Genomic DNA, 57,671 nt, shown 5'->3' with positions numbered 1-57,671 from the left:
GCGTGTCGACGATGGCCGTCTACACCCACTTCGGCGGGATGGACGGCATGTGGAAGGCCGTACGGCAGGAGGGCTTCACCCGCCTCGGGGCCCGACTCGCCACGGTGCCGACGTCCCAGGACCCGGTCCGGGACCTGACCGCCCTGGTCGCCGCCTACGTCCACAACGCGTTGGAGCACCCCGACCTGTACCGGGTCATGTTCGACGCCGACTTCGACCTCGAGGACGCCCAGGCGGCGGACGACACGCTGGAGTACCTGGTCCGGGCCGCCGCCCGGGGCGGGGCGGCCGGTCGGTTCCGCGCCGACGTCGAGCCGCTGGAGTTGGCCACCCAGAGCTGGGTCGTCGGCCACGGCCTGGTCTCCCTGGTCGCCACCGGTCCGCTGCCGCGACAGACCCTCGACCACGGCACCGAGCTGCTGGCCGCCCTGTTCGTCAGCTCGGGGGACCGGCCCGACGCCTGTCGCCGGTCCGTCGAGGACGGCTGGCGGCAGGTGCTCCCCGTCGGCGGCTGACCCGGCCGTCCGGCCAGGCGCCGACCACGGTCGGCGCGCAGGATCTCGTCCAGCTCCGGAGGGCTCATGCTTCGTCAGCCGCTCGTCGTCGCCGTCGCCCAGCCGCACACCAGGGCGTACGACGTGGCCGCGAACGCGGTCGAGCACGCCGCCGTGGTCCGGGCCGCGCTCGCGCGGGTGGTGGTATTCCCCGAGCTCTCGCTGACCGGATACGAGCTGGACGCGCCCGCGGTCACCGCCGGGGACCCCGGGCTCGCGCCGATCGTCCGGGCGTGTGCCGAGGCGGGTTCCCTCGCGCTGGTGGGCGCCCCCGTTCGCGGCGAGGGGGGCCGCGAGCACATCGCGATGCTGGCCGTCGACGGGGCCGGCGCGCGCGTGGCGTACCGCAAGGTGCACGTGCACCGGTCCGAGGAGCGGTTCAGCCCCGGCGAGGGACCCGCGGTGCTCGACGTGGACGGCTGGCGGCTGGGCCTCGCGATCTGCCGCGACACCCGCTTCGCCGGGCACGACGCCGCCACGGCGGCGCTCGGCATGGACGTCTACGTCGCCGCCGTCCTCGAGCACGCCCGCGACGCCCAGGTGCCCGCCGAGCGGGCCCGGCGCGTCGTCGCCGACCGCCGGGTGTGGGTCGCCGCGGCGAGCTTCGCCGGGTCCACCGGCGGGGGCTTCGAGCGGGCGGCGGGCGGCTCGGCGGTGTGGGCACCCGGCGGCGGACTGCTCGCGCAGGCGGGACCCGACGCGGGGCGGTACGTCTCGGCCACGCTTCGCGACCCGGGTCCCTGACCCCTCGGGCGCGGGGGTGCCGCCGTGGCCGAGGGGCGCCCGTGCCGTCCCGGGAGCGAGGTCGGTCGGCGGGCCGGAGCCGCCTTCCAGATAGAGGTACGCCGATTGACAAAGTTTGGAATCTAAACTTAACCTGCGATTCGCGATCGGGTGCCGGCCGCGTTCGGGCGGCACCGCCCGCCGTCCCGTCCCAGCGGTACCCACGCGAGGAGCGTCATGGTCGAGAAACGAGGCACGACGAGTGCAACCCGATGGCGCCTGAGCCTGGTCACCGGCGTCCTCACGATGCTGGTGGTGAGCCTCGGCCTGACGTTCGCGGCGAGCGCGCACGCGGCGGCCGGCTGCCGGGTGGCGTACTCGGCCAACCAGTGGCCCGGTGGCTTCACCGCGAACGTGGCCGTGACCAACCTCGGTGACCCGATCGACGGCTGGCGTCTGACCTGGACGTTCCCCGCCGGACAGCAGGTGACCTCGGCGTGGAACGCCACCGTCAGCTCCGTCGGCGCCGACGTCACCGCGGTCAACCTCGGCTACAACGCCGCCATCGGCACCAACGCCACGGTGTCGTTCGGCTTCAACGGCACGTGGTCGGGCGCCAACACCGCCCCCGCGGTGTTCGCCCTCAACGGCGTCACCTGCACCGGCGGCGTGGGTCCCACCACGGCCCCGCCGACCACGGTCCCGCCCACCACGGTCCCGCCCACCACCCCGCCACCGACCACCCCGCCGCCGACCGGCGACCCGCTGGCCTACGTGGCCGCGATGCAACCGGGCTGGAACCTCGGCAACACCTTCGACGCGGTCGGCAGCGACGAGACCGCCTGGGGCAACCCGCGCGTCACCCAGGCGCAGTTGGACGCCGTCCGGGCGCAGGGCTTCAACAGCATCCGGATCCCGGTCACCTGGAGCAACCACCACGGCCCCGCGCCGGCGTACACGATCGACCCGGCGTGGTTGAACCGGATCAAGGAGGTCGTCGGCTGGGCCCTGGACGACGGCTTCTACGTGATGATCAACATCCACCACGACTCGTGGCAGTGGATCAACGCGATGCCGACCGAGCGGAGCACCGTCCTCAACCGCTACAACGCGCTCTGGACCCAGCTCGCGGCCGCGTTCCGGGACGCCTCGCCGAAGCTGCACTTCGAGAGCGTCAACGAGCCGCAGTTCGCCAACAGCTCCGGCGACGCCCAGAACGCGCAGCTGCTGCACGAGCTGAACGCGTCCTTCCACCGGATCGTGCGGGCCTCCGGCGGCAACAACGCCACCCGCATGCTCGTCCTGCCGACCCTGCACACCTCGGCTGACCAGGCCCGCGTCGACGAGCTGGCGAACACCTTCACCCAGTTGGGCGACCGCAACCTCATCGCCACCGTGCACTTCTACGGCTACTGGCCGTTCAGCGTGAACGTCGCCGGCGGCACCCGGTTCGACGCCACCGCCCAGAAGGACCTGACCGACGCCTTCGACCGGGTGCACAACGCCTTCGTGGCCAGGGGCATCCCGGTGGTGATCGGCGAGTACGGCCTGCTCGGCTTCGACCGGCACACCGGCACCATCCAGCAGGGCGAGAAGCTCAAGTTCTTCGAGTTCCTCGGCTGGTACGCCAGGACGAAGAAGATCACCACGCAGCTCTGGGACAACGGACAGCACTTCGACCGCACCGCCCTGCGGTGGAAGGACCCCGAGCTGTTCGCGCAGATCAGGTCGAGCTGGACCACCCGCTCAGGGACGGCCTCGTCCGATCAGGTGTACGTGCCGCGTACCGGCTCCGTCGCCGCCCGGTCGCTGACGCTGAACCCGAACGGCACCACCTTCCAGGGGCTGTACCAGGGCGGCACCGCCCTCGTACGGGGCAGCGACTACACCGTGTCGGGCAACCAGCTCACGCTGACCGCCAGCGCGCTGACCCGGCTGGTGGGCAACCGGGCGTACGGGGTGAACGCCACCCTCCAGGCGCGGTTCTCCGCCGGGGTGCCGTGGCGGATCGACGTCGTCACGTACGACCCTCCGGTGCTGTCGAACGCGACGGGGAACACGACCTCGTTCGCCGTCCCGACCCAGTTCCGCGGTGACCAGCTCGCCACCATGGAGGCGAGGTACGCCGACGGTCGCAACGCCGGCCCGCACGACTGGACGCCGTTCAAGGAGTTCGACGTGGCCTTCGCCCCCGACTACCCGGGCAACCGCATCACGCTGACCGAGGCGTTCTTCGCGGCGGTCGACGACGGTGCCCGGGTGACCCTCACCTTCCACTTCTGGAGCGGCACGACCGTCACCTACCACGTCACCAGGTCGGGTGGGAGCGTCACCGGCGTCACCGCCGCCGCCGTCCGGGCGGGCTGACCCGGCACCGGTGTCCCCGTCGGAACGGGCCGTGGCCGCGAGCCGGTCACGGCCCGTTTCCGCGTACCCGATGGATCATCCGCTGTGGTCGTTGCCAACCGGCGCTTCGCCGCGGCGCGCGCGGGCGGGGTCGCTGAAGGTGCTGACCCCGGGGACCAGCAGCGTGACGGCGCTGGCCGCGGCGGTCAGGACGGCCGCCGCGAGGAGCGTGGGCCGGATCCCGAACGCCGCGACGGCGGGCCCGGTGAGGGCGTACCCGACCGGCAGCAGGGCGAAGGCGCTGAGTTGATCCAGGGCGAGGGTCTTGCCGAGCACCTCGGCGGGGATCTCGCGTTGCAGGGCGGAGAGCCAGTAGAGGAAGTAGATCTCCACGACGAATCCGCCGACCGCGAAGCAGACGGCCGTGACCGGCAGCGGCAGGGCGAAGGCGAGGCTGCCGGGCAGGGCGGCGTACGTGGTGAGGGCGAGCATGCTGACCGTGCCGGGCCGGCGGGGCCGCCACCGGCCGGCCAGGGCGATGGCGGGCAGCGCGCCGGCGGCGGCAGCGGCGAGGACGAACCCGTAGGCGAGCTCGCCGCCGAGGCGGTCCGCCGCGATCAGCGGGAGCAGCGTCAGGCTCGGCGCGGTGCCGGCGAAGAGCTGGACCGCCACGGCGGCCATGACGGCGGCGACCCAGGGGCGGCGCCGGACGGTGGCGATGCCGGCCCGGGCGTCGGCCAGGACGCTGCTGCCGGGCCGGTTGCCGGCGGCGATGTCGCGTACGCCCAGCACCGCGAGGGCGCCGGTCGCGAAGAGGAGGGCGGCCAGGCCCAGCGCGGCGTGGATGCCGATGGCGGTGACGATCGCGGCGCCGGCGAGCGCCCCGAGCAGGGTCGCGGAGCGCTGTACGGCGGAGACCAGGGCGTTGCCGCGTTCCAGCAGGGCGGTGGGGAGCAGCGCCGGGACCAGCGAGCGCATCGCCGGCCGGGACAGCGACTCGGCCACGCCGGACAGCGCGGTGACGATGCCGAGCGCCGCCAGGGGCAGATCGTCGAGGGCGAAGAGCGTGCCGAGGACGATGGCGGTGCGCAGCGCGTCGGCGGTGAACAGGATCCGGGGCCGCGAGACGCGGTCGGCGAGGATGCCGCCGGCGAGCAGGCAGACCACCAGGGCGATCGCCCGGCCGGCGAGGATGACGGCGATGGTGCCGGCGCCGGCCCCGAGCTGCACGGCGTGCAGCGCGAACGCCACCGGCAGGATCTGGTCGGCGACCGCTCCGGCGGACTGGCTGGCCCACACCCGCAGGAACCGCGGATGCTGGCTCAGCTTCTCCACCGGCACGGTGGCCGGGCTGGTGGCGGCGCTCATGGCGTACGACGGGGGACGCCGGTGCGGTCGGTCGCGCTCATCCGAGCTGGTCCTCGCCGGCCGCCAGGTCGGCGGGTGACCGGTGCGTGCTGGCGGCGAGGCGGGCCGGAGGCGGGTACTCCGGCCCCACGGGGCGGATGCCGTCGCCGGGAGCGGGATTGCCGGCGGAGAGCAGGTAGGTGGCGAACTCGTGGTCGCCATCCACCCCGAGCATCGCCTCGACGCCGCTGTCGTGGAACGCCACCGTCTGGAACGGCGCCAGGCCCAGTGCGGTGCAGGTCAGCGCGAAGGTCTGACCGTAGTGGCCGGCGTCGAACATCCACAGCCGGTAGGCCCGCGGGTGCCGGTACTTCCAGGACAGGCGGGCGGCGACGGTGGTGGTGAGGCAGGTGAAGGCCCCCTGGTAGGAGGGCTCCTGCTCGTAGGCCAGGGCGGCGATGCGCTGCCGGTCGACGCTGGCGTCGAGCAGTTCGAGGCGGTGCACCTCGGGAGCGTAGTGGTAGAGGCCGGGCGGCACCCCGGTGACGTCGTAGACGGCCACGTAGCACTCGACCTCGTGCCGGCCGCCGGCGGAGGCGCTGATGCGCCCCTGCTGCGGGCCGAAGGCGCCGCCGTCGAGGAAACGCTGGGGCGCGAAGGTGCAGGCCAGCACGGTGGCGAGCGCGTCGATCCCGACCGGGGTCCCGGCGAACGCGCGGTGGGTGCGCCGGGCGGCGAACACCTCCTCGACGGGCGAACGCAGCGGCAGGGCGCGCCGGGGGAGGTGCACGGCCGGGGCGTGCGGGTAGCGCTTGAAAGGTGCCGGGGGCTCGCCGTCGGCGACGATCTGCGCGGCGGTGGCGTCCCGGCGCGGCGAATCCACGAGGTAGTTGGCGTCGCGGGCCTCGATGTGCATGCGGGACGCGACCGGACCCCAGTGCTGCCAGACGGGCGGGGTGGCGTCGTCGTCGGTGTCGGCCACGAGGATGCCGGCGTCGCGGAGCTGGTGGAGCGCCCGGGTGGCGGCCTCGGCAGCCTCGTCCCCGAAGTGGGCGGCGACCTCGTCGACGTCGGTGTAGTCGTCCAGGCGCTGCAACAGGGCGAACAGGTCGGGGGTGACGCGCAGCCATCGGCGCTGGCCGGGCAGGGCGACCATCAGCGCATCGCTGTCCCAGCGGCAGATGAGCTGGTCGCGGCGGCGTACACGCATTCCGATGCCTTTCCCACGCACGATGAACGGAAATGGTGCCGGACCCGCGTGCGGGTCCGGCACCGGGCTCGTCAGACGGCCCCGTGGTTCAGGACTTCCTCGTTCGTCTCGACGATCACGATGTCGAAGGCCATGGCTCGTACCTCCTCTCCGGCGCGGTGGGCTCGTGCACCCCTGGACGGGACCGTCTCCGCCGGCTTTCGAGACGGGCGTACGGGGGAACCTCAGTGCCGCGGAAACGCGTTCGGGATGGCAGCCGGTCGGCTGGCGCCTGCGGCAGGGGAGTCGTCTTCGGCGGCTTTCGCGGAGCCCGTCGAGAATGCGGAACAGGTCTGCGGTCGGCGCACCGTCATGACAACTCCTCTCATCCGTTCTCGCTTGCGACATAAAGAAGGTAGCGAATGCGTTGACGCCTTGCCAAGAGGTCGATCGCCGTTCATTCGCCGACGTGCAGCAGAAGTCGATGAGAATGCGAGGCGGCCGTGAGGAATCCTCCAGGAGGCGGCGTGGAACAGGCGCAAAGGCGGCAGAGAGCGGCCTCCGGGCAGGCAATTCCCGACCGGTGGGCGATGAATGGGCCATTGGTGTGCGCGACGGTTTATGGCGAGGGCGGACGCCGCGAAGATTCCGTTCGTGAAGCTCCGTCGCAATTCGGGGCCACGCTGCGCACCGACGCGTTCGGCCCGGAATTCGGCCGCTCGACGCCGTCGCCGGCCGCGTTGACCTGGCGACGCTTCCCAGGGCCGGTGACCGGGTCGGAGGCGCAGGCCAGCCGGTCGCTCCGGCGCAGTGAAAAGCAGCCGGCCGCTGCCCACCCGGAGGGGGAAGCGGCCGGCTGCCGGGAGAGGTGGGGCGTCAGACCGCCCCGACGGCCACCGGCTCGGGGGCGGGAGCCGGAGCGGGGACGCTCGCGCCGACGGCGACGGGAGCCGGCGTGTTCTCGGGCAGGTACCTGCCGAGCTTGCGGATCCGCCTGGCGTTGTTCTCCATGACGTCGATCGACGGCAGGTCGGCGTCGATCCGCACCGTCGTCGGGTTCGACGCGGCGGTGTGGATGTTGTTCAGCAGGGTGTGGAACGACCGGGGGAACAGGGAGCTGACGAACTTCGACTGCTGCCGGCCGCGCCGGATGCTGGCCACCGGCTTCGACCAGTCGATCTGACCGGGCCGGAAGCGGTGCTGGCGGACCAGCTCGCGGCGGAACGTCGCCCACGGCACCAGCTTCAGCTTGAACCGCTCGGCGATCTCCTCGGTCGTCACGGGGGTCACCGGGTAGCTGATCACCCTCGGCGCGCTCGACAGGGCGTTGGCCACCACGGACCGGGCCAGCACGTCGCCCGCCACGACCGGGCTGGTGACCTCCGAGTCCCAGACCATGCCGAGCTGGAGGATGTGGGAGATCATGTTCCAGAACGAGTACTCCATCCCGGGGTCCTTGAACCCGGTGCCCGGGCCGCCCAACGCGAACGGCGCCTGGTAGATGTGGATCGGCACCCCGTCGCGGTTGGCCCGCAGGCTGATGTGCTTGACGACCCACTTCATCCGGCTGTAGCCGGTGTAGAAGAAGCTGTTGCGGTAGAAGTCGCGCCACTGCTGGTAGACCTCGCTGCCGACCGAGCCGATGACGTGTAGCGTCTTGAACCGCTTCTGCAGGCAGAACTCCGCGAGCCGCAGCGTCGGCAGGACCTTCTCCTCGCGGTACCGGGAGTAGGGGTAGTCGTGGGTCGTCGCCCCCGCGGCGTCGATGACCACGTCGACCTCGGTGAGCAGCTCGTCGTACGTGGCGGGGTCGAGGCCCATCGCCGGGTCCAGGTAGCTGCCCTCCAGGACGGACAGCTTCCCGCTGTCGGGCAGCTCCAACTTGTACTTGCGCAGCTGCCGGGCGATGCGGTCCTCGCCGGACTTGTCGCCCTTGCGGCGTACCAGGGCGTAGACCGTCGCGACGCGGGCGTCGCCGAGGAGTTCGCGCAGCATGTGCATGCCGACGAAGCCGTTCGCGCCCAGCAGGAGCACGTTCTTCGGCTCGTCGTTGCCGCGACGCGGAAGTCTCTTCGCGACCGTCCGCGGGTCCTCCGAGTAACCGAGCGAGATCCGGTTGGGGTTACCCATCGAGAGCGCGATGCGGTCGCTGTTGTGTCGCAGGAAGATGTGCATGGGTCCGCCTTTGCATGAAGGGTGAGGGTCGTGGAGCCAGAACGGGACCGGCGGGCCGTCAGGCCACGCGCCGCTCCAGGTGCTGCCAGAACCTTTCACGCAGCTCCCGGCGGAGGAGCTTTCCGCTGGGGTTGCGGGGCAGCTGGTCGACGAACTCGTAGCTCGCCGGGATCTTGAAGTCGGCGATCCGCCCCCGCAGGAACGGGGTGAGGTCGCGGGCGGTCACGGGTTGGTCGGGGTGGGTCACCACGAAGCAGTGCACGACCTCGCCCCAGTGCTCGTGCGGCACGGCGACAGCGGCGGCCTCGACCACACCCGGGTACGCGCTGACCGCGTTCTCGATCTCCGCCGGATAGACGTTCTCGCCGGCCACGATGATCGTGTCCTTGATCCGGTCGCGGACGAACAGGAAGCCCTCGGCGTCCAGGTAGCCGGCGTCGCCGGTGTGCAGCCAGCCGTTGACCAGGGTCGCGGCGGTGGCCTCGGGCAGGCCCCGGTACTCGATCATCCGCGCCGGGGTGGACAGGCAGATCTCGCCGACCTCGTACGGCGGCAGGACCCGGCCCGTACCGTCGATGATCTTCACACCGAAGCCCGGGTACGGCAGACCGGCCGCCTGCATGCGCGGCCCGCCGACGACGTGCGCCGACGGCGGCAGGCAGACCGCGGTGTTGCCGCTCTCCGACAGGCCGTAGATCTGCGCGAAGTCGCAGTCGAACATCTCGATGCTGCGCGCGAGCAGCGCCTCGGAGATCGGCGACCCGCCGTAGACGATCTTGCGCAGCGAGACGAAGTCCTCCCGCTTGGGCCGGGGCGGCGCGAGCATCATCTGCAACTGGGCCGGTACGACGCACGCCGTGGTGACGCCGTGCCGGCGGATGAGGCGGACCGCCTCGTGTCCGGCGAACACCCGGACCGACACGTTGGTGATGCCGGCGCTGAAGCCCTGGATCGACCACCAGAGCCCACCGATGTGGAAGCCGGGGATGCCGATCAGGCTCACGTCGTCGGGACGCCAGTCGATCCAGTCCAGGCCCTCGGAGGCGAGCGCGTCACGCACCGCGAAGAAGCTGCGGTGGGCCAGCACGACGCCCTTGGGATTGCCCGTCGTGCCGCTGGTGTAGACCTGCGCCAGCGGCTGCTCCTCGGTCCAGGACGGCTCCAGATCCCCGTCCTCGTCGCCCTGCCAGCCGGTGAAGTCGGCCAGCGACACCACCTCGCGCAGCTCGGGCAGGTCCGGCCGCAGCGCCTCGGCGGTGTCCAGCAGGTCCTCGTCACAGAAGAGGACCGTGCTGCCGGAGTCGCGCATGATGTGGCGGATCTCGCCGGCGCGCAGCCGCCAGTTGATGGGCACCAGCACGGTGCCGGTCTTGGCGCAGGCGAACAGGACGTCGTAGTAGTGCTCGGACTCCTTGCCCAGGTAGGCGACGCGGTTCCCGGCCGTCGCCCCCGCGCGCCGCAGGGCGTGCGCCGTCCGGTTGCTCGACCGGTGCAGCTCGGCGTAGCTGACCGTACGGTCCTCGCAGTGCACCGCCGGGTGCTCCGGGCGCTGCGCGGCGTGGAAGGCGACGACGTCGTGCACGGTGCGCAACTGCGGGTGGTACGCCCTCATCGGCTCGTCCCGTCCGGGACCGCCAGCGTCTCCTCGAGGTAACGCACGATCGCCGAACCCGACGCCAGGGCCGGCAGCAGGTTCGGGTCGATCTCGATGCCGAACGCCTTCTCCAGCGCCATCATGAGCTGGATCTGGCGCAGCGAGGTCCAGCCCGGCACGGTGTCCGGGTCCAGCCGCTCGGGCAACTCGCCCGGCGCGACACCGAACACCGAGGCCACCACCTCGCGGACACGGGTCTCCAACATTGCTACTCCTTGGGTGTCGCGCCGGGGCCCTGCCCCGGGGTGAAGAAACGTCGCGTGATCCGCGAAATCGTGCGGAAGTCGTCCGTGCTCACCTCGTCGAGGGAGATCTCCGTGCCCAGCTCCGCCTCTATCAGGTAGAGCAGCTCGACGAAGTGCATCGAGTTCAGGACGCCGGTGTCCACGAGGTCCTCGTCGACCCCGACCGAGTCGATGTCGGGGCATCTGGCGCGCAGGAACGCGGTGAGGAACTCGGGAACCGTCTCGGTCGTGCTCATGACCCCTCCTGGGGGCGCGTCGGTGCGGGGAGGATCTTCGTGGTGACCCGGGCCGCCGTCGGTCCGCCGGCGCAGCGGTGCGCGGCGACGGTCCCTCCGGTGGACAGGCCGGTCGGGATGAGGCGGTTGGTGCGCAGCGCGACGGCCGGGTCGCGCAGCAGCGGGTTGGCGTCGCGCACGGTGGCGGAGAAGAGCGCGAAGACCGGGTCGATGACCTTGGTCGCCCCGTCGTCGTCCTCGACCTCGACCCACGCGTGGACCAGGTCGAGCATGCCGACCACCCAGCCGATCCGGGTGACCGCCGCGAAGCCGGCCCGGTCGCAGAGCCCGGCCAGGTACCGGCTCGCCGAGTCGCAGCTCGCCACGCCGCGCGTGGTCACCAGGTCGACGTCGTCGCTCAGGGCCTCGGGCAGCTTGACCCAGCGCAGGTCCATGGCGGCGAACTCGGCGGCGATCGCGCGCAGCTCCGGTGAGCGCAGCTCGGCCCGCTCGCCGCGGGTGTGGACGGTGGCGGTGACGGCGAGCTGCGACGCCGTACGGGTGACGGTGTCGTCGTCCGGCCCGACCGTGCCGCCGGTGGGCTCGACCGTCAGGTCGTGCACCGCGCCGCCGCAGCGCTCGGGGCGCGGCAGGGCGAGCACGCTGGTCGGCTGCGGGCCGCACGCGTCGGCGGCGCACGCGACGCTCAGCGCGAACCGGGAGGCGCGGGGCGAGAGCAGCTCCTCGGTCGACGCGCGCATCCACCGCAGCGAGTAGGCGAAGGCCTGCTCCGGCACCGTCGTGCCGGTACCGGAGTACAGCGCCAGGTTGAACAGGTCGCGCGAGTCGAAGCGTTCCTCGCCCGCGTCGCCGCTGGCCGGGAGGCCACGGTCCAGCAGCTCGGACAGCGTGTGGTCGTCGCAACCGAGCACCTGCCGGGCCGTGACGCGGTCGACGTCGTCGAGCCGGTGCTCCGGCGGGACCGCGAAGAGCGTGTCGAGCCCGCGACACAATCCGGCCGCGGTCACGACGGAGCCGTCCTGTCGCGCCACATCGTCTTGATGACGCTCCCGGTGCTCAGCACGTACTCGTCGACCGAGGTCCAGCCGAGCATCTCGTTGATCTGCACCTGCTCCGGGCCGGCCGAGGTCTCCAGGTAGCCGGGCAGGCCGAGGGCGTCCGCCCGCGCCTGGCCGGCGCGGATGAGGACGTAGCCGACGCCGACCGAGTCGACCCGCCGGCCGAGCACCGCGAACCACACGTGCGGGCGGCTGGGGCGCATCCGGTCCAGCGCGTTGGAGATCCGGACGGCGTGCACCACGGCCCGCGGCCCGGCCAGCAGGCACGCCACCGAGCGCAGCGCCCAACCCCACCACGGCGTGGTGCGCTCGTCGCCGTAGAGGACGAGGATCCCGTCGAGCCGGTCGGCACGGTACGCGGCGAGGGTGATGCCCGAGCTCATCAGCTGGGCGATCACCAGTTCCGCCAAATAGAGGGCGGTCAGCGCCGACCGGCGCTGCCACCGGGGCAGCGAGCCGGCGGCGGCCCAGATGGCGCCGTCTTCGTACGCCTCGGCGAGCAGCCGCGCGCCCGCCCACAGCTGTCGCCACCGGAGATTCCGGACCTCGAGCCGGGGCTCCGGCCGGGCGATCGTCTGACTGTTCACATTGCACCCCACGTCCCGCACGCGAGCCCGCTGACCTGGGTGAATTTAATGGTCTTGGGTAATCCGCCAGTAACAAACGAGGTCTCTGCGACGGGCTGCGCGCACCCGGCCGCCCGCCCCGCGCGGGGCCCGGGGCAGCCGTCCCGGCACCCGCTGCCCGGGGCTGCCCGCCGGGCCGCTCCCTTCCCCGGGTCGGGTGCGGATCGGAGGCTGAGCCGTGTCGCGTGACGACGTCGGGAGCCCGCCCGAGCAGCACCGCGTCGAGTCGGTGCCGGCGTGATCGTCGGCCACTGGGAGGTCGTCATGGCCGGTGGCCGGAGCGTCCACCGCCTGGGCCCTCGCGCCGTACGCCGGGCGCGTCCTCGCCCTGGACGCCTCGCGGACCACCGCGATCTGGCCGCGGCAGTCCACCTGGGACCGCTCCGGCAACCTCGCGCGGGCCGAGCGGGGCCTGCTGGGGACGGTCCTGGCCTGCGGGGCCCCGCCCACCTACGACGACACCCAGCGCATCGGCGACGAGGTCGTCGAGCGGTCTACCCGCGCGAGGACGTCTACTCGTGCCGGATGGGCGTGCCCCGCGAGGTGCTGGACCCGGCGCTGTTGGCCGCGGCGCACAGCCGGGGCAACGTCACCGTGCTGCGCCCGGCCCGGGTGCGGGACCTCCGGGGCCCCGGCGAGGTGTTCCTCCGAGAACGCGTCGCCGGCGCTCGGGTCGCGCGTGCCCCACCGCCGCACGAAGTCCGCGTACGGCGGCCGGCGCGGCGGGTCGGGCTCCCGGCCGGCCCGGCGCGCGGCGTAGTCGGCGGGCGCGCGTCCCGCCGCCGCAGGTCCGACGCCACGGTGGGCGGCACGACCTGCGCCACGCCGTGCTCGCCGTCGACTTCGAAGGCCGTACGTTGCACGGCGAGGGCCGGATACCGCCGGAGGCTGCCGTTCCTGCGCCCTCGTCCGGTGCGGCGTCAGCCGGTCGCGGCGTGCTCGTCCATCCAGCGCCGCAACGACAGCGGCCGCATGTCCGTCCACACCTCGTCGATGTGGGCGAGGCACTCGGCACGTGTCCCGGTGGTGCCCTCGCGCCGCCAGCCGGCGGGCAGTTCCCGGTCGTCCCACCAGATCGAGAACTGTTCCTCGTCGTTCACGACCACCGCGTACGTCCGGGTGTCGTCGTCGTCAGCGCTCATCGGACCCCCTTCGCCGGAAGGATTTCAGCCACGTCGATCGCGTGTCAAGGAATCGGGGGCCACCGGGCAGGCGATCGCGGTGACCAGGCGTCCCGGTGACCGCCCGTGGTGCCGGTCAGGCCACCCGGGCGACCGTCACGCCGCGCCCGCCCGCAGCACGAGCCGGTCGGTGGTCCTCTCCTCGACGTACGGCAGGTCGGCGTCCCAGCCGAGCCCGGGCGAGTCAGGCACCGCGACGAGGCCGTCGGTGCTCACGATCGGGCGGGTGGTGACGTCGCGGGCGTAGTACTTGTCGGAGCCGGAGACGTCGGAGGGCAGCGTGAAGCCGGCGAGTGCGCTCAGCGCGACGTTGGCGGCCCGCCCGATGCCGAACTCGTGCATACCGCCGCACCAGACCGGGACACCGTGCTCGCGCGCGAGGTCGTGCGCCCGTACGGCGTGGGTCAGCCCGCCCATCCGCGAGACCTTGACGTTGAGGACGCGTACGGCGCCCAGCCGCAGCGCGGTGACGAGGTCGTCCACCTCCTCGACGGACTCGTCGAGACAGACGGGGGTGTCGATCCGCTCCTGGAGGGCGGCGTGCGCGACGAGGTCCCGTGGCGCGAACGGCTGCTCGATCATCATCAGGCCCAGGCCGTCGAGCGCCTCCAGGACGGCCCGGTGCCCGGGGACGTCCCGGTAGGCGCCGTTGGCGTCGACGTGCAGCGGCACGTCCGGGTGCGCCGCGCGGACGGCCCGTACGGGCTCGACGTCCCAGCCGGGCGCGATCTTGAGCTTGATCCGGCGGTAGCCCTCGTCTACCCGCAGCCGCACCTGCGCGAGGAGGTCGTCGACGGTGGGTTCGATGCCCAGGGAGACGCCCGCCTCGACGGTGCCGCGCGAGCCGCCCAGCGCGTGCGCGAGGGAGACGCCGTTCGCGGTCGACCACAGCGCCCAGGCGGCGATGTCGAAACCGGCGCGGGCGAAGTGGTTGCCGCGTACCTTGCCGAGCGCCGTGGCCAGCTCCGCCGGGTGCGCCCAGTCGGTGCGCAGCACCATCGGCGCGAGGTGGTCCCGGGCGACCGCCCAGCAGCTCTCGACGGTCTCGGCGCAGTAGAACGGCCCGCTCGGCGACGCGATCTCGCCCCACCCCACTGCGCCGTCGGTGTCGGTGAGCGTGACCAGGACGTGCTCCAGCTCGCGCTTGGCGTGGGAGCTGGTCTGGAACCGGCGCACGAGCGGCAGCCGGACCCGGCGCAGCTCCACCACCTCGATCCGCCTCACGACGCCCCCTTCCCGTGCTCGGCGTGGCCCCGGGCCGGCCCGTGGGCGGCCTCCGCGCCCCGCCACCGGCCGGTCACGGCCGCTCCGCGTAGAGACCGAGCTCGGCGGCGAGGGCGTCGCGCTCGCGCAGGCGGCGACCGGCGCCCTTCGAGCTGGCGATGGTCAGGGTCGCGAGCAGGTGCAGCGCGAGCACCACCGAGGTGGGGGAGTTGGCGTACGAGGCGCTGTCGGCGCCGATGACGATGCGCGCGGCGGCGCTCTCGGCCAACGGCGCGTCCTCGGCGTCGGTGACGAGCACCAGCCGACCGCCGTGGCGGACGTACGCGGCGGCGACGTCGATGGTCTCGCGCCGGTAGCGCGCCATGCAGACGGCCACGAGCAGGTCGCCCTGGCGGATGTCGCCGAGCACGTCGAGGGAGCGCAGCGCCGCGCCGTCGACGAGGTGTACGCCGGAGAGCCCGGCGCTGAGGTCGGCGGCGAGCAGGGACGCGAAGCCGAGCGACTTGCCGTGGCCGAGCAGGTACCGGCGCCGGGCCGACACGATGAGGGCCGCGGCCCGTTCGATCGCGTCCTGCTCGGCGGCCCACGCCAGGGCCCTGGCGAACTCGGTGCGTTGCTGCTCCAGGACCCGCTGCTTGAGCACCTGCGCCGACCTGCGCTGCACGTTGCGGTCGAAGCGCTCCGCGGGCGTCGATCTCGTCGTGGTCATGTCTCGTCCCGTTCGAACAGGTAGCTGACGCGGCCGGGGGTCCGGGTGCGCCGCACGACGCCGACCAGCCGTCCGCCCGTGGCGAACCGGTCGGCCAGCTCCCGGCGCAGCCGCGCCCGCTCGTCGGGCGCCCGCGCGGCCGTACGGTCGTCGGCGGGGGAGTCCACGGCCGCGTGCCCGGGGGCGGGCGTCGGCGTGCTGCCCCGGGCGCGGTCGAGGTCCCAGCGGACCAGGACGCGGTCGCTGCCGCCGTCGTCGTAGAAGTCGGGCAGGAAGCGGATCCCGACGGCGCCCAGCACGTTCAGGTTGAAGTGGGCGTTGCGCAGCGCGTACGGGTCGAAGGTCCACCGCATCGTGTGCACGCCCGCGCGCCGGGCGGCGTCGGCCTGGGCGTGCTTGAGCAGACGGCCGACACCGCGCCCCTGGACCCGCGCGTCGACTACGGCGGCCTGCGAGTAGTGGTAGAGCTCGCCGTGCTCGACGCCTGTAAAGCCGTAGCAGAAGCCGACGAGGCAGCCGTCCTCGTCGAAGGCGCCGATCGCGGTTCCGGCGTTCTCGCCCAGCGCGGCCAGGAGGCGGGGGCTGACGGCGTGCTCGGGACCCTCGTAGCCGAAGACGCTCCGGTAGAGCGCCGACGCCGCCGTCCGCTCGGCCAGCCCGGCGAGGTCGCGCGCCACGATGCCGCGGGTGTCATCGGCCATCGCGCCTGCCCTCCTCCCAAGATAGCGATCGTATGTCTGCCAGGCTGCCGTAACGTCCGCTCGTTGACAAGGTCTTGGTTCGATCATAGTGTCCGTATGTGTCGTCGTCGTCGCATCCCGGTCCCGCGCTCGCCGCGCTGCGCCGCTACACGTTGCACGAGTCGCCGACCGGCGACCGGCGGGCGCTGGCCGCGCTGGCCGACGTGCTCGACGCGGACGCCGCTGACGCCGGCTTCCACACTGCCCGGGAGCCGCACCCCGACGGCGACCATCTGGTCTGGACCCTCCCGGCGTGCGGGGTCGCGGGCGGTCCGCTGCTGCTGCTGACCCACTACGACACCGTCTGGCCGGTCGGCACGCTGGCGGGCATGCCGTGGTCCGTCGAGGGCGACACCGTCCGCGGCCCCGGCGTCTACGACACCAAGGCCGGGCTCGTCGCACTGCTCGCGGCGGCGGCGCGCGTCGTACGCGAGGGCGCCCCGCACCCCGAGATCAGGGTCGTCGTCGTCGCCGACGAGGAGATCGGCTCGCCCACCGCCACCGGGCTGGTCCGGGCCGAGGCGGGCCGGGCCCGCGCGGTGCTCGGCCTGGAGCCGCCGCATCCCGGCGGCGACCTCAAGACCGGCCGGCGCGGCAGCACCCGGGTCCGCATCGAGGTCACCGGCGCCGAGGCGCACGCCGCGCTCGACCCTGACGCCGGGGTCAACGCCATCGACGAACTGGTCGATCAGCTCGTGCGGGTCCGCGCGCTCGTCGCGGGCCGGCCGGTCCTGCTCAACACCGGCACCGTCGCCGGCGGGGGCCGGACCAACGTGGTCGCCGGCGCGGCCCACGCCGACCTCGGCCTGCGCTTCACCGACCCCGGGAACGAGGACGCCGTCCTCGCCGGCCTGGCGGCGCTGCGTCCGGTACGCGGGCGCGCCCGGCTCGCCACCCGGCTGCTGTCGCACCGGCCCACCTGGCAGCCGGACGAGGCGGGGGCGCACCTGCTGGACCGGATCGTGGCCGTCGCCGCCGGCCTCGGTCAGCGCCTCGCCGGTCGCCCGGCCGACGGCGCCGCCGACACCAACACGACGGGCGCGCTCGGCCGTCCCACCGTCGACGGGCTCGCCCCGCCCGGCGGGGGCGCGCACGCCCGGCACGAGTGGGTCTCGGCCGCTGGCCTCGGTGCGCGCGCCGACCTGCTGGCCGCCCTGTTCACCGGCCTGCACACGGCGGGCCCGTCCCACGGGGACGGTGCCTGACCCGGCGCGCTCCCGGGAGCCGGGGCGGCGGGCACGACCCCGTGGCCCGGGACCGGGACGGCGGGCACGACCCCGGCGCCAGCGCGCGGATCAGCGCCGCGTCCTCGGTCAGCGCGACCGGGAACGCCGCGCGCGGGCCAGCGCGACCAGCCCCACGGCGATCAGCGCCAGCCCGAGCGCGCCGGCCGCCACGAGGTAGGTCCCCAGGGCGCCGGAGCGGCCGGTCCCGTCGCCGGCGGCGCGGACCGTCGGTTCGGGCGCGGCGGGCGACGTGGGGGACGCGACGGGCGCCGGCAGCGGGTAGCGCAGGACCGTGGGCAGCGTCCCGGGTGGCTGGTCGGCCGTCTCGGACACGGTCAGCAGGGACTGCCCGTCGCGGCTGTAGGTGACCGACTCGCCCTGCGGCTCGTCCGGCAGCGCGACGACCCGTGGCGTTCCGCCGGTCAACGCCGAGACCACGTCGCCGTCGCTGACGTCGAACTCGTACGCGTCGGCGTACGTGCGCAGGACCACCCGGCGTCCGTCCGGCGCGGTGGCGGCACCGGTGACCGCCGTGCGGCCGAGCGCCCCGAACGGGTTGCTCGTCGTGGAGGCCGGCAGCCGGGCCTGCCCCACCTTCTCCAGCCTCGCCGTCGTGCCCGGGCGCAGGGGGGCGCTCGGGGCGTACAGCGTGGCCGAGTACTTGGTCACGACCAGCGGCCGGTCGTCGGCGGTCACCAGCAGGGCCTCGGCGTCGTGCGGGCCGTCCGGGTACGCCATGCGGTACAGCACCGGTCGGTCGGCACCCGGCGGCAGCTTCCACACCGCGATCGTCTGCCGGGAGCGGTCGTTGTCGCCGGTGTCCGCCACCCAGACCGTGCCGTCCGCTCCGACGGCCAGGTCCTCCGTGTCGCGCGGACGCGACGGATAGGACACGCTCCGTACGACGGAGCACCGCTCGTCCAGGAAGAAGATCCGGCGGCGGGCCTCGTCGTCCGCGCCGTCGTTGACCATGACGAACCCGCCGTCCGTGGCGACCATCCCGGAGATCTCGCTCAGCCGGCCGCCGCGCACCTCGCACACCGGCGTCGCGGGTGCCGGCGCCGGCGTCGGATTGGCCACGGCCGGGCCGGGGGCCGTCGTGGCGGCCAGGACGACGACCGCCCCCGCCGCGACCCGTAGCCTCCGGGTCCCGTTGCCTCGTCGCCTCACCAGTAGTCCCCTCGGTGCGGGCCCGCCCCGCCCGGCAGCGGCGGTTACGCGAACCGGTGTCCCGCTCCTGCCGGACCGGGCGCCGCGTCGTGTGTCGTCACCGGCCGCCGTCCGCGCGGCACCGGTGCGTCGCCGACCCCGGACGCGAGCAACGTCCGGGCGCCTGACCAGGGGGTGAGTGTATGACCCGGGGGCACCACGCCCGGCACGGCCCGCCGGTGCGACGCGACCCGGGCCGCCGCCGTGACCGCGCGGGCCGCGACGGGCGCCCCCACCGCCCGGCACCGGCCGGCCGACGGCGGCGTACGCTGCCGCGATGACCGCACCGGCCCGCGTCCTCGTCTACGGGGTGTACGGCGCCGGCAAGTCCACCCTGGCGGCGCGGCTGGCCGAGCGGCTCGGGCTGCCGTGGTACCCGGTCGACGACCTGCTGTGGCAGCCCGGCTGGGTCGAGGTGCCGGTCGCCGAGCAGCGCCGCCGGATCGAGGCGGTCTGCCGACGCGACCGCTGGATCCTCGATGGCGCGTACCACGGCTGGCGGGACGTGGTGCTGGCGCGCACCGACCTCGTCGTCGGCCTGGACTATCCGCGCTGGCTCTCCTTCTGGCGGCTGCTGCGGCGCACCGTGCACCGGCTGCTGAGCGGCGAGGAGATCTGCAACGGCAACCGCGAGTCGCTTCGCAGCGTGTTGTCCCGGGACTCCATCCTGCTGTGGCACGCGACCGCCTTCCGCCGGGCCCGGCGGCGGATGCGCGCCTGGCAGGCCGATCCCGCCGGCCCGCCGGTGCTGCTGTTCCGCTCCCCGGCGGAGCTGGAACGCTGGTTGGCTGGCCTGACCCGCCGGTGAGGATCCTCGACCACCCCGCCCCGCCACCGGGCCGGGCCGGCGACGCCGGCGGGATCCACGCATGGACGTGCGCCATTGCCTTGGTCCCCGTGATCACCTAGGTTTTCACCCGATCGCACCCAGCCGCAGCGAGCACCTCCCCGGCTCTTGGCCAGGCAGCGAGACAACACCCATCGCGCCGCCGACGTGACTTAGGAGCTCACCGTGGCACCGTCTTCCGGTCGAAGAACGTTCCCCTCCCGCTGGCGGACGCCGGTCCGGCTGGTCGCGGCGGTGGCGGCGGGCACCATGCTGCTCGCCGTGGCCCCCGCCCCGGTCGTGGCGGCACCGCTGCCAGCGGGCGACACGACAGCCGAGGGGTCAGCCCGCCCGGCGTCGAGCAAGGCGCAGCCCAAGAGCGGGCTCTGGCTGGTGAAGATGGACAAGCCGTCGGTGGTGGCCGCCTCGCGGGCGAGGCCGGCAGCCACCGGCAGGATCGACACCCGGTCCGCGGCGAGCACCTCCTACGCGCAGGAGTTGGCGCGGCAGCAGGACACGCTGGTGGACGAGATGGAGGCGATCCTGGGCCGCTCCGTACGGGTCGCCCACACCTACCGCAACGTGGTCAACGGCCTGGCGGTCGAGGTCAGCGCGGACGAGGCGGCGCACCTGTCCGGCCTGCCGGGGGTCAGCGCCGTCGTACCTGACGAGGTCCTGGAGCTGACGACCGACACCAGCAACGCGCTGATCCAGTCGCCCGCGGTGTGGGAGGGCAGGACGGCGGAGAACGTCGGCACCCGTGGCGAGGGTGCCGTCGTCGGCATCCTGGACTCCGGCATCAACCCCGACCACCCGTCGTTCGCGGCGGTGGACGGCGACGGCTACCGGCACACCAACCCGTACGGTGCGGGCAAGTACGTCGGCGTCTGTGCCCCGACCCACGCCCAGCACAAGGCGATCTGCAACGACAAGCTGATCGGCGCCTGGTCGATGGTCGGCGCCGACGCCCGGGACGACAACGGTCACGGCAGCCACACCGCGTCGACCGCCGCCGGCAACCGGCACGAGGCGACCATGACCGTCGGCACGAGCACGCACAAGGTCACGGTCTCCGGGGTCGCGCCGCGGGCCAACGTCATCTCGTACAAGGTCTGCATGGTCATCGGCTGCCTCTCCTCGGCGACGATCGCCGCCGTGGACCAGGCGATCGCCGACGGCGTGGACGTCCTCAACTACTCGATCTCCGGTCGCGACGACCCCTGGAAGGACCTCGTCGACCAGGCGTTCCTGGAGGCGTACTCGGCCGGCATCTTCGTCGCCGCCTCCGCCGGCAACAGCGGCCCGGGCGCCAGCACCGTCGCGAAGACCGCGCCGTGGAACATGTCCGTCGCCGCGGTCAGCCACGAGCGGGTCATCGCCCACCGGCTCGACGTGACGGGCCCGACCCCCGTCCCGGCGGCGCTCACCGGCATCGCCGCCGTGATCGGGGAGAACTCGCCGAACCCGCCCATCGAGGGTGAGATCCGGTACTCCGGCGCCGTCGACGCGAACAACGTGCAGGCCTGCGTTCCGTTCCCGGCAGCGGCGTTCAGCGGCAAGGTCGCCCTGCTGCCCCGGGGCGGCTGCGACTTCTCCGTGAAGGTCAAGAACGCCACCGCCGCCGGCGCGACCGGCGTGGTCGTGCACAACCAGTACAGCGGCCCGCCGATCACGATGGGCGCGCTCGCCGGGACCACCATCCCCGCCGTGATGGTCTCCCTCGCCGACGGACAGCGGTTGCGCGACCACGCGGCCGCCACCGACGGCCCCGTCACCGTGCGCGTCGACCCCGGCAGCGAGGTGCTGCGCAACGGTGACTGGACCGACGTCGTGGCCGACTTCAGCTCGCGCGGACCCAGCAGGTTCGACATGCTCGCGCCCACCGTGGCCGCCCCGGGCCGCAACATCCTCGCCGCCACCATGGCGGCGAAGGACAACTCGGCCACGTACGCCTTCATGCAGGGCACGTCCATGTCGTCGCCGCACGTCGCAGGCGCCGGCGCGCTGCTGGCGGCGCTGCACCCCGACTGGTCGCCGACGCGGATCCGGTCCGCGCTGGCGGTCACCGCGGACCGCGACGGGGTGGTCAAGGAGGACGGCCGCACGCCGGCCGACGCGTTCGACGTCGGCTCCGGCCGGATCAACCTGGCCCAGGCCGCCCGGACCGGCATCGTGCTCGACGAGACCGCCGCGAACTTCGTCGCGGCCAACCCCGACGCCGGTGGCGACCCGCAGACGCTGAACCTGCCGGCCGTCGTCGAGCACCACTGCCTCAAGGTCTGCACCTTCACCCGGACGGTGTCCAGCGTGGCCAAGGTGGCCGCGACCTACCAGGTGACGCCGCAAGCCCCGACCGGGGCGCGGATCACGGTCGCGCCGACGCAGTTCACCCTGGCGCCCGGCGCCAGCCAGGAGCTGACCATCACCCTGGACGTCACCGGGACCGCCCGCAAGAGCTGGCTCTTCGGTGCGATCAACCTGACCACCGACGCCCGGCACGCGCCGGACGGGCAGCCGATCGCCCAGGCCCACTTCCCGGTCGCCGTCCTTCCCGCGGCCCCGGACCTGACGGTCGACAAGACCGAGCTGAGCTCCAGCATGGACGTCGCGCAGAACGAGAGCCACACCGTCAAGGTGGGCAATGCCGGCGGCGCCGAGCTCACCTGGCGGGCGACCGGCGACGGCGACGACTGCGCCTGGCCGACCTGGGTCAAGGTGACCCCGGCGCAGGGCATCCTTGGCGCGTTCAAGAGTCAGGACATCCAGATCACGCTCGACTCGACCGGCCTGGACGACGGTGGCGTGTTCCGGGCCAACCTGTGCCTGGCCAGCAACGACCAGGACCAGCCGACGACGACGATCGCGCTGGAACTGACGGTGGTGCCGGTGCCGAAGATCGAGGTGGCACCCAGGTCGCTCTCCGCGCGGCAGCCGGCCGGGCTGGTCACCAGCCAGAAGTTCGCGGTACGCAACGCCGGGCACGGCGTGCTGGACTGGCGGCTGGACGACCCGGACGCCGGCCCGGGCGACGAGCGGATCCGGCTCCTGCGCGACGGCGTCCTGCTGGTGCCCAACTCGGGCAGCGCCACCCGTGGGGTGATGGCGTTCGACCCGCACTCCGGCAAGCTGATCGACCCGCAGTTCGTCCCGCACACCGCGTTCGACCCGTCGACCAGCCTGTACACGCCGTTCCAGGTCATCGCCAAGCCGGACGGCAGCGGCTTCCTCATGTCCGACCAGGTCAACTCCGTCATCACCGAGTACGGGCTGGACGGCCGGTTCCGTCGGGTCTTCGCGCCGGCCTCCGGCGTACGCGACCCGGCGATCATGACCAACGTCCGGGGCATCGCGCTGTCGCCGCGCGGCACCGTCCTGGCGACGGTCGCGAGCCAGGCCAACGCCCACTCCGTGGTCGAGTTCGACGCCGAGGGCAAGTATCTGGGCACGTTCGTCGCCCCGGGCGCCGACGGGCTCAAGGGGCCGTGGGGGATCCTGTTCCGCGGCGACGACATGCTCGTCTCCGCCAGCGACAGCGACGCCATCCACAGCTTCACGAAGGACGGCTCCCGCGCCAACGCCCGCTTCTTCGAGGGACTGAGCTGGCCCGGCCAGCTCGCGGAGCTGCCCAACGGCAACGTGCTCGCGGCGAGCTGGGGCAGCGGCTCCACCGCCGGGGTCTGGGAGATGGACCGCGCCGGCAAGCTGGTCGGCGTCTACGCGCCGCCCGGTGGCTCCGGGTACCAGGGCGTACACCCCCTCGGCAACGGCAACATCCTCACCACCAGCTCCAAGGGGGTCCACGAGATCGACCGCTCCGGCCGCCTGGTCGAGGTCGAGAACGACAAGGGGGCGGCCCGCTTCATCACCCACGTACGCCTGCCGGACCTCCAGCCGTGCGTCACGCCCGACGAGGTGCCGTGGCTGACGGCGTCGCGTACGGCGGCCGGCACCGGCGCCGGCAGATCCAGCGAGGTGACCATCTCGATGGACAGCACCGGGCTGGCCGCCGGCACGTACCGGGCCCAGCTCTGCGTGACCAGCGACGACCCCACCACCCCCCTGGTGACGCTGCCGGTGACGCTCGAGGTCACCGACCAGACCTGCACCCAGGTGGTCAGCGGCGAGCGCCGCGGGCCGCTGCTGGTCGGCGCCGGGGTGGCCTGCCTCGCGCCCGGCGCCGCGGTCTCCGGACCGGTGAGCGTCGGCAGGGGCGCGGGGCTGGTCGCGCTCGACGCCAGCGTCGTCGGGCCGGTGACCGCCACCGGGGCCTCGGTGGTGGAGCTGACGCGCAGCCGGATCGACGGCCCGCTCTCGGTCGCCGGCGTCACCGGCCGGGTCCTGATCGCCGGGACGCGGGTGACCGGCCCGGTCGCCGTGGTCGACAGCCGCACCGGCGACACACCGGTCGTGCTCTCCGGCAACCGGATCGACGGGCCGCTGCGGTGCGTGGGCAACCAGCCGCCGCCGGTGGACGGCGGCGTGGCCAACACGGTCGGCGGCCCCGCCTCCGGCCAGTGCCGAGGGTGGTGAGCGGGCCGCCCCGCCCGGCTCGTCGCTGACGTGGCCACCCCCGCCGGTGCGCTCGCCTCCCGCGACCGCACCGGCGGGCCGCCGGTCCTCGGGCGGCCGGGTGGGTGGGTGCGATGAGTACGCGGGCTCACGTCCCGGAGCCCCGGCTGCGCCAGGCTGTACGCCATGACCCCGTCGACATCCGCCGCCCGCCCCCGGTACGCCCTGGTGCTCATGACGGCGCTCTGGGTGGTGGCCTGCCTGGCGTTGCTGTGGTGGTTGTTCACCATCGGCATGGAGGGATGGGCCGACCACCACTCGAACGGTGACGCGCGGGCGGCGGAGATCGGGCGTCGCTCCGCCCGTGCGCTGGTACTGCTGGCGGTGGTGGCGGCGGGCGGAGCGGCCGTCATCGCGCTGGTGGCGTTCGGCTGCCGGTACCGCCGCACCGCACTGGTCTACGCGTTCCTGGCCGTCGTGATCACGGTGGCGTTGACGCCGGCGGTGGCGGACGCGGCGCGCACGCTGAGGCCGCCGGCCACGCCCGTCCCGGCGCCGACGACCTGCCAGGAGCACAGCGGCGGCGACAGCCGCTGCCCGGGCGGCTGAGCGCGCCGGGTGGGTGGACCGGCCTCGTGCCCGGCCGGGGCCCGGCGGTCGACAGATCCATTCGTGGCTATGTATCGTCACTGCCTCGACCGGCGCACCCGACCAGCAGGGAGCACGTGATGGACCAGCTCGACCCGCCCGCCTGCTGTGGCGACGGCCCGCCGGCCACCGGCATCGACCGCCGGGCGGTGCTGCTCGCCGCCGCCCTCGGCGCGGGCGCCCTGGCCGGTCTGGCCGTTCCCGGCCGCGCCTCCGCCGCGCCCGCGATCTACCACCCGTTCGCCGCGTACCCGGTCACCGGCACCTGGCAGGACCACCTGAACCGGGGTTCGCTCGGCGGCGTCGACTTCGGCATGCCGGTCGGCACCCGCCTGCCCGCCTGCGGCGCGGGCACCGTGCAGAACATCCCGTACAACGGCACGGGCGGGCACACCGTCACCATCCACCACGCCGACGGGTACCGCAGCCAGTACATGCACCTGTCGCAGTTCCTGCTCGGCAACGGCGCGGCCGTGTCCAGCGGCACCGTCGTCGGTCTCTCCGGCGGCGCGGCCGGCGCGCCCGGCTCGGGATCCTCCACCGGGCCGCACGTCCACTGGCACATGATCAATCCGGCCGGCGTACGCATCAACCCGTTGGCCTACCTCGGGCAACAGCCCGCGCCCGGGCGACTGCCCAAGACCTCCACCGAGCACGACGGCATTCCCGGCACCATCTTCTACCAGCGCATGCAGAACTGGCTGCGGCTCACCGCCGGATACACCGGCCCGATCGACGGCGTGCCGGGGCCGAACACGTATGCCGCCCTCCAGCGGGCCATGCGGGCCTACGGCTACACCGGACCGATCGACGGCCAGCCCGGCCCGAACACCTGGCGTGCCGTGCAGCGCCTCGCCTCCGGCCACGGCTACACCGGCCCGATCGACGGGGTGATGGGCCCCAACTCGTGGCGCGGCTTCGCCCGCTTCCTCAACCAGGACAGGTGGGACTGAGCGTCCGTCGGGCTCACAAGAGCGCCGACGAGGGCCGTCCCCCGATGCTGCGGAGGACGGCCCTCGTCGACGTACGCACGCGTCAGGCGACCGAGGCGGGGAACCTCTCCCACACCCGGTGGGCGGCCAGCAGGCGCTGCACGGCGGCGAAGACCTCGGCCCCCGAGCCACCCGCGACGACGCCCGGCGTGCCGGCGACCCCGGCCTGGCTCAGCACGTCGACGCCGGCGCCCCACGCGCCGATCGCCTTGGCGTGCCGCCAGCACTCGTCGATCAGCAGCAGCACCCGCGGGTCCACGGTGGCGGAGTCCGCCGCGCCCGCCTTGGCGTCGCGCGCCGGCGACGCGTCCGGTGCGGGCGTCGGCGCCCCGGCCAGCAGGAGCACGTCGAACTCGACCGAGCGGCCGGTGGCGAAGGTGCGCTGCACGGGCAGGTCGCCCACGAGGCCGCCGTGCGGGGCGATGAGGAGCGGCACCATGCCGGCGGCGAAGACCGCCCGGCGTACCTCGTCGACGTCGTCGAGCCCGGCGCGGGGGTCGACGACGATCCCCACCGTGCGACCGTCGGCCGGCCACTGCCTGCCGACCTGCGACAGCGCGGGGCTGGGCGCGGCGTCCGTGAGCGGCACGGTCGGCTCCGGTGCGGGCAGGCCCAGCCCGGTGGCGACCTCCGCGCACAGCACCGGGTCGATGTTGGCGAGACACTGGAGCTGGCGCTCCCGGATCGCCTGGTGGTAGCACTTGCCCAGCTCGAAGGTGTAGGCGCGGACGATGTGCTCCTTCTCGACCGGCGACATGCTGAGCCAGAACAGGCGGACCTGGCTGTAGTGGTCGTCGAACGAGACCGGGTTGGCGCGTACCTTGGGCGCCTGCGTCACCTGCACCGGCACGTCGACGAACGCGCCGTCGGTGTCCCCGGCGGGGAAGGGGTTGCCGCCGTCGAGCGAGTTCGGCCGGTACGGCGCGACCCCGGCGTGCACGGCCTGCTGGTGGAAGCCGTCGCGCAGCATGTCGTTGACCGGGGCGTGCGGGCGGTTGATCGGGATCTGCGGGAAGTTCGGCCCGCCCAGCCGGGTGAGCTGCGTGTCGACGTAGGAGAACAGCCGGCCCTGCAACAGCGGGTCGTTCGTGACGTCGATGCCCGGCGGCAGGTGGCCGACGTGGAAGGCGACCTGCTCGGTCTCGGCGAAGAAGTTCGTCGGCGTCCGGTTGAGCGTGAGCTTCCCGACCGGCTGCACCGGCGCCAGCTCCTCCGGCACGATCTTCGTCGGGTCGAGCAGGTCGATCCCGGCGAAGGTCTCCTCGGGGGTGTCGGGAAAGACCTGGAGGCCCAGCTCCCACTCGGGGAACGCGCCGGCCTCGATGGCGTCGTAGAGGTCGCGACGGTGGAAGTCCGGGTCCACACCGCCGAGCAGCTGCGCCTCCTCCCAGGTCAGGGAGTGCACGCCGAGCTTCGGCTTCCAGTGGAACTTGACCAGCGCCGTCTCGCCGGCGGCGTTGACCAGCCGGAACGTGTGGACGCCGAAGCCCTCCATCATCCGGTAGGAGCGCGGGATGCCGCGGTCGGACATGTTCCACATGGTGTGGTGCTGCGCCTCGGTGTGCAGGGAGACGAAGTCCCAGAAGGTGTCGTGCGCGCTCTGGGCCTGCGGGATCTCCCGGTCGGGGTGCGGCTTGCCGGCGTGGATGATGTCCGGGAACTTGATGGCGTCCTGGATGAAGAAGACCGGCATGTTGTTGGCGACCAGGTCGAAGGTGCCCTCGTCGGTGTAGAACTTCGTCGCGAAACCACGGGTGTCGCGGACCGTGTCGGCCGAGCCGCGCGAGCCGAGGACGGTCGAGAACCGGACGAAGACGGTGGTCGTCCTGCCCTTGGCCAGGAAGCCGGCCTTCGTCACGCCCTCGGCCGTGCCGTACGCCTCGAAGACGCCGTGCGCGCCGGCGCCACGCGCGTGCACGACGCGCTCGGGGATGCGCTCGTGGTCGAAGTGGGTGATCTTCTCGCGCAGGTGGTGGTCCTGGAGCAGGACCGGACCGCGTGGGCCGGCCTTCAGCGAGTGGTCCGTGTCGCGCAGCCGCGCGCCCTGCGCCGTCGTGAGGAAGGCGCCCTGCTGGCCGTTCGCCGTCGTCGGCGCGCCGGTCGGTACGCCCGTCGGCGTACGGGTCTCGGGCGCGCCCTGTTCCGTCTTGGGCGGCAACGGCTCGTGTGGCGTCGTCGGCTCCTCGACCGTCGGCGGGGCGCTACCCGGCGCGCCCGGCACGTCCGGGGTCAGCGCCTCGGCCACCTTCCCGGCTGCGGTTCCCACGACGTCCCTGACCGCCTTGGCGGGCTTGCTGACATCCATCTGACGAGTTCCTCCGTGAAAGTGGCGATGAGCAGGCGTCTTGGCCCGTACCCCCAGCCGGGCGGGGGAAACGGGGACGCGACGACGGGAACCACCGGTGCCGGACGCCGGCCCCGGCGCGTGGATCGACCGGGCCGACACGTACCGGCTGGACGGCCGCTACGGCCAGTACGTGGTCGCCAGCCCCGCGCGCCGGGCCGCCGTCACCGTGACCGCGCAAGCGGAGCGCGATCAGGACCTGCTCGCCGCCATCCACGAGCTGGTCGTCGCGCGGCTGTGACGCGTCGATGCCGTCCGCCAGCGGGGCGGACGGCATCGGCCGTGGCGGTCAGCAGCGCGGCACGCCGGGGATGAAGCCGTCGTGACCGGTCAGCAGCGCGGCACGCCGGGGATGAAGCCGTCGTGACCGGTCAGGACGAAGGCGTCAGAGACGTACCGGTTGGTGCCGATCCGGTCCCAGACGTTGGTCGTGCCGTAGGGGCCGGTCACCGTGGTGCCGACGGCCTGGCAGTAGATGCTGACGGCCGCGCCGTCGGCGACGGAACCCACGACGCTGTAGCCGGTGCCGGGCCCGGAGCGCACGTTGAGGCTCACCCCCTCGGTGTTCACCGTGCCGGAGCCGACGCCGCTCTGCTGGTTGACCAGCTGCATGTAGTAGGTCCAGTTCCAGTGGGGGCCCGGGTCGGTGTGGGTGGCGCCGGGGACCTCGTGGTGACCGATGATGTGCGCCCGGTCCTTCGGGATGCCGTACTTGTTGGCGAGGCTGCGGGTCAGCGTCGCCGACGCCCGGTACATCGCGTCGGTGAACCAGGCCGCGTTGTCGACGTACCCCTCGTGCTCGATGCCGATGGACTGGGTGTTGTAGGTCCAGTTGCCGGCGTGCCAGGCGATGTCCTTCTCCCGCACCGACTGGGTCACGGCCCCGTCGGAGGAGCGGAACGTGTAGTGCGCGCTGGCCTTGGCGGCCGGGTTCTGGAACCAGCTGATCGAGCCGGCGTAGCTGCCCTGCGTGACGTGGATGACGATGTACCGGACCGGGTGGCTGGTGGGTCGGCTCGCCACGGTGTAGTTGCTGGTGCTGGCCGGTGCCCAGGCGGCCGGCCCGTAGTCGGTGCTGAGGATGCCGACCTCGTCCGAGGCGCCCGGCAGGTCCCGTTCCGGCGTCACCGGGCGGCCCTGGACGCTGCCCACCCCGGCGGGACCGGTGTCGAAGCCGGTGCCGAGCAGGTCGTAGACGGCGTCCGCGTAGAGCCGGGCGAGCGCCGGGCTGGCCGCCCCGCCGTAGCGGGCGACCGGGGCGTACCACTCGTCGACGTCGTCGCGCTCGGCCGCGTCCAGGCCGGCCCGGTCGGCGTAGGAGCGCAGGACGGCAGCCGCCCCGGTGATGTTCGCGGCGGGGTCGGCGCGCAGCGCGCCACGGCTGAGCCCGGTCAGCGTCGCCGCCTCGTCCAGGGTGCGCAGCTTGGGGTTGCTGACCAGGTGCATCATGCCGTAGCCGCCCGCCGCGCTGGGGGCGCCGCCGTGCCCGTCCAGCCGGGTCTCGGCGTAGCCGAGGGCGACGAGCAGGTCGCGGGGGACGTCGTAGCGGCCGGCGGCGGTGTCGAAGGCGGCGGCCAGCCGGGCGGCGGCCGGTGGGCCCGCCTCCGGGGCGGCCGACACCGGCGCGGCGGCCAGGGCTGATCCGCCGGACAGGACCAGGGTCGCGGCCAACGTGGCGCCGAGCAGCCCACGCCTGCGTCGCGCGACGGGTCGAGCAGTCATCTGCACCCCTCCCGATATTCGTCGACATCGATATAAGCCGACGGGTGGCGGTACCGTACACCGCGACGCGAGTCGATGTAAATCCCTTCCGCCCTCGCGGGCGGCGATGACGGAAACCTTCATCGATGGGGCGGGCGACCCCTCGGTCGGCGGCGTGCGGGGTGCCGCGCTCGCGGCGCGACCGGCGTCACGAACCGCCGAGGCGGGGCATGACCGGCCGGACCTCGACGGGGGCGCCCGGCCGCCCGCCCGCCCGCGAGCGGTACTCCGGCACGCCCACGCAGGTGAAGAGCAGGGCCGCGAGGTCGTCCGGCTCGGCCAGCAGATCCGGGACCGCCGCGTCGAGGAAGGTCATGCCGGAGGCGCCCGCGCCGAGGGCGTACGCCGCGAGGTGCAGCCGGCCCTCGACGAGCCCGGCGGCCAGCTGGGCGTCGCGGTAGCCGCGGTCGTCGAGCGCCGACAGCGGCGCCGCGGCCACGACGACGTAGGCCGCGTCGCCGGCGAGCGCCTGGTCCAGGCAGACCCGCAGCAGCTCGTCGCGCAGGTCGCCGGCCCGCAGCGGCGCCGACAGGTCGGGCCACCGGTAGAGGCCGGGCGCCACGCCGTCGACCCCGTGCACGGCGACCCAGTGCGGCACCGGCACGCCGCGCAGGGCCGCGGCCAGGGGCCATTCCAGCAGGGCGCGCGGCAGCGTCCGGGACCTGTCCATCCGCCGTTGTGAGCCGCGCCGGCGGACGACCTCGTCGAGCGGGTCGGACGGCGGGAACGTCGACAGTGGCTCCGCCGACGGCCAGGGCGCGCCGAGCACGTCCCGCTCGCCCGCGCGCTGCGCGGCGGTGCACAGCGGCAGCTCGACCGGGGGCAGCTCGCCGGAGAGCGCCGGCCCGGTGGGCCCGATCGCCGGCTCGCCGTCGCCGAAGGACAGCAGAGCCAGCGGGTACTCGTGCACCCCGTCCGCGCCGACGAGCGCGCGCACGGTGGCGTCCGGGAACAGCGACCGCAGCCGCGGCGCCAGGCCGGCGCTCGCGGCCGCCGCCGACAGCTGGGACAGCAGCGTGCCGGCGTCCCAGTAGAGGTGGCGCCAGCCGCGCTCGGCGTAGCGCCAACCCGTGCGCCAGGGCACGCCCGTGACCACCAGCGTCGTGACCGCCCCGGCCGCGGCGGGCGCCACCCGGACGAGCGCGTGCCGCCGCGCGTCGTACCAGTGCACGCCGTCGGGCACCCCCGCGACGCCCCGGGTGCTCGCGTAGACCTCCAGCGGGAACCGCGCCCCCGCCGAGCCGGAGGCGCGGTAGAGGACGGGGCGGCCGTTGCGTTCGGCGGTGCGCACGACGCCGGCGCCGAGGAAGAGGACGCGGCCGAGCTGCGCGGCGTCGAGGGGCCGGGCGGGGGACGCGACGCCGGCCAGCACGGCGGTCGCGGGGACGCCGGGATCGGGCAGGTCGCGGGGCAGGGCGAGGACGGCGGGGCCGTCCGGGTAGCCCTTCATGGGCGGCGGCAGGGTCGCGGGGTCGTTCGGGACGAGGTCGTGGCGTACGCGGGGATCGTCCACGGGCACGTCCCACTCGCGGCCCGCCTCGTAGGACGTCAGCCGGTGCAGCAGCCCGGCGCCGGTGTCGAGGTCCATCCGGTCATCCTGCCAGCGCGCGACGCCCCACGGGGGACCGCGCGGCCGGCGGGGCGCCGCCGCCGGTCAGGCGCTCTCCACCTCGGCGGCGAACTCGCTGAGCGCGATCCGGTTCGGCAGGCCCGTCTTGCCCAACAGGCTGGACACGTGCCGCTCCACCGTGCGCGGGGACAGGTGCAGCCGGGCGGCGATCTCCCGGTTGCTCAGCCGCCCGACCAGCAGCCGCAGCACCTCGTACTCCCGCACCGTCACGCCCACCGACCGCAGCTCGGCGGGGATGTCGCCCGCGCCGGAGCGGCGCTGCGTCAGCCGTACGCCCGCCCGGCGCAGCAGGGCCCGGCAGGCGCTGGCCACCGCCGGCACGTCGCTCGAGTGGAAGTGCTCCTCGGCAGCGCGCAGCCACTGCACGGGCGTTCCCCAGCCGTCGGCGAGGGCGGCCTCGCAGACCAGCCGCAGGGCGAGGTGCCGACCCATCGCGTACGGCGCCCCGGCCCGCATCGCCTCGGCTGCCGCCTGCGCCGCCGCCTCCGCTCGACCGGAGCGGCCGAGCAGCACCGCCTTCGCGAAGAGCGCGAACTGCAGGTCCCAGCGCAGCCTGCTCGCCGAGTCGCCCTGCACCGCCTCGTAGGCCGGCCAGCCGGCCTCGCCCGACATGACCTGGAGCAGCAGGTGCAGGCCGTGCCGGCCGGAGAGGTGGAAGACCGTCGGGCTCTGCGCCTCGGCGTCGAACGCGCGGGCCAGCTCGTCGAACGCGCGGGGCCGGTCCTCCTCCAGCAGCGCGCAGAAGGCCCGGGCCAGACCGTGTACGCGGGTGGCGTGCAGGGCCTGGTCGCCGCCCCACCGGCGGAACTCAGCCAGCGCGTGCTCCATCTCCCGGCGCCGCCCCCGGTGTGCGGCCAGCACGGCGCTGACCAGCAGCACGTACTGGGTCGTCTCCAACAGCTTCAGCCGGGTGGTGGCGGCCAGCACCTGCTGGACGAGGGTGGCCGCCGTGTCGAAGTCGCCCCGCAGCACCGCGTGCAGGGCGAGGCTCGCCTCCGCCTGGTGGCGGGCGGTCACCGCGCCGGCCTGAGAGGCCCGTTCCCGGGCCTGTTCGAGGCGGTCCAGGCGCGCGTCGCGCAGCGCGTCGTCGTTGCCGAGACGGATCAGCGCGTGGATCTCCCAGATCGGCAGCCGGTGCTGCGCGGCGATCGCCAGGGCCCGTTCCAGGCACCGGGTCGCCTCCGCCGGGTCGCGGTGCCGGGTCAACGCGCCGAGCAGCTGCCAGGCCTGGCAGGCCACCACGGGCAGCGGGACGGTCTCGGCGACGGTGGCGGCCCGCCGGGCCAGCGCCTCGGCGGTGGCGAGCTGGTCCTGGCCGGCGGTGTCCAGCACCAGGTGGGCGGCGACCACGTCGACCGGGGCGGTGTCCTCCGCGGCGGCGTCCGGACCGAGCAGGGCCCGCGCCTGCTCCACCTGGGCCAGCCCCTCGGCCGACCGGCCGGCGACCGTCGCCGCCCAGGCCAGCCGGGTGTGCAGCTGCGCCCGCCGGCGCGGGTCGACGCCACCGATCTGGTCGAGGGTGCTGACCGAGGCGAGCGCCCGCTCGACCAGCCCCGCCTCCGCCAGGGCGTGCAACAGGGCTTCGAGGGCCGCGGCGCGCGCCACGGGGTTCTCGCCGAGCAGGCCGATCGCGCGGTCCAGCAGGGCGACCGCCGTGGTGGCGCCGCCCTGGGCGATCGCCCGCCGGCCCGCCTCGGTGAACAGCCGGCCGGCCGTCTCCGGGTTGTCGGCCTCCAGGTGCAGGGTGGCCGACACCTGGCACCACTCGCCGGGCAGCCCGGGGAAGACCGCCTCCACCGCGTCGGCCATCCGCTGGGCGAGCCGGGCCCGGTCGCCGGGACCGAGGAGGGTGAGCAGCGCCTCCCGGGTGAGCCGGTGCCGGAAGGCGTACCAGTCGGTGAGCTGGTCGTCGACCGTGACCAGCCGCGCCGCGACGTCACCGCACAGGTGCTCCAGCACGCCCCGGTCGCTCAGCCCGGTGGCCGCCTGCACCACGGCCAGCGGGAAACGCTGACCCAGCAGCGCGCCCATCGAGAGCAGCTCCCGGGCCCGGGGGTCGAGCTGCTCGACCCCCTGCGCCATGCCCTTCGCCAGGGTGCTCGGCAGGCCGGCCGGCAGTTCCTCGGACATCCGCCAGCCCTCGGAGCCCCCGACCAGCAGGTCGCCGTCGACCATGCCGGCGACGAGTTCCTCGATCAGGAAGGGGTTGCCGGCACTGCCCGTCGAGACGAGGGCGTGTGCGGCCGCCGGCACGCGCTGCGGGTCGGCGTCGAGGCACGCGCCGACCATCTGCCGCAGCTCGTCGTCGTCGAGCCGGCCCAGCTCGATGAGCGTGCACTGACCGCGCTGGGCGGCCGACCGGGCGATGGTCGACGCCGCGCAGGGCTCGGCCCGGATGGCGCCCAGCAGCAGGGTCGGTTGCAGGGCGAGGTTGTCGATGAGGTACTCCAGCACCGTCAACGTCTCCGTGTCGGCGTCCTGGAGGTCGTCCAGCAGCATCAGGCAACCCCGCCCCGCGCCGGCCACCCCGGTCAGCCGGAGGACGGCCTCGGCGAGGATCACCAGGGACGCGTTCTCCTGATCGGCCGGCGGCCGCCCCCAGTCGGGCACGAGCCGGCCGAGGATCGGGCCGTACGGGCCGAGCGCGCCGGGGTCGACCGGCCCGGAGCGCAGCAGCGACAGCACCGCCTCGGTCAGGGGCCGCAGCGGCACCGCTGTGCCGATCGTGCTGCCCCGGCCGCGCATCACCCGCATGCCCGACGCGGTGGCCAGTTCGGCGACCCTTGACGCGAGGCGGGACTTGCCGACGCCGCTCTCGCCGACCACGAACACCGCGCCGCCACGGCCCGCCCGCGCCGATTCGAGGCTTTTGCGCACCGCGTTGAGCTCGACGTCCCTACCGATGAACTTCGAGGCGCGGTACACACTGCGCACGCTATCCGAGGAGGCAGGCCACGGCCCAACGCGGTGCCGACGACGCCGGCCCCGGGCGGCTATCCGATCACAGCGGGCGCTCGGGGCAGCAGGTCGTCAGGGGCGCGGCGTCCGCAGCCGCGGCGCCGCCGTCACCGACGAGACCGCCGATCACCATGCCCACGGGTACGACCAGGCTGGCGAGGGCCGCCGCGCGGATACCGAACGTCACGACGGGCTGCAACCACATCGCTCCGGCCGGGTCGTCGATCGGCGCCGCGGGGTCGATCTCGTCGGCACGGTACGAGGGGAGCTGGTTCTCGGACAACTGTCATTCCTCCTGGAGTGCTTCGTAGGGTGCTTCCGGAGCTTGCCGCTCCACTCGAGATCGTCGTCGCTCGCCGGGCGGTCCTCAACCCGAGGAACGCGGTTCAGGGGTCGGTTCCAGCAGCAGCACCGACGGCACCGGCCCGGCCCGGCAGAGCCGCAGCAGCCCGTACCCGATGCCGGCGAGGCCATCGACCAGACCGGGGGTGGGCACGTTGCCCGGCGTACCGCAGCGAGCCCCGTGGCGGTCGACGGCGGCGAGGACCCGACCGGCGAGTCGGCGCGTCGCCGACCCCTCGCCGTCGAGGACGCCCGTCGCCTCGGCGACGCCCAGCTCGCCGTGGCAGAGGCTGAGGTCGTCGAGCAGCGGCCGGTCGGTGAGCAGGCGCAGCGCGTCGGCGTCGAGCGGGCCCGTGTCGGGGGCGAGGGCGTGGTGGGCGAGGGCCAGGCCGGCCGCGCCACGACACCAGCCGTACCCCGCCGGACCGCCTCCGCCAGGGGTGCCGGCCCCCCGCAGCGCGCGCCGGCCGGCCCGCGCGTACCGGGCGCCGCCGGTGCGGGCGTAGCGGCCCAGCGCCCAGCCGATGCCGGCCAGCCCGCCGGCGAAGCCGGCCTCCGCCGGCAGCTCGTCGCGCTCGACCGCGTCGACGAGCCGGTCGGCCCAGTCGCGGGCGAGCGACGCCGCCGGCGCGTGGTCCAGCTCGGCGTGCACCGCGTGCATGGCGGCGAGGCAGCCCGCGCCACCGTCGGCCCACGCGAGAGCCGACGATCCCACGCTGGCGGCGGCGGCCAGGTCCACCGCCGCGCGGGCCTGCCCGGCGATCCCGGGGTCGGCCAGCAGGGTGGACAGCCGGGCGAGCCCGTACGCGATGCCGCCGAGGCCGTACAGCCCGCCGGGGCCGATGGCGGCCACCAGGTCCGGGCGCGCGCCGAGCAGGCGGAACAGCCCCGGCACCCCGCCGACGGCCCGGCGGGCCAGCTCGGCGTAGCGGGCGTTGCCGGTCACCTCGGCGAGCTGGCCGAGGAAGAGCGCGACCCCCAGGTGGCCGGTGGCGAGCCCGGCCCCCATCGGCAGGACGAGCCACTGCCGGTCGTCGACCAGCTCCAGGCCGAGCCAGTTGACTCGGCCGGCACCGGTGACGCCGCGGGCCTGGATCTCGTCGGCCAGCGCGCACGCGGCGGCGAGCAGGCGCTCCGGCGAGGCGGCGGCGCCCGCGACCGGCCGGGACGTCGGCGTGGCGGCGTGCCGGTCCCCGGCGGGACGACGGGTCGCCAGCGTCGCCGCGACGATCCACTCCTGCTGCCGCCGGTCGGCCTCGCCCAGCGCGGCGATCTTGTTCAGCGCGGTGTCGAGCCCGCGGCGGGCCAGCGGTACGGGCAGCGGCTCGCCGCCCCCGGCCACCCGGACCGTCCGGCTGCCCGGCGTGCCCTCGAACAGCGGTACGTCGCCCGCCCACAGCGCGGCGACCTCGTGCCGCGGGAACTGGGCGAGGAACGGGTGCCCGGCGGCGCTGGACCAGAGGACGCCGAACGCGCGGTCGCGCTCCAGCGCGTCGCCGAGCACGTCCGGGTGCGTGGTCTCGGTGAGCAGACCGTGGTACGCCGAGGTGGGGCGGGCCACCAGCCGTACCGGGACCTCGGCGCAGGAGCTGACCAGCTCGGTGAACTCGCGCCGGTGGGCCCGGATCGTGTCGTACGCCAGCCGGAACCCCGCCCGCAGGGCCGGCTCGTGGGCACCGGGGTCGACCACGGCGTCGCCGACGCGGGGCCGGTTGCGCCCGCCGACGAAGTCGACGGCCCGGCGGGTCAGCCGCATCCGGTCGGTGCCCGGGTCGGCCCAGTCGAGGGCGCTGACGGGGGCGGTCGCGCCGTGGTCGCCGCCGACGCCGGAGAGGTCCATCGCCCCCTGGTCGCCAACGACGATCACCGGTATCAGGCCGGTCCGGTGCACCGAGGCGGCCAGCAGGTCGGCGGCCGGGTCACCGGTGCCCGCCGCCTCGCCCAGCGGGGGGTGGAAGAGCGTCTCGGTGTCCACGACGACCGGGGTGTCACCGGCGGCGATCAGGTTCTCGTAGTGCATGTCCGTGGCGTGCAGGGCGTGCAGCAGCGCGACCAGGGCGCCCTGCCGGCGGTAGAAGTCGTCCGCCTGCTCGGGGCGGCTCAGTGCCGTCGCGTCGACGTACGCCGACCAGCCGTAGCCGGGGCGGGTCAGGGCGGCGACCCCGCGCAGCCCGAGCCCCGGCGCCCGCCGCTCCAGCCAGTCGACGAATGCGGTGAAGCGGACCTGGGAGGCCAGCTCGCGCGGCTTGTAGACGACACTCCGGCCGTCGGCGAAGCACAGCACCGTGGTCGTCCGGCCGCCGGTGTGCGCGTCGCCCAGGTTGCTGCGGAACGCGACCAGCGGGCCGGGGTCGGCGCCGCCGAGCAGGGCCGCCACCAACTCGTCGCGGTCGGCGAGGAAGCGGGTCAGCAGCTCCAGCCCGGTCCGGGCGGCCGTGGTGGCGGCCTGCGCCAGCAGACGGGCGAGCACGGGACGGCGCTCGACCAGCTCGGCCAGCCCGGCGGGGTCGCGGAGCTGCGCCACGAAGTCGGCGAAGCGGGCCCGGCCGTCGGCGCCGGCGAGCAGGCCGGCCGCGCGGCGCCGGTGCAGCTCCGAGACCAGCGTGCGGGCCGCGACGGCGAGCAGGCGGTCTTCCAGCGTGGCGGCGAACCGGTCGGTGAGGGTGGTCAGGTCGACCGTCTGCCGCGTCGCGATCCGGCCGGCGCCGGCGCGGAACCGGTCGGCGGTGACGTCGACGAACGGTCGCAGGGGCGCGGCGAGGGCGGCCCGCCAGTCCGCCGGGTCGGCCTGCGGCCGGGGCGCCGCCGCGGTGGCCAACGCCGCCTCGACGGTCTGCGCCCACGGCGGGCGGGTCGTCCTGGCGGCGAGCGCGGCCGGGTCCTCGGCCAGCAGCCCGCGCAGCCCCGACTCGTCCAGGCCCACCTCGGCCAGCCGCGCCGCCAGGCCCGGCCCGTGCCCGGCCCGCCACCGGGCCAGCCTCCGCTCGACGTCCGGGCCGCTGGCATCATCGGCGGCAGCCGGGCCACCCGCGCCGTGTGGGCCGTCGCTGCCGGGTCCGCCGGTCGTGGCGCGTGCCGCGTCGCCGCCGGGCCCGCCCGTCGTGCCGTCCGCGTCCGTCGGTGCGTCGGCGGGCGGCCGGCCCGGTGCGCCGACGGCCCGGCCGGGCACGCGTTCGTGCAGCGCGAGCCCCGGCGCCCACCAGTGCGGGGCCAGCCGTACGCCGGAAAAGGCGTGCTCGGTGGCGCCGGCCGGGGGAGTCGAGGTCACCGTTGCAAGGTGCCAGAGCGGGGCGCGGAGTTCATGCGTGGAAACTACCCACATTCATGCTCCGGTGCTGGCCGCGGCGGTGGGTGCGAACCCGCCGGGCCCAGGGACGGCCTCACGGGCCGCGCCGGCCGGTGATCCTCACCCCGGGCGCGACAGCCCCATCCTAGTCACGATCAGTGATCAATTGAACGGTCAGCGTGACATCGGCGGGAAATTGGGTGCCGCCCACGCATGTGGATGGTGCCGGTGCCGATGAGTCTTCGGACGACTGTCTACCCGGGGCGGCGCGATGAACGGAGCCAGGGATGGAGTTTCGGGTACTGGGGCCGGTGGGGGCCTGGAGGGGTGACGCCGAAGTGGCGCTGGACGGCGCGAAGCAGCGGACCGTGCTCGCGGCGCTGCTGCTCGCCGAGGGGCGTACCGTGCCGGACACCCGGCTGTGCGAGCTGCTCTGGGGGGAGCGGCCGCCGGCCACCTTCGCCGCCCAGCTCTACAACTACGTCTCGCGGCTGCGCAAGTATCTCGGCGCCGAGGTGGACATCGCCCGGCAGTGGTCGGGATACCAGATCCGCATCGGCGCCGCCCAGCTCGACCTCGACGAGTTCGAGCGCCTCGCCGAAACCGGGCGCGAGGCCCTGCGCGACGGCCGGTACGCCGAGGCCGCCGAGCGGCTGCACGCCGCCCTGTCGCTGTGGCGCGGCCCCGCGCTGTCCAACGTGACCGAGCACCTCGCGGCGGCCGAGACACACCGGATGGCGGAGCTGCGGATGGCGGTCCTGGAGAGCCGGATCGAGGCCGACCTGCGGCTGGGCCGGCACGTGCGGCTGGTACCCGAGATCACCCAGCTCGTCGCCGAGCACCCGCTGCACGAGGGACTGCGGGGCCACCTGATGACCGCCCTGCTGCACTGCGACCGGCAGGCCGACGCGCTGGCCGTCTACCACGAGGGCCGCCGGGTGCTGGCCGACGAGCTGGGCGTGGACCCGGGGCCGCTGCTCACCGAGGCGTACCGGTCGATCCTCGCCGGCCCCCCGGCCCCGGCGGTCGTCGCGGAGCCGAGCTGGCACGGCGTACGGCCCGCGATGCTGCCGCCCGGCGTCGCTGACTTCGCCGGCCGGGAGGAGGAGCTGAGCGGGCTGCTGCGGGTGCTGACGGCCGAGCCGACGGCCCGCCCGCCGGTCGCCGTGGTCACCGGGATGGCCGGCGTCGGCAAGAGCACGCTGGCCCTGCACGCGGCCCACCTCACCCGCGGTGCCTTCCCCGACGGCCAGCTCTACGCCGACCTCGGCCGCGCGAGCGGCAACGCCGTCGAGCCGTACGACGTGCTCGGCTGGTTCCTGCGCAGCCTCGGCCACGCCGAGGCGGCGATCCCGAAGGGCCTCGACGAGCGGGTCCGGCTCTACCGCAGCCAGCTCGCCGGCCGGCGGCTGCTGGTCATGCTCGACGGCACGGCGGACTACGCGCAGGTGTGCCCGCTGCTGCCCGGCGACCCCGGCTGCCAGGTCATCGTCACCAGCCGGCTGCGGATGCCCGAGCTGGCCGGCGCCACGTCGATCGAGGTCGGCACCCTGGACCGGCGGCAGGCGCTCGCGCTGCTCGGGCGGATCATCGGGGCGCAGCGGATCGCCGAGGAGGCCGACGCGGCCGAGCGGATCGTCGAGCTGTGCGGTCGGCTCTCGCTCGGCGTCCGGGTCGCCGGATCGCGACTGCTGGCGCGCCCGCACTGGTCGCTCGGGTACCTGGCGGACCGGCTCGCCGACGAGCGGTACCGGCTGGACGAGCTCCGGCTGGGCTCGATGGACGTCCGGGAACGGCTGGACAGCAGCTACCACCAGCTCGCCGACCTGGGCCAGCTCGCCCTGCGCCGGCTGGCGCTGCTGCGCACGCCGGCCTTTCCGAGCTGGTGCACGGCGGAGGTGCTGGGGGTGTCCCGGCACGCCGGCGAGGAGGTGGGGGAGCACCTGGTCGACGCCCGGCTGCTGGAGATCGTCGAGTCCGACGGCGGCCGACGGCAGCGGTTCCGCTTCCACGACCTCGTGCGCGTCTTCGCCCGGGAGAAGGCCGACCAGGCCGACCGGGTGCTGGTGGCCGGCGCCGGGGCGCTGAGCGCGGTGGGAAGCTGAGCCGGCGGCGGTGTAGAGAAGATATAGCCGGCGGCCGCACGGTCACGGGGTGAAAAGCGTGACAACGAGGGACTGCGCAACGGCCGTCCCCGTCGACGTGGAGCGCGTCGCCCCCGACACGATCGTGGCCCGGATCCGACCCGACCTCGACGATCCGGTCTTCGCCGGCCACTACCCGGGCTTTCCGCTGCTGCCCGGGGTGCACATCTTCGAGTTCGTCCACCGGGCGGTGCGCGCCGTGGCCCCCGAGCTGGTGCTGACCGAGATCGTCAGCTGCCGTTTCCTGCTGCCCTTCCGCGGCGACGACGAACTCGTCGTCACGATCCACCGCGACGGCGAACTGTGGCGGGGCGAGGTCGCCGTCGCCGCCGTGCCCGTCGCCGAGGTGCTGCTGCGCTACGCGAGCGAGGAGTGACCGCCATGATGGGGATCGAGGAGATCAAACGGATCGTCCCGCACCGGCCACCGATGCTGCTGGTCGACCGGGTCACCGAGCTGGTGCCCCGGCGACGGCTGGTGGGCTCGCTCACCGTCACCGGCGACCGTCCGCTGCCGATGTCGCTGCTGCTGGAGTCGTGGGGGCAGGCAGCGCTGGTGCTGATCCGACACGACCGGCCGATGCCGGACGTGCTGACCGACGGCGTGCCGGTGGCCGGCGTCTTCGAACACATCCGCTTCGGCCGCCCGGTGCTGCCCGGTGAGACCGTGCAGCACCGGGTCACCATGACCCGGCTGGTCGCCGACACCGCCTTCGTCACCGGCGACAGCGTGGTCGGCGACACCGTGGTGCTGCGGGTCGGACGGCTGGTCGGGGCGATGCGCTCGGTCGACTCGCTGCGGGCGTCCCTGGCGGCGACCCGGGACGCGCGGCCGGCGGCGCCGGACGACCCGCAGGCCGGCCCCGATCCGCGGGCGGCCACGGGCGCCCCGGCGGCGGCGGGCACCGGGGCGGCCCGGTGAGTGCCGGCGGGCGGCCCGTCGCCCTGGTCACCGGCGGCTCGCGGGGCATCGGCCGGGCCGTGGTGCACCAACTCGTCCGCGACGGCTACGACGTCGCCATGTGCTACCAGTCCAGCAAGGACGCCGCCGACGAGGTCGTCGCCGAGGCGACCCGCGACGGCGGGCGCGTGCTGGCCATGATGGTCGACGTCGCCGACGCCGCGGCGGTCCGGGACTTCGTGTCGACCACGGAACGGGAGCTGGGCGAGGCCGACGCGGTGGTCAGCGTCGCCGGCATCATCCGCGACAGGCCGCTGGCCCTGATGGCCGACGCCGACTGGCGCGCGGTCATGGAGGTGAACCTGGACGGCACGTACCACCTCTGCCGCGCCGTGGTCCGCCGGATGATGCGCCGGCGCGCCGGGTCGATCGTCACGGTCTCCTCGGTGTCGGGGGTGGCCGGCAACGCGATGCAGACCAACTACTCCGCGTCCAAGGCCGGGGTCATCGGGTTCACGAAGGCGCTGGCCAAGGAGGTCGGCCGGTACAACATCCGGGCCAACGTGGTCGCCCCGGGCTACATCGACACCGACATGATCGCCGCGCTCTCCGGCGAGCTGGAGACCGTGGCCCGGGACCGGGTGGCCCTGGGCCGGCTCGGGCGCAGCGAGGAGATCGCCGAGGTGGTCTCGTTCCTGCTCTCCTCGCGCGCGTCGTACCTGACCGGCCAGGTGATCACCGTGGACGGCGGCCTCGCGATGTGACCGGCCGCCGGCCGTCGCGGGTGATCCTCGGGTACCAGGGGCCGAGCAGCCGGGTCAGGATGTCGGTGCGGTAGGCGTCCGCTCCGATCAGGATCCTGGCCCGGTCGCGGGCCACCCCGCGCAGGATGGCGCGGGCGGCGTGCTCCGCCGTGACCGCCACCGAACGCTCGAAGTGCTCCCGGACCGCCTGGTAGTCGCGCAGCCCGTCGTTGCGGGCGTTGCGCATGATGTTCGTCCTGATCCGGCCCGGGTACACGCAGCTCACCCCGACCGGCACCCCGTCGGCCCGCAGTTCCCGCGCCACCGCCTCCGTGAAGCCCCGGACGGCGAACTTGGCGGCGTTGTACCCGCTCTGCATCGGCGCGCCGGCCAGGCCCAGCACACTGGAGACGTTGACCAGACGGCCACGCGAGGCGGTCAGCAGCGGCAGGAACGCCCGGGTACCGTGCACGACCCCCCAGAAGTCGACGTCCATCACCCACTCGAGGTCCTCCCAGGCCCCGTCGCTGACCGAGGCGAGCAGGGTCACCCCGGCGTTGTTGACGACCAGGTCGGCGCGGCCGAAGTCGGCCTCGACCCGCCCGGCGTGCGCCAGCACCGCGGCCCGGTCCGTCACGTCCAGCCGGTAACCCAGCACCTGGCCCCCGGGGCCCGCGCAGCGGCGTACGGTCTCGCGAAGCCCCTCGTCGTCCACGTCGGAGACGGCGAGCCGGGCGCCCCGGGCGGCCAGCTCGACGGCGAGCGCGCGCCCGATGCCGGAGCCGGCGCCGGTGACCACGGCCACCCTGTCAGTGAAGTCTCGCATCCTGGACCTTCCCGATCCGGTCTTCGGGCCTCGGCGGTCCGCGCCCGACGCAGGATTCCTCCGCCGGCTATGGCATTCCTATGCCGCGTCGATATGTAGAGAAGCTATGAGGCGGCTGCCCGACCTTTCTCCCGGCAGTCCTCGACGCGGCTGCCGGCCGGGTTGACGAAGGGAGAACGATGTCGGGCATCTTCGGTTCGGCGATCACCGGGCTCGGTGCCTATCGGCCCACCCGCGTGGTCACCAACCCGGACATCGCACTGCGTACGGACGTGACCACGGAGTGGATCGAGGAGCGTACCGGGATCAAGACCCGGCACAGTGCCGGCCCGGGGGAGACCGTGCCGATGATGTCGGCCGAGGCCGGCGCGAAGGCGCTGGCGATGGCGAACGTCGACCCCTCCGAGGTCGACCTGCTCATCCTGGCGACCGCCACCAAGCGGGACCGGATCCCGGGCGGTGCGCCGGAGGTCGCGCACCGCATCGGCATCCCGGCCACCGGCGCGTTCGACCTGAACGCCGCCTGCGCGGGCTTCGCGTACTCGGTGTCGGTGGCGTCCAACGCCGTGCGCCTCGGCGAGGCGCGCAACGTGCTGGTCGTCGGCGCCGAGCACCTCACCGAGTTCATCGACCCCGAGGACCCGGCGACGTACGTCATCTTCGGTGACGGCGCGGGCGCCGCGGTGATCTCCCGCTCCGGGACCGAGGGCATCGGCCCCGTGGTGTGGGGCAGCGACGGCCGCCGGGCCCCGATCCTCGGCACGAAGTGGGCCAAGGACGGCAAGGAGTACGCCTCGATGAACGGGCCGCTGGTCTACCGGTGGTCCACCAAGAACATCCCCCCGGTCGCGCGGGAGGCCTGCGCCCGCGCCGGGATCGACCTGTCGGAGATCGACTGGTTCGTGCCGCACCAGGCGAACCTGCGGATCATCGAGCAGCTCGCCGAGATCCTGGAGATCCCGGAGGAGAAGGTCGCCCGGGACGTCATCGACACCGGGAACACCTCGGCGGCCTCGGTGCCGCTCGCCCTGAGCCGGCTGCACGAGAGCGGCCGGACAAAGCCCGGCGACAAGGCGCTGCTGCTCGGCTTCGGCGCCGGCCTCGCCTACGCCGGCCAGATCGTCCGGATGCCCTGAACACCCTCCCGAAAGGACACTGACATGACCGTTGACCAGGTGGCCGCCGACGTCGAGCAGCTGACCCGCAAGCTGATGACCGAGGAGCCGGACCGGCCGATCTCCGCCGACGACACCTTCGTGGACCTGGGCCTCGACTCGCTCAAGCTGGTCGACCTGCTCGGCGCCGCCGAGGTGCACTTCGACATCGAGGTGCCGGACGAGGAGGTCGGCAACTTCGTCCGCGTCCGGGACCTGACCGACTTCGTGCTCGGCGCCAAGTGAACGCCGGCGACGGGGACGCCCGGGAGCTGTCCGTCGGTCAGGCCGCACAGTGGGCGCTGTACCGACTCGCGCCCGAGAGCTCGACCAGCAACGTGGTGACGGCCGTGCTCGCCGAGCCGGCCCTCGACACCGACGTGCTGCGGGCCGCCCTCGTCGCCGTGCAGGAACGGCACGACCTGCTCCGGTCCCGGTTCACCGAGACCGGCGCGGGGCCGGTGCGGCTGGTGGCCCCCCGCGGCTCGGGCGCGGTCGAGGTCCGCGACGTCGGCGACGTGGACGAGGCGACGCTGCGTACGCTGATCCACGCCGTCGGTGAGCGGCCGCTGCGGCTCGAACAGGACGGCCCCCTGCGGGCGGTGCTGCTGCGGCGGGGCACGGACTGCGCGCTGGTGCTGGTCATCCACCACATCGCCACCGACGGGCTCTCCCAGTACCTGATCTGGCGGGACCTCGGCGACGCGTACCGGGCGCTGCGGGGCGGGGGCACGGTCGACTGGCCGACGCATCCCCGCTACGACGAGTTCGTCGCGCGGGAGCAGGCCATGCTGGCCGGCCCCCGCCGCGCCGAACTGGCCGAGCACTGGGCCCGCACCTGCGCCGGGGCCACCGCCGCCACCCTGCCCACCGACCGGCCCCGCTCCGCCACCCGCTCGTACCGGGGCGCGGCCGTGGCCCGGACGCTGCCGGAGGACGTCGCCCGGCAGGTACGCGCCACGGCCGCCGCCCTGGCGGTCACCCCGTTCACCGTCCTGCTCGGCGTCTTCGAGGCGCTGCTGCACCGGTGCACCGGGCAGCGCGAGTTCACCATCGGCTGCCCGGTCTCGGTGCGGCGGGGACGGGCGCTGCGGGAGGTGGTCGGGCTGCTGGTGAACCCGGTCGTGCTGCGCTCGTCGTTCGCCCCGGACACCACCTTCGCGGCGGCGATCGCCGCCGCGGGACGCCAGCTCTCGGACGGGGTGGCGCGCGCCGCCTACCCATTCCCGCTGGTCCAGGCGGCCCGCCGGGACCGGGACCCGCTGGTGCGGGTCACCATCACGCTGCTCACCCGGCAGCACGGCGACACCCTGTCCGACACCAGCAACGGCTTCGTCGGGCACCGGGTCCGCCAGGTGGTGGTGCCGTACGACGAGGGACAGTTCGACCTCGCCGTGACGGTGCACCAGCTACCCGGCCTGGCGCTGCGTACCGAGTTCAACTACGACACGGACCTGCTCGACCGCGCCACCGTCGAGCGGCTCTTCGACCAGTACCTGGCCCTGCTCGGCGCGGCCTGCGCCGATCCGGCCGCGACGGTGGCCGACGCCCGCCTGGCCGGCGACGTCGACGAGCGGATGCTGCTCGAACTCGGCATGAGCTGAGCACTCCGGCCACCCGGCGCCCGTCATCGACGCGGTGCCGCACAGCGCCCGCACGGTGGCTGCGGGCGACCTTCCGTCAGCCCGGAGAGGGGGTTGAAATGGATCAGGGAATTCTCTCCACGGTCGGCAACACGCCCCTGGTGCGCCTGGACCGGTTGTTTCCCGAGTTTCCCGCCCGGGCGTACGCGAAACTCGAACAGTTCAATCCGGGTGGGAGCATCAAGGACCGGGCGGCGCTGAACATGCTGCGCGGGAAGATCGAATCCGGCGAACTGGTGCCGGGACGGTCCGTGGTGGTGGAGTCCAGCTCCGGCAACCTCGCCATCGGCCTGGCCCAGATCTGCGCGTACTTCGGCATCCGCTTCATCTGCGTGGTGGACCCGAAGACCACCCGGCAGAACCTGGCGGTGCTGGCCGCGTACCAGGCCGAGATCGACATGATCGAGCACCCCGACCCGGTGACCGGCGAGTATCTCGCGGTCCGGCGACGCCGGGTGCGCGAGCTGGTGGAGACCGTGCCCGGCGCCTACCGCCCGGACCAGTACACCAATCCGCTCAACGCCGGGGCGCAGCGGCAGACCATGGCCGAGATCATGACCGAGCTGGACGGCCGGGTCGACTACCTGTTCTGCTCCACCGGCACCTGCGGAACCCTGGTCGGCTGCGCCGACTACCTGCGCGAGAACGGCCACCGGACCCGGATCGTCGCCGTCGACGCCGTCGGCAGCGCGATCTTCGGCCACCCGCCCGCGCCCCGGCTGATCCCGGGGCACGGCGCCTCGGTGGTGCCTCCGCTGGCCGCCAACGCCCGCCCGGACGAGGTGCTGCACGTCTCCGACCTCGACTGCGTGGTCGGCTGCCGGCTGCTGGCGGTCCGGGAGGCCATCCTCGCCGGCGGCTCCTCCGGGGCGACGGTGGCCGCGCTGCGGCGCCGGATGGCGGACCTGCCCGCCGGGAGCACCAGCGTCCTGATCTTCCCGGACAACGGCGACCGCTACCTCGACACCATCTACTCCGATCGCTGGGTGACCGAACAGTTCGGCGAGGTCAGCCACCTGTGGAAGGGCGACAAATGCTGATCATCGGCCATGCCGTGGTCCGGGACGTGCTCGACGGCGACGAGGCCCGGGTCATCGACCTCGTCCGGCAGGCGTACCTGCTGCACGAGCAGGGCCGCACGAGCGTGCCGCACTCGGTCTTCCTGCGCTTCCCCGACGACGCCCGCAACCGCATCATCGGCCTGCCCGCGTACCTGGGCTCCGAGCCGCCGGCCGCCGGCATGAAGTGGATCTCCTCGTTCCCGGCGAACATCGAGCGGGGCCTGGACCGGGCCAGCGCCGCCATCGTGCTCAACTCGCTGGAGACCGGCCGGCCCGAGGCGGTCATCGAGGGATCGGTCGTCTCCGCCCGGCGGACCGCCGCCGGCGCGGCCCTCGCCGCGCGGCTGCTGACCGCCGAGCGCCCTCCGGACGGCGTGGCGCTGATCGGCTGCGGGCTGATCAACGAGCAGGTGCTGCGCTTCCTGACCGTGGCGCTGGCGCCGCCGGCCGCCCTGGTGCTGCACGACGCCGACCCGCGCCGGGCCGAGGCGTTCGCCGCCCGCGCGGCGGCCCTGCTGCCGGCCACGACGATCAGCGTGGCGGCGAGCGCCGAGCGGGCCCTGGCCGCCCACCGGCTGGTCTCGATCGCCACCACCGCCAGCGAACCACACCTGGAGCTGACGGCCTGCCAGCCGGAGAGCGTGGTGCTGCACCTGTCGCTGCGCGACCTGCACCCGGCGTCGGTGCTGGCGGCCCGCAACGTCGTCGACGACCCCGACCACGTGTGCCGCGAGCGGACCTCGCTGCACCTCGCCGAGCAGCTCACCGGCGGCCGCGACTTCATCCACACCACCATCGGCCGGCTGGCCGGCGGTGCGGCGCTGCCCGACGCAGACGTGCCCGGACCGGTGGTGGTCTCGCCGTTCGGGCTGGGCGTGCTGGACATCGCGCTGGCCGAACACGTCCGCCGCGCGGCGGCCGAGCGTGGCCTCGGCGTGCGGATCGACGACTTCACACCTGTGCCGGCCGCCGCCGTGGCGGCCGCCGAACCCACGAGGGAGACGACATGAGCGACGACGACCGCAGCTACCTGGTGGTGCTCAACGACGAGGAGCAGTACTCGATCTGGTGGAGCGACCGGGCGCTGCCGGCCGGCTGGCGTGCCGAGGGCACCGAGGGCACCCGCGAGCAGTGCCTCAGCCGGATCAACGAGCTCTGGACCGACATGCGGCCGAAGAGCCTGCGCCTGCGGATGGACGGCGCGTCCGTCTGACGGCCTTCCGGCAGGCGTGACCCCCCGGCCGTCCGCGACCGACCCCCACCCCGGAGGAGCACCCCGATGAGCACCCCTCTGTCCACCCCGCCGGCCGCCGGAGCGGGCACGGCCGATCCCGTCGTCCTGCCGGACCTGATCGCCCGCCAGGCCGCGGCGACGCCCGACGCGACCGCGGTGCTGGCCGGCGACGTACGGGTCGGCTACGCCGAGCTGGACCGGCGCGCCAACCAGCTCGCCCGGCACCTGGTCGGGCTGGGCGTCGGTCCGGAGTCGACGGTCGGCGTGTACCTGCGTCGGGGCGTCGACCTCGTGGTCGCCCTGCTCGGGGTGTGGCGGGCCGGCGGCGCGTACCTGCCGCTGGACCCGGCGCACCCGGTGGACCGGCGTCGGTGGATCGTCGCCGACACCGGGGTGGACGTCGTGCTCACCCAGACCGACCTGCGCGACGACGGGCTGACCGGGCCGTCCCACGTGGTCTGCCTGGACGCCGACCGGTCCCGGATCGAGGCCGGGCCGGACACCGCGCCGCCGGTACGGATCGACCCCGACAACGCCGCGTACGTCATCTACACCTCCGGCTCGACCGGGCGCCCCAAGGGCGTGGTCGTCACCCACGGTGCCATCGGCAACCGGGTGGCCTGGACGGTCCGGCAGCACGGCCTGTCGCCGGCGGACCGGGTGTTGCAGAAGACGGCCGTGAGCTTCGACGCGGCCGGCTGGGAGTTCTTCGCCCCGCTGATCTGCGGGGCGAGCGTGGCGCTCGCCCCGGACGGCGCCGAACGCGATCCGGCCGCCCTGGTGGCGGCGGTCATCCGGACGTCGGCGACCGTGCTCCAGGGCGTCCCGTCGGTGCTGCATTTGGTGACGGAGGAGCCGGACTGGCCGAGGTGCACCTCGCTGCGGCTGGTCTTCTCCGCCGGTGAGCCGCTGCACGCCGAGCTGTGTCAGCGGCTGGCGGCGGTGCCCGGGGTGCGGGTCTGGAACACCTACGGCCCGACCGAGTGCGCCATCGACGTCACCGCCCAGCAGGTCGACCTGGCCCAGCGCACCGGCCCGGTGCCGATCGGCCGGCCGCTGGACAACCTCCGCCTCCAGGTGCTGGACGCCAACCGGCGGCCGGTGCCGATCGGCGTGGTCGGCGACCTGTACGTGGGCGGGGCCGGGCTCGGCCGCGGCTACCTCGGCCGCCCCGACCTGACCGCCGAGCGGTTCGTCCCGGACGAGTACGGGCCGCCCGGCGCGCGGCTCTACCGCACCGGCGACCAGGTCCGGTGGCGCTCGGACCGGAGCCTGGAGTTCGTCGGCCGCACCGACGACCAACTGAAGATCAATGGCGTACGCATCGAGCCGGGTGAGGTGGAGGCCGCGCTGGCCGCCCACCCCGACGTCCGGCGGGCGGTGGTCGTCGGCTTCGCCGAACCCGGCGGCAGCCCCAGGCTGGCCGCGTACGTCGCCAGCCGGCACCCGCTGACCGCCGCGCAGCTGCGCTCCTTCCTGGCCGACCGGCTGCCCGAACCCCTGGTGCCGGCCGTGTTCGTGCCCGTGGCGGAGTTCCCGCTGACCACCGGCGGAAAGGTGGACCGGGCGGCGCTGCCGCCGGTCGAGACCGCCGACCGGACGGCCTACCTGGCCCCGCGCACCGACGCCGAGCGACTGGTCGCCCGGCTCTGGCAGGAGCTGCTCGGCGTCGACCGCGTCGGCGTGCACGACGACCTATACCAGCTCGGCGGGTCGTCGCTGGTGACCGTCCGCCTCGCCAGCCGGCTCGCCGCCGAGTCGGGCGTGCGGATCGGACTGCGGGACCTGCTCGCGGCGAGCACCGTCGAGGCGCAGGCCGCCCTGCTGACCGACGACGCCCCCGCGACGTCGGCGGTGCTCCCGGTGCCCCGCACCGGCGCGCTGCCGCTCTCCCCGGCCCAGCGGCGACTGTGGCTGCTGGACCAGCTGCACCCGGGCAGCCCCGAGTGGGTGGTGCCGCTCTACCTGCGCCTGCCCGGCTCGCTGGCGCCCGACACCGTACGGGCGGCGCTGACCGCGCTCGAAGCGCGGCACGAGGCGCTGCGCACCCGCTACCTGACCCGCGACGGTGAGCCGTACCAGCGCGTCGACGCGCCCGGCCCCGTCGACCTCACGGTCGTCGACGCGGCCGAGGCCCCGCTCGTCGACCTCGTCGACGCGCAGCTGCGCGAGGGCTTCGACCTGCGTACCGGGCCGCTGTGGCGGGCCACCCTGGTCACCTCGGCCGGAGCGGACCACCTGCTGCTCGTGGCGCTGCACCACATCGCCTCCGACGCGAGTACCGCCGCCGTCCTGGAGCGCGACCTGCGGGAACTCTGCGCGGCCGAGGCCGCCGGCCGGGAGCCCGACCTGCCGGAACTGACGGTGCACTACGCCGACTACGCGACCTGGCAGCACCGGTACCTCACCGACGAGCTGGTCGAACGGGAACTCGGCTTCTGGCGCGAGCACCTGACCGGGGTGCCCGAGCTGGCCCTCCCGCTGGACCGGCCCCGGCCCCCGGAGCGCGACCCGCGCGGGGCGCACGTCGAGTTCGAGGTGCCGGCGGACCTCGCGCAGAAGCTGACCACGCTGGGCCGGCGCTGCTCGGCCACCCCGTTCATGACCATGCTGACGGGCTTCGCCACGCTGCTGGCCCGCTACAGCGGGCAGTGGGACGTCGCCGTCGGCGCGCCCACCTCCGGCCGGCGGCCCCCCGAGACGGAGCAGATCGCCGGGGTGTTCCTCAACCCCGTCGTGGTGCGCTGCACCCTCGACCCGTCCGCGCCGTTCGAGGCGGCCCTGCGGGCCGTCCGGTCGCGCACCCTGGCCGCCCTCGCCCACCAGGACCTGCCCTTCGAGCGGGTCGTCGACGACCTCGTCGACGTGCGCGACCTCTCCCGCACGCCGCTCTACCAGGTGATGCTCAACGCCCAGGAGGGCGGCATCACCGGCCAGTCGACCGACGACGAGGCGCTGCTGGACGCCCTGCGCCGGGCCGCCCGCGTCGCCAAGACCGACCTCACCATGCACGTCTGGCCCCGCCCGGACGGCACCCTGGCCGGCAGCCTGGAGTACGCCACCGCCCTGTTCGACGAGCCCACCGTCCGGCGGATGGCCGAGCACTTCGTCCGGCTGCTCGCCGCGGCCGTGGCCGAACCGAGGACCCCGCTCGACGACCTCGACCTGCTCTCGCCGGGCGAACGCCACCTGCTCCTGCACGAGGTGCACGGGCCCACCGTGCCCCGCCGTACCGAGACCGTCTGCGACCTCTTCGAGGCCCAGCGCCGCCGCACGCCCGACGCGGTGGCGCTGCGGCACGGCGACCTCACCACCACCTACGCGGCGCTGGACGACCGGGCCAACCAGTTCGCCCACCACCTGCGGCACGCGGGCGTCGCCCGGGGCGCGGTGGTGGCCGTCCTGCTCGACCGGGGCGTCGACCTGGTCGCGGCGATCCTCGGCACCTGGAAGGCCGGAGCGGCCGTGCTGCCGCTCGACCCGTCGTACCCGGCCGGGCGGATCGCGCACATGCTCGCCACCGCCGGCGTGAAGCTGGGCGTCACCCAGGCGGCGTACGCGCCCCGGTTCGCCGTGCCGACCCTGCACGTGGACACCCACCGGCTGATGGTCTGCGCCGGCCCCACCGACCGGCCGGAGCGCGACACCGACCCGGAGGAGACGGCGTACGTGCTGTTCACCTCCGGCTCGACCGGCCGCCCGAAGGGTGTGCTGCTGCCGCACCGGGCGGTCACCAACTTCCTCGCCTGCGCCGTCGAGACCGAGGCCCTCGGCGACCGGGGTGCCCGCGCGGGGCGGGGCGACGGCGCACCGCTGTTCACCACCATCGCCTTCGACCTGTCCATCCCCAACCTGTTCAGCCCGCTGGTCTCGGGGCAGTCGGTGACCCTGCTGCCCGCCGCCCTCGACATCGCCGAGCTGGGCGGACTGCTCGTCAAGGCCGGCCCGTTCGACCGCTTCATCATGACCCCGCCGCACCTGGAGCTGCTCACCGAGCAGCTCGACGACGAGCAGGCGGGCCAGCTCTCCGGTCTGATCTGGACGGCGGGGGCGGCGCTGCGCGGGGAGATCGCCAACCGGTGGCTGGACCGGCTCGGGCCGGGCGGCCTCACCAACAGCTACGGGCCGACCGAGACCACCGTCATCATGACGGCCCACCCGGTCGAGACGGCGCAGCGCACCGACATCGTGCCGATCGGCCGGGCGATGGCGAACACCACCGTCCGGGTGCTCGACGACGCGCTGCGGCTGCTGCCGGTCGGCGTGGTCGGTGAGCTGTACATCGGCGGGCAGTGCCTGGCCACCGGCTACGCCGGGCGGCCCGACCTCACCGCCGAGAGGTTCGTGCCCGACCCGTACGGGCCGCCGGGCAGCCGGCTGTACCGCAGCGGTGACCTGGTCCGGATGCGTTCCGACGGGGTGATGGACTTCGTCGGCCGCGTCGACGACCAGGTCAAGGTGCGCGGCTACCGCATCGAGCTCGGCGAGATCCGCGCGGTCGTCGAGGAACACCCCGCGGTGGCCCAGTGCGTGGTCATCGTCCACGAGGACCGGCTGGTGGCCTTCCACCGGGGCGAGGCGCCCGACCTGGCCGCGCACTGCGCCCGGCTGCTGCCCGACTACATGACCCCCAGCCTGCTCGTGCCGGTCGCCGAGATCCCCCTCAACGCCAACGGCAAGGTCGACCGCGCCGCCCTGCTCGATCTGCTGGCCCGGGCCGTGTCGACCGGCGCGGCCGGCGCCGAGGACGCCCTCGTCGCGCCGCGCACGATCGTCGAGGAACGCCTCTGTGCGATCTGGAGCGACCTGCTGGGCGTGCCCGTCGGCGTACGGCACAACTTCTTCGCCATGGGCGGGCACTCCGTCCTCGCGGGCCGGCTGGTCGCCGGCCTCCAGGAGGAGTTCGACCTCGACGTGTCGCTCCGGCTCGTCTTCGAGCACCCGACCGTCGAGGCGATGGCGGGCGCGGTGGAGGACCTCATCCGGGCCGAGGTGGACGCGCTTTCCGACGCCGACCTGACCGAAGACCTGCGGCAGACCAAGGAGCACCAGGCATGACCTCGACCGCGAACCAGCCGAACCTGCGCGAGTCGCTCGTCCAACGCCGGTTGGCGGGCAGGGCCGCCGGCCGGCGCGCCGGGATCCCGACCGTCGACCGCTCGGGCGACCTGCCGCTCTCCTTCGGCCAGCAGCAGATGTGGTTCCTCAACCGGCTGGACCCCACCAGCCCGGAGTACCTGGTCTCCTCGGCGCTGCGGCTGCGCGGACCGCTGGACCGGGCCGCGCTGGCCCGGGCGTGGGACGCCCTCATCGCCCGGCACGAGATCCTGCGTACCCGCTACGCGATGGCCGACCTGACGCCGGTGCAGGTCATCGACGATCCCCGGCCCCAGGAGCTGCCGCTGGTCGACCTGACCACCGTGCCGGAGGCGGAGCGGGAGGACCGGGCCACCACGCTGATGACCGAGCTGGCCGGCACCGGCTTCGACCTGGCCACCGAGTGGCCGGTGCGGGCGACGCTGCTGCGCCTGGCCGAGGCCGAGCACCTGCTGGTGCTGGTGCTCCACCACATCGCCTGCGACGCGCCCTCCACGGCGGTGCTCCTCGGTGACCTGGCCGAGCTGTACGGCGCGTACGTGCGGGGCGAGCAGTCGCCGCTGACGCCGCCGGCCGTCCAGTTCGCCGACTTCGCCGCCTGGCAGCGCGACCGGCTGCGCGGCGACCTGCTGGAGCGGCACCTGGAGCACTGGCGCGACCGGCTCGCCGGCCTCACCCCGCTGGAGCTGCCCGCCGACCGGCCGCGGCCCCGCGTCCGCGACTGGCGGGGCGCGTCGGTGCCCTTCGCGCTCTCCGCCGACCTCTCCGCCGCGCTGCGCGAGATCGCCCGCGACGCGGAGACCACCCTCTTCGTCACGCTGCTGACCGCCTTCCAGGCGCTGCTGTCGCGCCACACCGGCCGCACCGACATCCCCGTCGGCAGCGTGACGTCCGTGCGTGACCGCGCCGAGCTGCGCAACCTCGTCGGGTACGGCATCGACAACCTCGTCCTGCGCGGCAGCTGGACCGGGGACCCCACCTTCGCCGACCTGCTGCGCGCCAACCGCGCCACCGTGCGGGACGCCTTCGCGCACGCCGACGTGCCCTTCGCGCTGCTGGTCGACGAGCTCGAACCGGAGCGGGACCTCTCCCGCACGCCGCTCTACCAGGTCGCCTTCACCCTCGGCGACGACGCCCCCGGCGGCACCTGGCCGGCCGGCCTCGCCGCCGAAACGCTCTGGCCGCCGACCCGGGTCGCCAAGGTCGATCTGCAACTGCACGTCGTCGAGGGCGCCGACGGCCGGCTGCGCGGGCACCTGGAGTACGCCACCGCGCTGTTCGACCAGGCCACGGTGCGGCGGCTGGCCGACCACCTCGGCCGCCTGCTGGAGCACGTCGGCGCCGACCCGCACGCCCGGATCTCCGCGCTGCGCATCCTCGACGACGCCGAACTGGCCGCGGCGACCCCCGCGCCGGCCCGCCCCGCCGCACCGGTGACCGGCACCGTGCACGGCGTCTTCGCCGCCACCGCCGCCGCCCACGCGGGCGCGACCGCCGTCGTGGCCGGCGCGGTGCGCCTGACGTACGCCGAACTGGACGCCACCGCGAACCGGCTGGCGCACCACCTGCGGGCCCTCGGCGCGGGCCCGGAACGGCTGGTCGCGGTCTGCCTGGAGCGCGGCGCGGAGCTGGTGCCCGCCCTGCTGGGCGTGCTGAAGTCCGGGGCGGCGTACCTGCCGGTGGAGCCGGGCGTCCCCGCCGACCGGCTCGAATTCATGCTCGCCGACGCCGGTGCGCGGATCGTGGTGACCACCGAGGCCCACCGGGCGCGGTTCGTCGACTTCGACGGCGCGGTGGTGGTGCTCGACGACCCCGAGCACGCCGGGCGGATCGCCGGGCGACCCGGCACCGACCCGGGCGTCACCGTCGACGCCGAGAACCTGATCTACGTCATCTACACCTCCGGGTCCACCGGTCGCCCCAAGGGCGTCTTCCTGACCCACGCCAACGTGCTGCGCCTGATGACCGTGGCCCAGGACGACCTGAACTTCGGCCCCGCCGACGTGTGGCCGCTGTTCCACTCGTACGCCTTCGACGTGTCCGTGTGGGAGCTGTGGGGCGCCCTGCTGCACGGCGGCCGGCTCGTGGTGGTGCCCCGCGAGGTCACCCGTTCCCCCGGCGACCTGCTCGACCTGCTGGTCGAGGAGCGGGTCACCGTGCTCAACCAGACGCCGACGGCGTTCCGCGGCCTGGTGGGGCTGGCCCGCGACGGCGACCCCCGCATCGACCGGCTCGCCCTGCGCGCGGTCGTCTTCGCCGGTGAGAAGCTGGAGTACGCCGACCTCGGCCCCTGGGTGGCCCGGCGCGGGCTGGCCGCGCCCCGGCTGCTGAACCTCTACGGCATCACCGAGATCACGGTGCACGCCACCTACTACGAGGTGGGCCCGCAGGACCTGACCGGCGCCGCCAACCCGATCGGCGTCCCGCTGGCCGACCTGAGCATCCACCTGCTCGACGCGTACGGCAACCCCGTGCCGGTCGGCGTCACCGGCGAGATCCACGTCGGCGGGCCCGGCGTGGCCCGGGGCTACCTGAACCGGCCCGAGCTGACCGCCCAGCGGTTCGTGCCCGACCCGTTCGGGCCGCCCGGCGCCCGGCTCTACCGCAGCGGCGACCTGGCCCGCCGGCGCGCCGACGGCAGCCTGGAGTTCGTCGGCCGGATCGACGACCAGGTGAAGATCCGGGGCTACCGGGTCGAGCTGGGCGAGATCGAGGCCGCCATCGCCGCCCTGCCCGGGGTACGCGAGGCCGTGGTCGTCGTCCGCGAGGACACCCCCGGCGACCGGCGGCTGGTGGCGTACTCGGTCGTCGACGAGCAGGTGGAGCTGCCCCGGCCGGGGCAGGTGCGCGCCGCGCTGGCCCGCACCCTGCCCGAGTACATGATCCCGTCGGCGTTCGTGCCGCTGGCCCGGCTGCCGCTGACCGTCAACGGCAAGCTCGACAAGCGGGCGCTGCCCGCGCCCGACCGCACGGTGACCGCCACCGACCGGCCCTACGTGGCGCCGCGTACCGAGGTGGAGGAGCGGCTCGCCGCGATCTGGGCGGAGCTGCTCGGCCTGGAGCGGGTCGGCGTCGAGGACGGCTTCTTCGACGTCGGCGGCGACTCGATCCGCGCCGTGGCGCTCGCCGGGGCCATCCGGAACGCCGGCCTCGACGTGCAGGTGCGCGACCTCTTCGAGCGGCGCACCATCGCCGAGCTGGCGGAGTTCCTCACCGGCCGCCCCGCCCCGGCCGCCCAGGAGCCGGCCGTCGCGCCGTTCGCCCTGATCGGCGAGGCCGACCGCGCCGCGCTGCCCGACGGCGTCGTCGACGCGTACCCCTGCACCCAGGTGCAGCTCGGCATGCTCGCGGAGATGCTCGCCGACGAGCACAACCACTACCTCAACGCCACCACCTACCGCATCCCCGACTCCGGCGAGTTCTCCCTCGACGCGTTCCGGGAGGCCGCCGCGCTGCTGGTGCGCCGGCACGAGGTGCTGCGCACGTCGTTCGACCTGACCGGCTACTCCGTGCCGATGCAGCTCGTGCACGCCACCGCCGAGATGCCCGTCGGCATGGACCGGGCGCGCGCCACCGACCGGGCCGGCCTGGAGCGGGAGCTGCGCGACTTCATCGCCGCCGAACGGGCCGAGATGTTCGACCTCGCCCGGCCGGCGCTGTTCCGGCTGCACGCGCGGGTCTGCGCGGACGGCAGCTGGTGGCTCACCCTCACCGAGTGCCACCCCATCATGGACGGCTGGAGCTACCACTCGCTGATGATGGAGTTGGTCGGCGCGTACCACCGGATCCGCGACGGGCTGCCGGTCGAGCCCCGCCCGGCGCCGCCGGTGCGCTTCGCCGACGCCGTCGCCGCCGAGCTGCGCTCCACCGCCGAGGGGATCGACCGGGCCTTCTGGCACGGCCGGGTCGCCGGCCGGGACCGGTTCGTGCTGCCCGAGGGCTGGGGCGACCCGACCGCCGAGGCGGGCGCCCAGTACGACCACTGGGTGCCGCTGCACGACCTGGAGCCGGGCCTGCGGGCGCTGGCCCGCCAGACCGGCGTGCCGTTCAAGTCGGTGATGCTGGCCGCGCACCTGAAGGTGATGAGTCAGCTCACCGGGGCGGAGTCGTTCTTCACCGGCCTGGTGTGCAACATCCGTCCCGAGGTCGCCGGCGCCGACCGCGTCTACGGGATGCACCTGAACACGGTGCCGTTCGTGCACGACGCGGGCGCGCGTACCTGGCGGGAGCTGATCGCGCGGACGTTCGCCGCGGAGCTGGAGGCGTGGCCGCACCGCCGGTACCCGCTCCCGGTGCTCCAGCGCGAGGTGGGCGACGGCGGCCGGATGCTCGACGTCCGGTTCAGCTTCCACGACTTCCACCAGATCGACACCGACGAGATCGACTACGCCGACTCGATCGACGACAGCCCCAACGAGTTCCCGCTCGGCGTGATCAGCCGCCTCGGCTTCATCACGCTGGAGGCCAACCTGCGCCACCTGGGCATGGCCCAGGTCGCCCGCCTCGGTGGCATGTACCGGGCGGTGTTGGAGGCGATGGTGGCCGACGTGGACGGTGACGCGTCGGTGGTGTGTCTGCCGGCGGGTGAGGTGTCGGTGGTGTTGGCCGACGGGGTGTCGGCGGTGGCGCCGGTGTCGCGTTCGGTGCTGGACGAGTTCGAGGCGCGGGCGGCGGAGACGCCGTCGGCGGAGGCGGTGTCGGTGCCGGGCGGCGCGGGGATCGGCTTCGCGGAGCTGGACGCCCGGGCCGGGCAGGTCGCCCGCTGGTTGGCAGCCCGGGGTGTGGGTGCCGGTGCGGTGGTGGGTGTGCTGCTGGACCGGGGTGTGGAGTTGGTGGCGTCGATGGTGGGGGTGTGGAAGGCGGGTGCGGCGTTCGTGCCGGTCGATCCGTCGTACCCGCCGGGTCGCATCGCGGCCATGCTCGCCGACGCGGGCGCCCGGGTCGCGATCACCTCGGGCCGGTACGCCGACCGGTTCGCCCCGGTCGGCGTGGAGGTGGTGCGCGTCGAGGAGATCGGCGAGACGGACGCGCCGCTGCCGGTCCGCGCCACGGATCTCGACGAGTTGGCGTATGTGATTTTCACGTCGGGGTCGACGGGTCGGCCGAAGGGTGTGCAGGTGTCGCACCGGGG

The 57,671-nt window shown here is 74.3% G+C and carries 41 protein-coding genes (1 of these 41 running past the window's edge); 21 read left to right on the top strand and 20 right to left on the bottom strand.

The genetic code is table 11. The annotated features are described in order from the left end of the window. The 3 genes from ACTMS2_RS14595 to ACTMS2_RS14585 form a co-directional block, all read left to right on the top strand. Nucleotides 1-515, top strand: partial view of a TetR/AcrR family transcriptional regulator gene (locus ACTMS2_RS14595; protein ID WP_441175829.1) — the 3' portion only. It extends 109 nt beyond the left edge of the window; 515 of the gene's 624 nt are visible here — the last part of the coding sequence; its start codon lies beyond the left edge, outside the window; it ends in the stop codon at nucleotides 513-515. Between the two features lie 66 nt (nucleotides 516-581). After that, nucleotides 582-1,298 carry a carbon-nitrogen hydrolase family protein gene (locus ACTMS2_RS14590; protein ID WP_441175828.1) on the top strand — a complete coding sequence of 239 codons (717 nt, stop codon included), beginning with the start codon at nucleotides 582-584 and terminating at the stop codon, nucleotides 1,296-1,298. 216 nt (nucleotides 1,299-1,514) lie between these two features. Further along, nucleotides 1,515-3,644, top strand: coding sequence for a cellulase family glycosylhydrolase (locus ACTMS2_RS14585; RefSeq protein WP_441175827.1), 2,130 nt, complete (start codon nucleotides 1,515-1,517; stop codon nucleotides 3,642-3,644). Nucleotides 3,645-3,719: 75 nt separating this feature from the next. Here ACTMS2_RS14585 and ACTMS2_RS14580 read toward each other — a convergent pair whose 3' ends face one another. The 12 genes from ACTMS2_RS14580 to ACTMS2_RS14525 form a co-directional block, all read right to left on the bottom strand. After that, nucleotides 3,720-4,991: an MFS transporter gene (locus ACTMS2_RS14580; protein ID WP_441175826.1), complete on the bottom strand. Its 1,272-nt coding sequence runs from the start codon at nucleotides 4,989-4,991 to the stop codon at nucleotides 3,720-3,722. A 37-nt stretch (nucleotides 4,992-5,028) separates the two neighbouring features. Then, a complete protein-coding gene (locus tag ACTMS2_RS14575) occupies nucleotides 5,029-6,180 on the bottom strand; it encodes a SagB/ThcOx family dehydrogenase (protein WP_441175825.1) in 1,152 nt (383 codons plus the stop codon). 855 nt (nucleotides 6,181-7,035) lie between these two features. Next, nucleotides 7,036-8,334: an SDR family oxidoreductase gene (locus ACTMS2_RS14570; RefSeq protein WP_441175824.1), complete on the bottom strand. Its 1,299-nt coding sequence runs from the start codon at nucleotides 8,332-8,334 to the stop codon at nucleotides 7,036-7,038. A gap of 58 nt (nucleotides 8,335-8,392) precedes the next feature. Beyond that, on the bottom strand, nucleotides 8,393-9,946 hold the full coding sequence (locus ACTMS2_RS14565) for a long-chain-fatty-acid--CoA ligase (RefSeq protein ID WP_441175823.1): 1,554 nt from the start codon (nucleotides 9,944-9,946) through the stop codon (nucleotides 8,393-8,395). Beyond that, the gene (locus ACTMS2_RS14560) at nucleotides 9,943-10,194 is read right to left on the bottom strand and encodes an acyl carrier protein (protein WP_357720293.1); all 252 of its coding nucleotides are present in this window, start codon (nucleotides 10,192-10,194) and stop codon (nucleotides 9,943-9,945) included. Before ACTMS2_RS14560 ends, ACTMS2_RS14565 begins: the two co-directional genes overlap by 4 nt. 2 nt (nucleotides 10,195-10,196) lie before the next feature. Then, a complete protein-coding gene (locus tag ACTMS2_RS14555) occupies nucleotides 10,197-10,469 on the bottom strand; it encodes an acyl carrier protein (protein ID WP_101410912.1) in 273 nt (90 codons plus the stop codon). Further along, the gene (locus ACTMS2_RS14550) at nucleotides 10,466-11,476 is read right to left on the bottom strand and encodes a hypothetical protein (protein ID WP_441175822.1); all 1,011 of its coding nucleotides are present in this window, start codon (nucleotides 11,474-11,476) and stop codon (nucleotides 10,466-10,468) included. The genes ACTMS2_RS14555 and ACTMS2_RS14550 overlap by 4 nt, the downstream gene beginning before the upstream one ends. Next, nucleotides 11,473-12,114 (bottom strand): hypothetical protein, encoded by a 642-nt coding sequence (locus ACTMS2_RS14545; protein ID WP_441175821.1) that lies wholly within the window; start codon nucleotides 12,112-12,114, stop codon nucleotides 11,473-11,475. Before ACTMS2_RS14545 ends, ACTMS2_RS14550 begins: the two co-directional genes overlap by 4 nt. Before the next feature lie 959 nt (nucleotides 12,115-13,073). Beyond that, a complete protein-coding gene (locus ACTMS2_RS14540) occupies nucleotides 13,074-13,295 on the bottom strand; it encodes an MbtH family protein (protein WP_088999746.1) in 222 nt (73 codons plus the stop codon). 135 nt (nucleotides 13,296-13,430) lie between these two features. After that, on the bottom strand, nucleotides 13,431-14,558 hold the full coding sequence (menC, locus tag ACTMS2_RS14535; RefSeq protein ID WP_441175820.1) for an o-succinylbenzoate synthase: 1,128 nt from the start codon (nucleotides 14,556-14,558) through the stop codon (nucleotides 13,431-13,433). A gap of 73 nt (nucleotides 14,559-14,631) precedes the next feature. Continuing rightward, nucleotides 14,632-15,267 carry a MurR/RpiR family transcriptional regulator gene (locus ACTMS2_RS14530; RefSeq protein WP_441175819.1) on the bottom strand — a complete coding sequence of 212 codons (636 nt, stop codon included), beginning with the start codon at nucleotides 15,265-15,267 and terminating at the stop codon, nucleotides 14,632-14,634. Further along, nucleotides 15,264-15,968: a GNAT family N-acetyltransferase gene (locus ACTMS2_RS14525; protein ID WP_441175818.1), complete on the bottom strand. Its 705-nt coding sequence runs from the start codon at nucleotides 15,966-15,968 to the stop codon at nucleotides 15,264-15,266. The genes ACTMS2_RS14530 and ACTMS2_RS14525 overlap by 4 nt, the downstream gene beginning before the upstream one ends. Nucleotides 15,969-16,066: 98 nt before the next feature. On the opposite strand from ACTMS2_RS14525, the gene ACTMS2_RS14520 reads away from it, so the two are divergent. Beyond that, nucleotides 16,067-17,212 carry a M20/M25/M40 family metallo-hydrolase gene (locus ACTMS2_RS14520; protein ID WP_441175817.1) on the top strand — a complete coding sequence of 382 codons (1,146 nt, stop codon included), beginning with the start codon at nucleotides 16,067-16,069 and terminating at the stop codon, nucleotides 17,210-17,212. A 108-nt stretch (nucleotides 17,213-17,320) separates the two neighbouring features. Here the strand turns inward: ACTMS2_RS14520 and ACTMS2_RS14515 are convergent, their stop codons facing one another. Then, nucleotides 17,321-18,403: a hypothetical protein gene (locus ACTMS2_RS14515; RefSeq protein ID WP_441175816.1), complete on the bottom strand. Its 1,083-nt coding sequence runs from the start codon at nucleotides 18,401-18,403 to the stop codon at nucleotides 17,321-17,323. Nucleotides 18,404-18,719: 316 nt separating this feature from the next. Here ACTMS2_RS14515 and ACTMS2_RS14510 point away from each other — a divergent pair, with 316 nt between their 5' ends. From ACTMS2_RS14510 to ACTMS2_RS14495, 4 genes are all read left to right on the top strand, one after another. After that, nucleotides 18,720-19,250: an adenylate kinase gene (locus tag ACTMS2_RS14510; RefSeq protein WP_441175815.1), complete on the top strand. Its 531-nt coding sequence runs from the start codon at nucleotides 18,720-18,722 to the stop codon at nucleotides 19,248-19,250. A 204-nt stretch (nucleotides 19,251-19,454) separates the two neighbouring features. Further along, complete coding sequence (locus ACTMS2_RS14505) at nucleotides 19,455-23,798, top strand: S8 family serine peptidase (protein ID WP_441175814.1); 4,344 nt, start codon at nucleotides 19,455-19,457, stop codon at nucleotides 23,796-23,798. Between the two features lie 165 nt (nucleotides 23,799-23,963). Then, a complete protein-coding gene (locus ACTMS2_RS14500) occupies nucleotides 23,964-24,386 on the top strand; it encodes a DUF6234 family protein (protein ID WP_441175813.1) in 423 nt (140 codons plus the stop codon). Nucleotides 24,387-24,505: 119 nt separating this feature from the next. Next, on the top strand, nucleotides 24,506-25,378 hold the full coding sequence (locus tag ACTMS2_RS14495) for a peptidoglycan DD-metalloendopeptidase family protein (protein WP_441175812.1): 873 nt from the start codon (nucleotides 24,506-24,508) through the stop codon (nucleotides 25,376-25,378). An 82-nt stretch (nucleotides 25,379-25,460) separates the two neighbouring features. On the opposite strand, the gene ACTMS2_RS14490 is transcribed toward ACTMS2_RS14495, so the two are convergent. Continuing rightward, complete coding sequence (locus ACTMS2_RS14490; RefSeq protein WP_441175811.1) at nucleotides 25,461-27,722, bottom strand: catalase; 2,262 nt, start codon at nucleotides 27,720-27,722, stop codon at nucleotides 25,461-25,463. Between the two features lie 97 nt (nucleotides 27,723-27,819). Here ACTMS2_RS14490 and ACTMS2_RS14485 point away from each other — a divergent pair, with 97 nt between their 5' ends. After that, nucleotides 27,820-28,002: a hypothetical protein gene (locus ACTMS2_RS14485; protein ID WP_441175810.1), complete on the top strand. Its 183-nt coding sequence runs from the start codon at nucleotides 27,820-27,822 to the stop codon at nucleotides 28,000-28,002. 89 nt (nucleotides 28,003-28,091) lie between these two features. Here ACTMS2_RS14485 and ACTMS2_RS14480 read toward each other — a convergent pair whose 3' ends face one another. The 5 genes from ACTMS2_RS14480 to ACTMS2_RS14460 all read right to left on the bottom strand — a co-directional run bounded on the left by ACTMS2_RS14480 (nucleotide 28,092) and on the right by ACTMS2_RS14460 (nucleotide 37,720). Next, nucleotides 28,092-29,483 (bottom strand): N-acetylmuramoyl-L-alanine amidase, encoded by a 1,392-nt coding sequence (locus ACTMS2_RS14480; protein ID WP_441175808.1) that lies wholly within the window; start codon nucleotides 29,481-29,483, stop codon nucleotides 28,092-28,094. Between the two features lie 187 nt (nucleotides 29,484-29,670). Beyond that, nucleotides 29,671-31,110, bottom strand: a complete 1,440-nt coding sequence (locus ACTMS2_RS14475) for a hypothetical protein (RefSeq protein WP_441175807.1) — start codon at nucleotides 31,108-31,110, stop codon at nucleotides 29,671-29,673. 66 nt (nucleotides 31,111-31,176) lie between these two features. Then, nucleotides 31,177-34,077 (bottom strand): ATP-binding protein, encoded by a 2,901-nt coding sequence (locus ACTMS2_RS14470; protein ID WP_441175806.1) that lies wholly within the window; start codon nucleotides 34,075-34,077, stop codon nucleotides 31,177-31,179. A gap of 76 nt (nucleotides 34,078-34,153) precedes the next feature. Further along, complete coding sequence (locus tag ACTMS2_RS14465; protein ID WP_363627260.1) at nucleotides 34,154-34,393, bottom strand: hypothetical protein; 240 nt, start codon at nucleotides 34,391-34,393, stop codon at nucleotides 34,154-34,156. Nucleotides 34,394-34,477: 84 nt separating this feature from the next. After that, nucleotides 34,478-37,720: a type 2 lanthipeptide synthetase LanM family protein gene (locus tag ACTMS2_RS14460; RefSeq protein ID WP_441175805.1), complete on the bottom strand. Its 3,243-nt coding sequence runs from the start codon at nucleotides 37,718-37,720 to the stop codon at nucleotides 34,478-34,480. Between the two features lie 305 nt (nucleotides 37,721-38,025). On the opposite strand from ACTMS2_RS14460, the gene ACTMS2_RS14455 reads away from it, so the two are divergent. The 4 genes from ACTMS2_RS14455 to ACTMS2_RS14440 are packed head-to-tail and all read left to right on the top strand — an operon-like array spanning nucleotide 38,026 to nucleotide 41,546. Further along, complete coding sequence (locus ACTMS2_RS14455; RefSeq protein ID WP_441175804.1) at nucleotides 38,026-39,843, top strand: BTAD domain-containing putative transcriptional regulator; 1,818 nt, start codon at nucleotides 38,026-38,028, stop codon at nucleotides 39,841-39,843. Between the two features lie 58 nt (nucleotides 39,844-39,901). After that, nucleotides 39,902-40,258 (top strand): hypothetical protein, encoded by a 357-nt coding sequence (locus ACTMS2_RS14450; protein ID WP_357723282.1) that lies wholly within the window; start codon nucleotides 39,902-39,904, stop codon nucleotides 40,256-40,258. 5 nt (nucleotides 40,259-40,263) lie between these two features. Then, nucleotides 40,264-40,803, top strand: a complete 540-nt coding sequence (locus ACTMS2_RS14445; protein WP_441175803.1) for a 3-hydroxyacyl-ACP dehydratase FabZ family protein — start codon at nucleotides 40,264-40,266, stop codon at nucleotides 40,801-40,803. Further along, nucleotides 40,800-41,546 carry a 3-oxoacyl-ACP reductase family protein gene (locus ACTMS2_RS14440; RefSeq protein WP_101410854.1) on the top strand — a complete coding sequence of 249 codons (747 nt, stop codon included), beginning with the start codon at nucleotides 40,800-40,802 and terminating at the stop codon, nucleotides 41,544-41,546. The genes ACTMS2_RS14445 and ACTMS2_RS14440 overlap by 4 nt, the downstream gene beginning before the upstream one ends. On the opposite strand, the gene ACTMS2_RS14435 is transcribed toward ACTMS2_RS14440, so the two are convergent. Then, entirely contained in the window at nucleotides 41,518-42,351 is an 834-nt protein-coding gene (locus ACTMS2_RS14435; protein WP_441175802.1) for an SDR family NAD(P)-dependent oxidoreductase, read from the bottom strand. The genes ACTMS2_RS14440 and ACTMS2_RS14435 overlap by 29 nt on opposite strands. 179 nt (nucleotides 42,352-42,530) lie before the next feature. Between ACTMS2_RS14435 and ACTMS2_RS14430 the strand changes: the two genes are divergently transcribed. From ACTMS2_RS14430 to ACTMS2_RS14395, 8 genes are all read left to right on the top strand, one after another. Beyond that, nucleotides 42,531-43,487 (top strand): beta-ketoacyl-ACP synthase III, encoded by a 957-nt coding sequence (locus ACTMS2_RS14430; protein ID WP_101410850.1) that lies wholly within the window; start codon nucleotides 42,531-42,533, stop codon nucleotides 43,485-43,487. Nucleotides 43,488-43,511: 24 nt separating this feature from the next. After that, a complete protein-coding gene (locus ACTMS2_RS14425; protein ID WP_101410848.1) occupies nucleotides 43,512-43,751 on the top strand; it encodes an acyl carrier protein in 240 nt (79 codons plus the stop codon). Next, entirely contained in the window at nucleotides 43,748-45,109 is a 1,362-nt protein-coding gene (locus ACTMS2_RS14420; protein ID WP_441175801.1) for a condensation domain-containing protein, read from the top strand. The genes ACTMS2_RS14425 and ACTMS2_RS14420 overlap by 4 nt, the downstream gene beginning before the upstream one ends. Before the next feature lie 98 nt (nucleotides 45,110-45,207). Further along, nucleotides 45,208-46,188 (top strand): 2,3-diaminopropionate biosynthesis protein SbnA, encoded by a 981-nt coding sequence (gene sbnA, locus ACTMS2_RS14415; protein ID WP_101410844.1) that lies wholly within the window; start codon nucleotides 45,208-45,210, stop codon nucleotides 46,186-46,188. Next, nucleotides 46,182-47,219: a 2,3-diaminopropionate biosynthesis protein SbnB gene (gene sbnB / locus ACTMS2_RS14410; protein WP_441175800.1), complete on the top strand. Its 1,038-nt coding sequence runs from the start codon at nucleotides 46,182-46,184 to the stop codon at nucleotides 47,217-47,219. Before sbnA ends, sbnB begins: the two co-directional genes overlap by 7 nt. Continuing rightward, nucleotides 47,216-47,422, top strand: coding sequence for an MbtH family protein (locus ACTMS2_RS14405; RefSeq protein ID WP_091630399.1), 207 nt, complete (start codon nucleotides 47,216-47,218; stop codon nucleotides 47,420-47,422). Before sbnB ends, ACTMS2_RS14405 begins: the two co-directional genes overlap by 4 nt. Before the next feature lie 66 nt (nucleotides 47,423-47,488). Then, complete coding sequence (locus ACTMS2_RS14400) at nucleotides 47,489-52,501, top strand: amino acid adenylation domain-containing protein (RefSeq protein WP_441175799.1); 5,013 nt, start codon at nucleotides 47,489-47,491, stop codon at nucleotides 52,499-52,501. After that, a partial coding sequence (locus tag ACTMS2_RS14395; protein ID WP_441175798.1) for an amino acid adenylation domain-containing protein occupies nucleotides 52,498-57,671 on the top strand: 5,174 nt, incomplete at its 3' end. The genes ACTMS2_RS14400 and ACTMS2_RS14395, both read left to right, overlap by 4 nt.

The sequence above is a fragment of the Micromonospora sp. SD12 genome (assembly GCF_052068495.1).
Classification (GTDB): domain Bacteria; phylum Actinomycetota; class Actinomycetes; order Mycobacteriales; family Micromonosporaceae; genus Micromonospora; species Micromonospora echinofusca.
The sequence above is the reverse complement of the archived record's forward strand: the minus strand, read 5'-3'. Positions and strand labels throughout refer to the sequence as shown.

Bases quoted from the DNA above. Each gene is read 5' to 3' on its own strand.
- ACTMS2_RS14590 (WP_441175828.1), top strand. From the start codon at position 582: ATGCTTCGTCAGCCGCTCGTCGTCGCCGTCGCCCAGCCGCACACCAGG.
- ACTMS2_RS14585 (WP_441175827.1), top strand. From the start codon at position 1,515: ATGGTCGAGAAACGAGGCACGACGAGTGCAACCCGATGGCGCCTGAGC.
- ACTMS2_RS14580 (WP_441175826.1), bottom strand. From the start codon at position 4,991: ATGAGCGCCGCCACCAGCCCGGCCACCGTGCCGGTGGAGAAGCTGAGC.
- ACTMS2_RS14575 (WP_441175825.1), bottom strand. From the start codon at position 6,180: ATGCGTGTACGCCGCCGCGACCAGCTCATCTGCCGCTGGGACAGCGAT.
- ACTMS2_RS14570 (WP_441175824.1), bottom strand. From the start codon at position 8,334: ATGCACATCTTCCTGCGACACAACAGCGACCGCATCGCGCTCTCGATG.
- ACTMS2_RS14565 (WP_441175823.1), bottom strand. From the start codon at position 9,946: ATGAGGGCGTACCACCCGCAGTTGCGCACCGTGCACGACGTCGTCGCC.
- ACTMS2_RS14560 (WP_357720293.1), bottom strand. From the start codon at position 10,194: ATGTTGGAGACCCGTGTCCGCGAGGTGGTGGCCTCGGTGTTCGGTGTC.
- ACTMS2_RS14555 (WP_101410912.1), bottom strand. From the start codon at position 10,469: ATGAGCACGACCGAGACGGTTCCCGAGTTCCTCACCGCGTTCCTGCGC.
- ACTMS2_RS14540 (WP_088999746.1), bottom strand. From the start codon at position 13,295: ATGAGCGCTGACGACGACGACACCCGGACGTACGCGGTGGTCGTGAAC.
- ACTMS2_RS14530 (WP_441175819.1), bottom strand. From the start codon at position 15,267: ATGACCACGACGAGATCGACGCCCGCGGAGCGCTTCGACCGCAACGTG.
- ACTMS2_RS14525 (WP_441175818.1), bottom strand. From the start codon at position 15,968: ATGGCCGATGACACCCGCGGCATCGTGGCGCGCGACCTCGCCGGGCTG.
- ACTMS2_RS14510 (WP_441175815.1), top strand. From the start codon at position 18,720: ATGACCGCACCGGCCCGCGTCCTCGTCTACGGGGTGTACGGCGCCGGC.
- ACTMS2_RS14500 (WP_441175813.1), top strand. From the start codon at position 23,964: ATGACCCCGTCGACATCCGCCGCCCGCCCCCGGTACGCCCTGGTGCTC.
- ACTMS2_RS14495 (WP_441175812.1), top strand. From the start codon at position 24,506: ATGGACCAGCTCGACCCGCCCGCCTGCTGTGGCGACGGCCCGCCGGCC.
- ACTMS2_RS14490 (WP_441175811.1), bottom strand. From the start codon at position 27,722: ATGGATGTCAGCAAGCCCGCCAAGGCGGTCAGGGACGTCGTGGGAACC.
- ACTMS2_RS14480 (WP_441175808.1), bottom strand. From the start codon at position 29,483: ATGACTGCTCGACCCGTCGCGCGACGCAGGCGTGGGCTGCTCGGCGCC.
- ACTMS2_RS14475 (WP_441175807.1), bottom strand. From the start codon at position 31,110: ATGGACCTCGACACCGGCGCCGGGCTGCTGCACCGGCTGACGTCCTAC.
- ACTMS2_RS14455 (WP_441175804.1), top strand. From the start codon at position 38,026: ATGGAGTTTCGGGTACTGGGGCCGGTGGGGGCCTGGAGGGGTGACGCC.
- ACTMS2_RS14445 (WP_441175803.1), top strand. From the start codon at position 40,264: ATGATGGGGATCGAGGAGATCAAACGGATCGTCCCGCACCGGCCACCG.
- ACTMS2_RS14435 (WP_441175802.1), bottom strand. From the start codon at position 42,351: ATGCGAGACTTCACTGACAGGGTGGCCGTGGTCACCGGCGCCGGCTCC.
- ACTMS2_RS14430 (WP_101410850.1), top strand. From the start codon at position 42,531: ATGTCGGGCATCTTCGGTTCGGCGATCACCGGGCTCGGTGCCTATCGG.
- ACTMS2_RS14425 (WP_101410848.1), top strand. From the start codon at position 43,512: ATGACCGTTGACCAGGTGGCCGCCGACGTCGAGCAGCTGACCCGCAAG.
- sbnA (WP_101410844.1), top strand. From the start codon at position 45,208: ATGGATCAGGGAATTCTCTCCACGGTCGGCAACACGCCCCTGGTGCGC.
- sbnB (WP_441175800.1), top strand. From the start codon at position 46,182: ATGCTGATCATCGGCCATGCCGTGGTCCGGGACGTGCTCGACGGCGAC.
- ACTMS2_RS14405 (WP_091630399.1), top strand. From the start codon at position 47,216: ATGAGCGACGACGACCGCAGCTACCTGGTGGTGCTCAACGACGAGGAG.
- ACTMS2_RS14400 (WP_441175799.1), top strand. From the start codon at position 47,489: ATGAGCACCCCTCTGTCCACCCCGCCGGCCGCCGGAGCGGGCACGGCC.